Source organism: Pantoea sp. VS1 (assembly GCF_002207995.1).
In the GTDB taxonomy this organism is placed as follows: Bacteria; Pseudomonadota; Gammaproteobacteria; order Enterobacterales; family Enterobacteriaceae; genus Pantoea; species Pantoea dispersa.
Genome location: NZ_NHZE01000017.1, coordinates 1 through 57,671, shown reverse-complemented (window position 1 = coordinate 57,671; position 57,671 = coordinate 1). Strand labels below are relative to the sequence as shown.

44 protein-coding genes, 1 tRNA gene and 1 riboswitch (1 of these 46 running past the window's edge) are annotated in these 57,671 nt (G+C 59.9%); of the genes, 17 read left to right on the top strand and 28 right to left on the bottom strand.

From position 1 onward, the window contains the following. The 3 genes in view from bcsG to bcsE are tightly spaced (each overlapping or abutting the next) and all read right to left on the bottom strand, a layout consistent with a single transcriptional unit that may run on beyond the window. On the bottom strand, nt 1-1,505 hold the 5' portion of the coding sequence (bcsG, locus tag CBW22_RS09835; protein ID WP_088516564.1) for a cellulose biosynthesis protein BcsG. It extends 133 nt beyond the left edge of the window; only the first 1,505 of its 1,638 coding nucleotides appear in the window; it begins with the start codon at nt 1,503-1,505; the stop codon falls past the left edge of the window. Continuing rightward, entirely contained in the window at nt 1,498-1,686 is a 189-nt protein-coding gene (bcsF, locus tag CBW22_RS09830; protein ID WP_010617915.1) for a cellulose biosynthesis protein BcsF, read from the bottom strand. The genes bcsG and bcsF overlap by 8 nt, the downstream gene beginning before the upstream one ends. Next, nucleotides 1,683-3,227 carry a cellulose biosynthesis protein BcsE gene (gene bcsE / locus CBW22_RS09825; RefSeq protein WP_088516563.1) on the bottom strand — a complete coding sequence of 515 codons (1,545 nt, stop codon included), beginning with the start codon at nt 3,225-3,227 and terminating at the stop codon, nt 1,683-1,685. The genes bcsF and bcsE overlap by 4 nt, the downstream gene beginning before the upstream one ends. A gap of 199 nt (nt 3,228-3,426) precedes the next feature. Between bcsE and bcsR the strand changes: the two genes are divergently transcribed. Genes bcsR through bcsC form a run of 5 tightly spaced genes read left to right on the top strand, consistent with a single transcriptional unit; the run spans nt 3,427 to nt 12,650 of the window. Next, nucleotides 3,427-3,621, top strand: coding sequence for a cellulose biosynthesis protein BcsR (gene bcsR / locus CBW22_RS09820; RefSeq protein ID WP_021507005.1), 195 nt, complete (start codon nt 3,427-3,429; stop codon nt 3,619-3,621). Beyond that, a complete protein-coding gene (bcsQ, locus tag CBW22_RS09815; protein WP_088516562.1) occupies nt 3,621-4,352 on the top strand; it encodes a cellulose biosynthesis protein BcsQ in 732 nt (243 codons plus the stop codon). Before bcsR ends, bcsQ (CBW22_RS09815) begins: the two co-directional genes overlap by 1 nt. Further along, a complete protein-coding gene (gene bcsA / locus CBW22_RS09810; RefSeq protein WP_088516561.1) occupies nt 4,349-6,964 on the top strand; it encodes a UDP-forming cellulose synthase catalytic subunit in 2,616 nt (871 codons plus the stop codon). Before bcsQ (CBW22_RS09815) ends, bcsA (CBW22_RS09810) begins: the two co-directional genes overlap by 4 nt. 15 nt (nt 6,965-6,979) lie before the next feature. Beyond that, nucleotides 6,980-9,277: a cellulose biosynthesis cyclic di-GMP-binding regulatory protein BcsB gene (gene bcsB / locus CBW22_RS09805; RefSeq protein ID WP_058771048.1), complete on the top strand. Its 2,298-nt coding sequence runs from the start codon at nt 6,980-6,982 to the stop codon at nt 9,275-9,277. Further along, nucleotides 9,270-12,650, top strand: coding sequence for a cellulose synthase complex outer membrane protein BcsC (bcsC, locus tag CBW22_RS09800; RefSeq protein ID WP_088516560.1), 3,381 nt, complete (start codon nt 9,270-9,272; stop codon nt 12,648-12,650). Before bcsB (CBW22_RS09805) ends, bcsC begins: the two co-directional genes overlap by 8 nt. A 119-nt stretch (nt 12,651-12,769) precedes the next feature. Here the strand turns inward: bcsC and CBW22_RS09795 are convergent, their stop codons facing one another. The 16 genes from CBW22_RS09795 to CBW22_RS09720 form a co-directional block, all read right to left on the bottom strand. Beyond that, nucleotides 12,770-13,774, bottom strand: coding sequence for a glycosyl hydrolase family 8 (locus CBW22_RS09795; protein WP_031279620.1), 1,005 nt, complete (start codon nt 13,772-13,774; stop codon nt 12,770-12,772). Nucleotides 13,775-13,783: 9 nt separating this feature from the next. Next, entirely contained in the window at nt 13,784-14,230 is a 447-nt protein-coding gene (bcsD, locus tag CBW22_RS09790) for a cellulose biosynthesis protein BcsD (RefSeq protein WP_058758083.1), read from the bottom strand. After that, nucleotides 14,230-18,033 (bottom strand): cellulose biosynthesis protein BcsC, encoded by a 3,804-nt coding sequence (locus tag CBW22_RS09785; protein ID WP_088516559.1) that lies wholly within the window; start codon nt 18,031-18,033, stop codon nt 14,230-14,232. Before CBW22_RS09785 ends, bcsD begins: the two co-directional genes overlap by 1 nt. An 11-nt stretch (nt 18,034-18,044) precedes the next feature. Further along, nucleotides 18,045-20,546, bottom strand: a complete 2,502-nt coding sequence (gene bcsB / locus CBW22_RS09780; protein WP_088516558.1) for a cellulose biosynthesis cyclic di-GMP-binding regulatory protein BcsB — start codon at nt 20,544-20,546, stop codon at nt 18,045-18,047. After that, entirely contained in the window at nt 20,543-22,648 is a 2,106-nt protein-coding gene (gene bcsA / locus CBW22_RS09775; protein ID WP_021507015.1) for a UDP-forming cellulose synthase catalytic subunit, read from the bottom strand. The genes bcsB (CBW22_RS09780) and bcsA (CBW22_RS09775) overlap by 4 nt, the downstream gene beginning before the upstream one ends. A 61-nt stretch (nt 22,649-22,709) precedes the next feature. Then, on the bottom strand, nt 22,710-23,510 hold the full coding sequence (gene bcsQ, locus CBW22_RS09770; RefSeq protein ID WP_031279622.1) for a cellulose biosynthesis protein BcsQ: 801 nt from the start codon (nt 23,508-23,510) through the stop codon (nt 22,710-22,712). Then, complete coding sequence (gene bcsO, locus CBW22_RS09765) at nt 23,501-24,133, bottom strand: cellulose biosynthesis protein BcsO (RefSeq protein ID WP_059010818.1); 633 nt, start codon at nt 24,131-24,133, stop codon at nt 23,501-23,503. Before bcsO ends, bcsQ (CBW22_RS09770) begins: the two co-directional genes overlap by 10 nt. Before the next feature lie 474 nt (nt 24,134-24,607). After that, nucleotides 24,608-25,618 (bottom strand): dipeptide ABC transporter ATP-binding subunit DppF, encoded by a 1,011-nt coding sequence (gene dppF / locus CBW22_RS09760; RefSeq protein WP_088516557.1) that lies wholly within the window; start codon nt 25,616-25,618, stop codon nt 24,608-24,610. After that, nucleotides 25,608-26,594, bottom strand: a complete 987-nt coding sequence (gene dppD / locus CBW22_RS09755) for a dipeptide ABC transporter ATP-binding protein (protein ID WP_021507019.1) — start codon at nt 26,592-26,594, stop codon at nt 25,608-25,610. The genes dppF and dppD overlap by 11 nt, the downstream gene beginning before the upstream one ends. A 12-nt stretch (nt 26,595-26,606) precedes the next feature. After that, nucleotides 26,607-27,509, bottom strand: coding sequence for a dipeptide ABC transporter permease DppC (gene dppC, locus CBW22_RS09750; RefSeq protein ID WP_021507020.1), 903 nt, complete (start codon nt 27,507-27,509; stop codon nt 26,607-26,609). 9 nt (nt 27,510-27,518) lie between these two features. After that, nucleotides 27,519-28,538, bottom strand: a complete 1,020-nt coding sequence (gene dppB, locus CBW22_RS09745; protein ID WP_021507021.1) for a dipeptide ABC transporter permease DppB — start codon at nt 28,536-28,538, stop codon at nt 27,519-27,521. A 245-nt stretch (nt 28,539-28,783) separates the two neighbouring features. Beyond that, the gene (dppA, locus tag CBW22_RS09740) at nt 28,784-30,394 is read right to left on the bottom strand and encodes a dipeptide ABC transporter periplasmic-binding protein DppA (RefSeq protein WP_058758078.1); all 1,611 of its coding nucleotides are present in this window, start codon (nt 30,392-30,394) and stop codon (nt 28,784-28,786) included. Between the two features lie 993 nt (nt 30,395-31,387). Next, nucleotides 31,388-31,464 (bottom strand) — tRNA-Pro (locus tag CBW22_RS09735). A 124-nt stretch (nt 31,465-31,588) separates the two neighbouring features. Then, on the bottom strand, nt 31,589-33,283 hold the full coding sequence (eptB, locus tag CBW22_RS09730) for a kdo(2)-lipid A phosphoethanolamine 7''-transferase (RefSeq protein ID WP_088516556.1): 1,695 nt from the start codon (nt 33,281-33,283) through the stop codon (nt 31,589-31,591). A gap of 269 nt (nt 33,284-33,552) precedes the next feature. Further along, entirely contained in the window at nt 33,553-33,981 is a 429-nt protein-coding gene (locus CBW22_RS09725) for an organic hydroperoxide resistance protein (protein WP_021507024.1), read from the bottom strand. A gap of 96 nt (nt 33,982-34,077) precedes the next feature. Continuing rightward, nucleotides 34,078-34,542 carry a MarR family winged helix-turn-helix transcriptional regulator gene (locus tag CBW22_RS09720; RefSeq protein ID WP_010616544.1) on the bottom strand — a complete coding sequence of 155 codons (465 nt, stop codon included), beginning with the start codon at nt 34,540-34,542 and terminating at the stop codon, nt 34,078-34,080. 60 nt (nt 34,543-34,602) lie between these two features. On the opposite strand from CBW22_RS09720, the gene CBW22_RS09715 reads away from it, so the two are divergent. After that, on the top strand, nt 34,603-35,196 hold the full coding sequence (locus CBW22_RS09715; RefSeq protein WP_021507025.1) for an HD domain-containing protein: 594 nt from the start codon (nt 34,603-34,605) through the stop codon (nt 35,194-35,196). Between the two features lie 46 nt (nt 35,197-35,242). Here the strand turns inward: CBW22_RS09715 and CBW22_RS09710 are convergent, their stop codons facing one another. The 7 genes from CBW22_RS09710 to CBW22_RS09680 form a co-directional block, all read right to left on the bottom strand. Then, complete coding sequence (locus CBW22_RS09710; RefSeq protein ID WP_021507026.1) at nt 35,243-35,539, bottom strand: HTH-type transcriptional regulator; 297 nt, start codon at nt 35,537-35,539, stop codon at nt 35,243-35,245. 265 nt (nt 35,540-35,804) lie between these two features. Further along, complete coding sequence (gene uca / locus CBW22_RS09705) at nt 35,805-39,404, bottom strand: urea carboxylase (RefSeq protein WP_088516555.1); 3,600 nt, start codon at nt 39,402-39,404, stop codon at nt 35,805-35,807. Nucleotides 39,405-39,484: 80 nt separating this feature from the next. Next, the gene (locus CBW22_RS09700) at nt 39,485-40,120 is read right to left on the bottom strand and encodes an urea amidolyase associated protein UAAP2 (RefSeq protein WP_088516554.1); all 636 of its coding nucleotides are present in this window, start codon (nt 40,118-40,120) and stop codon (nt 39,485-39,487) included. Further along, complete coding sequence (locus CBW22_RS09695; RefSeq protein WP_088516553.1) at nt 40,120-40,827, bottom strand: urea amidolyase associated protein UAAP1; 708 nt, start codon at nt 40,825-40,827, stop codon at nt 40,120-40,122. The genes CBW22_RS09700 and CBW22_RS09695 overlap by 1 nt, the downstream gene beginning before the upstream one ends. An 11-nt stretch (nt 40,828-40,838) precedes the next feature. Further along, nucleotides 40,839-41,600, bottom strand: coding sequence for an ABC transporter ATP-binding protein (locus CBW22_RS09690; protein ID WP_058758072.1), 762 nt, complete (start codon nt 41,598-41,600; stop codon nt 40,839-40,841). Between the two features lie 10 nt (nt 41,601-41,610). Beyond that, nucleotides 41,611-42,423, bottom strand: a complete 813-nt coding sequence (locus CBW22_RS09685) for an ABC transporter permease (RefSeq protein ID WP_058771035.1) — start codon at nt 42,421-42,423, stop codon at nt 41,611-41,613. A 14-nt stretch (nt 42,424-42,437) separates the two neighbouring features. Beyond that, nucleotides 42,438-43,496, bottom strand: a complete 1,059-nt coding sequence (locus tag CBW22_RS09680; protein WP_088516552.1) for a putative urea ABC transporter substrate-binding protein — start codon at nt 43,494-43,496, stop codon at nt 42,438-42,440. 63 nt (nt 43,497-43,559) lie between these two features. After that, a riboswitch (guanidine-I (ykkC/yxkD leader) is annotated at nt 43,560-43,654 on the bottom strand. A 270-nt stretch (nt 43,655-43,924) separates the two neighbouring features. Between CBW22_RS09680 and CBW22_RS09675 the strand changes: the two genes are divergently transcribed. From CBW22_RS09675 to rraA, 5 genes are all read left to right on the top strand, one after another. Further along, nucleotides 43,925-44,641: a DUF3053 domain-containing protein gene (locus tag CBW22_RS09675; RefSeq protein ID WP_010616539.1), complete on the top strand. Its 717-nt coding sequence runs from the start codon at nt 43,925-43,927 to the stop codon at nt 44,639-44,641. Nucleotides 44,642-45,074: 433 nt separating this feature from the next. Beyond that, nucleotides 45,075-47,009 (top strand): PTS mannitol transporter subunit IICBA, encoded by a 1,935-nt coding sequence (locus tag CBW22_RS09670; protein WP_058771034.1) that lies wholly within the window; start codon nt 45,075-45,077, stop codon nt 47,007-47,009. A 94-nt stretch (nt 47,010-47,103) separates the two neighbouring features. Further along, entirely contained in the window at nt 47,104-48,252 is a 1,149-nt protein-coding gene (gene mtlD, locus CBW22_RS09665; RefSeq protein ID WP_088516551.1) for a mannitol-1-phosphate 5-dehydrogenase, read from the top strand. 60 nt (nt 48,253-48,312) lie between these two features. Further along, a complete protein-coding gene (mtlR, locus tag CBW22_RS09660; protein ID WP_193717991.1) occupies nt 48,313-48,861 on the top strand; it encodes a mannitol operon repressor MtlR in 549 nt (182 codons plus the stop codon). 165 nt (nt 48,862-49,026) lie between these two features. Then, nucleotides 49,027-49,512, top strand: a complete 486-nt coding sequence (rraA, locus tag CBW22_RS09655) for a ribonuclease E activity regulator RraA (RefSeq protein ID WP_021507037.1) — start codon at nt 49,027-49,029, stop codon at nt 49,510-49,512. Nucleotides 49,513-49,563: 51 nt separating this feature from the next. On the opposite strand, the gene zapB is transcribed toward rraA, so the two are convergent. Then, entirely contained in the window at nt 49,564-49,803 is a 240-nt protein-coding gene (zapB, locus tag CBW22_RS09650) for a cell division protein ZapB (RefSeq protein WP_021507038.1), read from the bottom strand. A 416-nt stretch (nt 49,804-50,219) separates the two neighbouring features. On the opposite strand from zapB, the gene CBW22_RS09645 reads away from it, so the two are divergent. The 3 genes from CBW22_RS09645 to glpX all read left to right on the top strand — a co-directional run bounded on the left by CBW22_RS09645 (nt 50,220) and on the right by glpX (nt 53,716). Beyond that, complete coding sequence (locus tag CBW22_RS09645; protein WP_021507039.1) at nt 50,220-51,068, top strand: MIP/aquaporin family protein; 849 nt, start codon at nt 50,220-50,222, stop codon at nt 51,066-51,068. A 29-nt stretch (nt 51,069-51,097) separates the two neighbouring features. Further along, a complete protein-coding gene (gene glpK / locus CBW22_RS09640) occupies nt 51,098-52,609 on the top strand; it encodes a glycerol kinase GlpK (RefSeq protein WP_021507040.1) in 1,512 nt (503 codons plus the stop codon). A 96-nt stretch (nt 52,610-52,705) separates the two neighbouring features. Further along, entirely contained in the window at nt 52,706-53,716 is a 1,011-nt protein-coding gene (gene glpX, locus CBW22_RS09635) for a class II fructose-bisphosphatase (protein WP_021507041.1), read from the top strand. Here glpX and emrD read toward each other — a convergent pair. Then, a complete protein-coding gene (gene emrD / locus CBW22_RS09630) occupies nt 53,706-54,899 on the bottom strand; it encodes a multidrug efflux MFS transporter EmrD (protein ID WP_275044624.1) in 1,194 nt (397 codons plus the stop codon). The genes glpX and emrD overlap by 11 nt on opposite strands. A gap of 291 nt (nt 54,900-55,190) precedes the next feature. Here emrD and fpr point away from each other — a divergent pair, with 291 nt between their 5' ends. The 3 genes from fpr (at nt 55,191) to tpiA (ending at nt 57,522) form a co-directional block, all read left to right on the top strand. Beyond that, nucleotides 55,191-55,937: a ferredoxin--NADP(+) reductase gene (gene fpr, locus CBW22_RS09625; RefSeq protein WP_088516550.1), complete on the top strand. Its 747-nt coding sequence runs from the start codon at nt 55,191-55,193 to the stop codon at nt 55,935-55,937. Nucleotides 55,938-56,042: 105 nt separating this feature from the next. Further along, nucleotides 56,043-56,633 (top strand): YiiQ family protein, encoded by a 591-nt coding sequence (locus CBW22_RS09620; protein ID WP_058771031.1) that lies wholly within the window; start codon nt 56,043-56,045, stop codon nt 56,631-56,633. Nucleotides 56,634-56,754: 121 nt separating this feature from the next. Next, nucleotides 56,755-57,522: a triose-phosphate isomerase gene (tpiA, locus tag CBW22_RS09615; RefSeq protein ID WP_088516549.1), complete on the top strand. Its 768-nt coding sequence runs from the start codon at nt 56,755-56,757 to the stop codon at nt 57,520-57,522. Nucleotides 57,523-57,671: the final 149 nt, after the last annotated feature.

Sequence of the window (57,671 nt, the reverse complement as noted above, 5' to 3'; positions counted from 1 at the left end):
TTGACGTTCGGTGCGTTAAACACCTGACCGTCCACCACCCGCGACACCAGCTCGGAAATTGCCAGCAGGCTGACAGGCGTATCGATGGTCAGCGGCTGGCCCTGGTGCGGCGCTTTCATGCCAACAAATTTAATGCCAACCGGCACGTGGGTGATGCCCGGGCTCGGAATGTCGCGCAGCCCGGACATCTGCATTTTATCCCCCTGCAGTGCCGCACCGTGCTCCGGCACCACCAGCACCATCACCCGGCGTCCCGACTTCTCCAGATTGGTCAGGAAGGTATCGAGCTGGTCGAACAGTACCCGTGCGCGCGGCTGCCACTCGGCGGTGCGGGTGCTGCCCAGCTCGCGCGTACCGTCGTGCAGCGGAATCAGGTTGTAGAAGGTGGCGCTGCGCGCATCACTGCTTTTGCTGCGATCATCAAGCCAGCGCTGCATCAGCTGCCCGTCGTTGTACACCGGCGAACCATCAAAAGACGTCAGCTCCGGCGCAATCCCGGCCTGCGACATCAGCGGCGCCTGCAGGTTGCCGTCCTCGCGCAGCTCTTTCAGGTAGTTACCAAACACGCCGGTATGGTCCATCATCAGCTGCTGCTTAAAGCCCAGCTTCGCCAGATTATCAAACAGATAGCAGCGCTGGTCGGTGGCTTTATACAGGTTACTGTGTGAGGTCTGGCCGCAGCTGGCGCGCAGCAGGCGAATACCGGCCGGGCCGCTGTAGCCGGTGGCGGAGTTATAGTTGTTCAGCACGATATCAAAGTGCTTCCACAGCGGATGGTCACGCAGCTGCGCCACATCAATGTCCGACCACGCCAGCGAACAGATGTTGATCACCAGAATATCGAACGGCTGCGAATCGGCGGGCAGCGCATCCGGGAAGTGCGTGACGCGCTGGCGTTCGCTGTCGTAAAAGCGATTCAGCCACGCGGTGAGGTTGGCGCTGGTGGGCGGCGCGCTTTGATCGAGTCCCGCCGCGGCCGGGCTGGCGGTCGGTTTGTCATTCAGCGCCACCGGCGGTGCGGCGGCTTTGCTGGGCAGCAGGCTGACCGCCGGGCCGGCGAGCGTCAGCACGTTCAGCCAGATCAGCGCCAGTGACACCAGCACGGTGACGCGAATCCACTGCGCCACGAACAGGTAAATCACCAGCAGCACAAAGGCCGCGCCGATCATCTCCCAGTTAATAAAGCGCTGCAGCAAATCCAGCAGATAGGCCGGCGAGAATCCCGCCACCTGGCTGCCCTGGCTGAGCAGCGAGTTCAGACCCGGCAGCCAGGTATCGTGCCAGAACAACGCGAAGCCAATCGGCAGCGAAACCCACTGGCGCAGACGATGCAGCCGCGCTGATGGCAGCGGAAACAGCAGCCATGCCAGAAACACCAGATTACTCAGCGCATGGAAGTTGAGATAGCCGTACCACAACAGACCAAATTTGATCAGAAAGTAAAAGTTCCAGCCGCCGAGGCCGCGCCAGCGCGCCGCGTGCAGCGTCGAAGGTGTGTTATCCATGTTTATCCGTTTTGGTCGATTGGCGTTGCCACTGCCCTTCCGATTTGAGGGCGCGGGCAGGTAACAGGCGCATCAGCAGGCTGGTGCTGCGCTGCGGCAGCCAGCGTCGCCACAGCGATTTCAGGAACAGCAAAATCAGTAACAGCAGGATCGCCACCTGCACACCATCCATCAGCGTCATACGTGCGGCTCCCCGAGGTCGATGATGATCGGCTGCGGCGTCTGAGGGCCGCGCGGCGCGGCCGCTGCCGGCGCGGCTGGTTGCGCAGCGGCCGGTACCCTGAGCGGTTCGAACTGCGCCACCGGCGTCAGCTGCCGCACTTTATTCACCTCCGACAAAATCTGATTGTCGGCAAACCACACCATGCGGTTACTGAACAGCTCGTCGTGCGGCAGGGAAAATATCGATTTCAGGGCAATGTCCAGGTCGTTAAAGCGACAGGAAGAGAGGAATAAATAGAGCCGATCGTCGACCAGCGTCACAAGGTCGCCAAAACGACGCGGTTTACACAGCGTCAGTACCTGCGGCGGCGACAGCTGCGGCACCGGGCGCAGCGCCACCATCAGCCCTTTGTCGTTTTCCGGCAGCAGCGTATTGTTCATCAACTGCTGTACCGCCGCACAGAAACGCTCCAGCGGCAAATAGCCTTTCTGCTGCAGCGGCTGTAGCGCCTGCACCAGCGCCGGCAGATCGGCCGGCACGTGGCGGGTAAACTGCTGGCCCTGCACGCCTTCCAGTGCAGTCAGCAAGCGCGACAGCGGCGCCGCCGTCGGGACAATGCTGTTAACGCCGCACGCCAGCAGCAAACGCTCATCGCTGTAGCGCAGGCTGGTGCCGAGTTCCCGCACCACGATTTTCAGCGCGTTGCCACGCGAGCGCCGCAAACCATGGACCATGCTCGCCAGAGTCGGCACATCCTGATTATGGGCCAGGCTAAAGATGACCGTGGCGGCGTTAGCCTGCTGCGCGCGCGCATACACGCTCTCGTTATCGCTGAACAGTTGCCACTGCGCGGAAAGCGGCGGCGCCCCTTCCAGCACATCCTGCTGGGCCAGAAACTGGTTTTCATCATTGAGGCTCAGCGGCTGTGACGCGGCAGCTTCAGCCTGCGCAATAAACTGATTATCAATACAGTTCAGGCGGATAGCGCGGTCGGCCAGCAATTTATCGGCGGAGTACCACCAGTTAATTCGATATTGCCAGCTATCCTGCTGAAATTCTAAATGGGCGACACCATCAAGCTGACGAAAATAACGCTGCAGATGATTTCGCAGGGGAATAATTGCGGTTCCGCAGGTGATCATTAGCAGCGTCATTTGTTTTTTTAACAGAACCCGGCGCAAGCCTTTTATCCACACGGTCAGTTCATCCGGGGATAATTTGCTCCACAGCGCCGCCTGACTATAAAACATGACCAGACCGCTACGTTTATTCATTACGCGCGCCATATCGCTGGCCAGATGTTGCAGGCTGGCTTTATTGGCAGGCAGCGAAAATAAGGGAATACGCGCCGGACCGCCGGGCGGATCGGGCGTTAACAGCGCCTGCGGGGGTTCATCCGCGCTCACCAGCGTGGCCGCCTTTTGCTGGCTAACCACCTGACGTAACAGCGTTCGTGCGTCTTCGGGCCGCTGGCAGGTTATCCAGTAAAATCCCGGCGACTGCAGGGCGATTAATTCCTGTTGTACCTGCTGCAGGCCAAGCGTATAAAGATTTTTCATATTAGCGTCGCGATCTGTACAATCCAGGCTAGTTTAATATAGACGGCAACGATTGGAACTGCTGAAATAAAAAAAGCTGCGCACGCGCCAGACTGTTTGAACTTTGCCGGGCCAGAAATCGCTGGCTGCGGTTTTATACGCGACAAGAAAAATATCACCCCTCTTTATCCGTTGTCGTTTCTTTGGTGACAAAAAAGTAATGAAAACTGAAAATGCTTTTTCACTGATCGCTGTCGGCAGCGAAGATCAGGATGATATTAACGCCCTGAGTGACGCCTTTTCACTGAAGGCGTTTCGCTATATTGATATTGCCCGTGAAGCGCGTCTGCAACAATTGCTGTCGCGCTGGCCGTTGTTGCAGGAATGCACGCAGGGACCGGAGTCACCACGCTAATGCCGGTTCTCGCCTTACAGGGGCTGCGCGGCGGGTGCGGCGCGACGGCACTCAGTGCCGCGCTGGGCTGGGCGCTAAACGCGCTGCAGCAGTCGGTGCTGCTTATCGACCTTTCGCCAGCCAACCAACTGGCGGCCCACTTTAATCTGCCGCTCGACACGCCGCACGGCTGGCTGCGCGCCCAGCTGGATAACCAGCCGTGGCAGCACAGCGCGCTGCGCTATCAGCCGGGGCTGGATTTTCTGCCGTCTGGCACGCTCACGCATCAGCAGACCTTATCCTTAACCGCAGCGACAGCGGAAATTGCACAACCGCTGCTTAAGGCTTTGCCGGCCCTGAAACAGCGCTATCAGTGGATTATTTTCGACCTTCCGGCGGATCTGCTGCCGTGGCAGCAGGCGTTCATCCCGGCCGCCGATCGGCTGCTTCAGCTGTTAACGCTGGATGCCAACTGCCAGCTGCGCCTGCACCGCGCGCACTTTTCGCCGCAGACGCTGTTTCTGATTAACCAGTTCAACGCCAATAGCCAGCTGCAGCAGGATCTGCATCAGCTGTGGCTGCGCTCGCTTAAAAACCTGATTCCACAGGTAATTCATCGCGATGAAGCGCTGGCGGAAGCGCTGATGATGAAACAGCCAGTGGGCGCCTGGCGTCCGCATGCGCTGGCCAGCGAAGAGATCAATACGCTGGCCAACTGGCTGCTGCTGCATGTTGCCGGAGGTGGCGCATGAATGCGCTGCGCTGGCTGCTGGTGCCGCAGGCCTCGCAGGCATTGCAGCAGCGCGCGCACCTGGCGCGTCAGCACGGCGCCGGGCGGTTAACGGTCGCGCTGCATCTGCTGTGGTGCGTGCTCGCCTGGTCGCTGCTGCGGCTGGAAACGCCGGCGTGGCGGCGCGTGCTGCAGCAGCGTCAGCGCTACTTCCCGCATATCTCTCCGCTGCGCCCGCGTCCGCTCGATATTGTGCGCTATGCACTCCAGAGTCTGTGGCTGCTTATTATGCTGCCGCTGGACGGCAGCGCGCCCAGCGAGCGTAAACGTTTCAACGCCTTTGGCTCGCTGTTCCGCTGGCGCCAGCAGCTGTATCAATGGCTGGCGCACCTGCCGGCGCGGCTGGAGCACAGCGGCGTGCCGCAGCGCAGCGAACGCTGGCTGCAGCGCCTGCCACGGCGCGTGCGTCAGTTGCTGTTCATCGTAGTGGCGATCGCCGCCAGCCTGCTGGCGCTGCTGTGCATCTCGCAGCCGTTTGATATCACCACCCAGTTTGTATTTGTGCTGCTGCTGTGGGCGCTGGCCATGCTGGTGCGCCGTATGCCGGGCCGGCTGGTGACCATCATGCTGATTGTGCTGTCGCTCACCATCTCCTGCCGCTATCTGTGGTGGCGCTATACGGAAACCCTTAACTGGGACGATCCGCTCAGCCTGACGTTTGGCCTGCTGCTGATTGGCGCGGAAACCTACGCGTGGACGGTACTGGTGCTGGGCTATTTCCAGACGCTGTGGCCGCTCAACCGCCAGCCGGTCTCCATGCCGCCGGAGATCGCCAGCTGGCCCAGCGTCGATATTCTGGTGCCGACCTACAACGAGCCGCTCAGCGTGGTCAAACCCACCATCTATGCTGCGCTGGGCATCGACTGGCCGCAGGATAAACTCAACATCTATATTCTTGATGACGGCACGCGCGAGGAGTTCCGCGAGTTTGCCGCCAGCGTGGGCGTCAATTACGTGGTGCGCCCCAGCCACGAACACGCCAAGGCCGGCAACATCAACCATGCGCTGAAAACCACCTGCCGCAGCGAATACGTGGCGATTTTTGACTGCGACCACGTGCCGACGCGCTCGTTCCTGCAGCTCACCATGGGCTGGTTCCTGAAAGATCACCGGCTGGGCATGCTGCAGACGCCGCACCACTTCTTCTCACCGGACCCGTTTGAGCGCAACCTCGGCCGCTTCCGCCAGACGCCGAATGAAGGCTCGCTGTTTTACGGTCTGGTGCAGGATGGTAACGACACCTGGGATGCCGCCTTTTTCTGCGGCTCCTGCGCAGTGCTGCGCCGCAGCGCGCTGGATGAGATTGGCGGCATCGCGGTAGAGACCGTTACCGAAGATGCGCACACCTCGCTGCGACTGCACCGCCGCGGATACACCTCAGCCTACATCCGCATTCCACAGGCCGCCGGGCTGGCGACCGAAAGTCTGTCAGCGCATATTGGCCAGCGCATCCGCTGGGCACGCGGCATGGTGCAGATCTTCCGTCTCGATAATCCGCTGTTTGGCAAAGGACTGAAGCTGGTACAGCGGCTGTGTTACGCCAACGCCATGCTGCACTTTCTTGCCGGTATCCCCCGGCTGATCTTTCTGCTGGCGCCGCTGGCGTTCCTGCTGTGCCATGCCTACATCATCTATGCGCCCGCGCTGGCCATCGCCATCTACGTGCTGCCGCACATGGTACATACCAGCCTGACCAACTCGCGCATCCAGGGGCGCTGGCGCCACTCGTTCTGGAGCGAGGTGTATGAAACCGTGCTCGCCTGGTATATCGCCCGCCCCACCACCGTCGCGCTGTTTAATCCGCACAAAGGCAAATTCAACGTGACCGCCAAAGGGGGCCTGGTAGAAGAGCGCCATCTCGACTGGGTGATCACCAAACCCTATATGCTGCTGGTGCTGCTGAACATTGCCGGTATCGGCATGGGCTTCTGGCGCATGGCGCACGGCCCGGCCAATGAGCTGCTCACCATCTGGGTCAGTTTGGTGTGGGTGGTTTACAACATGATTATTCTCGGCGGCGCGGTGGCGGTGTCGGTGGAAGCGCGTCAAATCCGTGAAGCGCACCGCGTGGAGATCGCCATGCCGGCGGCGCTGGCACGCGCCGATGGTCATATGCTGCCGTGCACGCTGCGCGACTACTCTGACGGCGGCGTGGGCGTCGAACTGCGCGAGCCGGATGCACTGCGCGAGAACGAAAGCGTCTCGCTGCTGCTGCGGCGCGGACAGCAGGAGTTCAGTTTTCCGTGCCAGGTGCAGCGCGTATTTGGCCGCCGCGCAGGTATCCGCCTGCACCAGCTCTCCACCCGCCAGCACATCGAATTTATTCAGTGCACCTTTGCGCGCGCCGATACCTGGGCGCTGTGGCAGGACGGTTTTCCGGAGGATAAACCGGTGCAGAGCCTGGCGGACATTATGCTGCTCGGCTTCAAAGGCTATTTGCGGCTGGCGGAGTATGGTCCGGCACCGCTGCGCCGCCTGTTCCGTGGCCTGACCGCCGGACTGCACTGGCTGGCAACGCTGTTGCCGCATAACGTCCGTCCGCGACCGGCAACGCTCAACACTGATTTTACCTAAGCTGATGATATGACCATGACGAGAAAACTGAGTTGGTTCACCGCCCTGCTGCTGGGCACGGCGTCTCTGGCGCAGGCGGCACTTCCGGCGGCGCTTCCTGCTGCACCGCCTGCGGCAACCTCTGCGCCGCTGTCCGACGTGAACCAACCGCTCGATGCCAGCGCCCCGCTGCGCGATAGCCAGCTGCTGTTTACCCAGGTGGCACCGCCGCCGGGTAGCATGACGCTGCGCGGCACCGTCCCCACCAGCCAGATTGAGTTCGGCGTGCGCAGCGATGAAGTGGTCACGCGCGCGCTGCTGACGCTCAACTACCGGCCTTCGCCGGCGCTGCTGCCGACGCAGTCGCAGCTCAAGGTGTATCTCAACGATGAACTGGTGGGACTGGTCACCGTCACCGCCGATCAGCTCGGCAAAGAGAACCAGACGCAGCTGGCGATCGACCCGCGCTACATTAGCGATTTCAACCGCATCCGCCTGGAACTGGTCGGCCACTACGCCAACGTATGTGAAAATCCGGCCAACAGCACCATCTGGCTGGATATCGGTAAAGCGAGCAAACTGGACCTGACGCTGCAGAAGCTGCCGCTGAAAAACGATCTCTCTCATTTCCCGGAGCCATTCTTTGACGCGCGCGACAACCGGCCGCTGCAGCTGCCGATGGTCTTCAGCGGCCAGCCGGATGTGCAGCAACAGCGTGCGGCAGGCCTGCTGGCCTCGTGGTTCGGTAGCCAGGCGCAGTGGCGCGGCCAGTCCTTCCCGGTGCTGTATAACCAGCTGCCGGAAGGACAGCATGCGGTGGTGTTCGCCACCAACGATCGCCGGCCTGACTTCCTGCAAACGCTGCCGCCGGTGGACAAACCCACCGTGGAAATGGTCAGCCAGCCGGACAATCCCTATCAGAAGATGCTGCTTATTCTCGGCCGCGACGATAACGATCTGATCACTGCAGTAGAGGGCATTGCGCAGGGTGAACTGCTGCTGCGCGGCGAGCGCGCCACCATCGACAGCGTGAAACTGCTGGCCCCGCGCCAGCCGTACGATGCGCCAAACTGGGTACGCACCGATCGCCGCACCACCTTTGGTGAACTGACGCAGTATCAGAACCAGCTGCAGGCCGATGGCCTGCAACCCAACCCGATTAGCCTGACGCTCAACCTGCCGCCGGATCTGTTCCTGGTGCGCGCACGCGGCATTGATATGGACCTGATCTATCGCTACACCTCACCGGTGCAGCAGGACGGCTCACGGCTGGCGGTGCATCTCAATAACCAGTTCATGCAGGATTATCCGCTGACCAGTAAAGATGGCGCGGGCCAGCAGCTGATGCGCATTCCGCTGATGCAGGGCCTGCAGGACAACAGCCGTCAGCTGACCATTCCGGCACTGCGTCTCGGTGTGGTGAACCAGCTGCGCTTTGATTTTGATTACGCCAATACCTTTATCGGCGGCACTGCCGATGGCCGCTGTGAAACCGTCACCCCCGTCGCGCATCATGCGGTGATCGACGATCGCTCCAGCATCGATTTCTCCGGCTATCGGCACTACATCGAAATGCCCTCGCTCGGCGCGTTTGCCAGCGCTGGCTTCCCGTTCAGCCGCTACGCCGATCTGGCGCAAACCCTGGTGCTGGTGCCGGCAAAACCGGAGAGCGGCGAAGTCAGTACGCTGCTTGACGCGCTGGGGGCGATCGGCGCCCAGACCGGCTATCCGGCACTTCGCGTGCAGATGAGCGATGACTGGCGCAACGCGAAAGACCACGATGCCGATCTGCTGTTGATCGGCAGCATTCCGCCGGATCTGCAGGCGGACACGGCGATCAATCTGCTGGTGGATCGCACGCGCAGCACCCTCAACATGCCATCGCGCCCGGGCAGCGCGCCCAACGTGCCACTGTCAGCCAGCGAGCGCACTGCCGAAAGCCAGACCGGCATCAGTTCGCGCGGTCCGCTCGGCGCCCTGGTTGGCTTCCAGTCGCCGTTCCACGATCAGCGCAGCGTGGTCGCGCTGCTGGCTGACAGCCCGCGCGGCTGGGATTTGCTGAATGCAGCGCTGCGCGACAGCGGCAAACGCGCGGCGATGTTCGGTTCCGTCAGCATCGTCCGGGAGTCCGGCGTCAACAGCGTGCGCGTGGGCGATACCTACTTTGTCGGACATCTGCCGTGGTGGGAGCGGCTGTGGAATCTGCTGGCCACCCATCCGGTATGGCTGGCCGTGTGTGCCGTGCTGGTGGTGATCCTGTTCGCCCTGATGGCCTGGCGCCTGATGCGCATGGTGAGCCGTCGTCGCCTGGCTGAGCTGGATGACGATGAATAAGTTACCGCTTGCGCTGCTGATCGCCAGTGCGCTGGCCGGCAGCGTGGCGGCCGCGCCCGGTCCGCAGGTGGCGCCGGTGGCGTGGCTGCTGATGCAGATTCGTACCGGCGAATCCACCAACAAATACGATTTGGTGCAGCAGTCGCTGTACCGGCTGGAAAAAATCGATCCGGATAACCCGCAGGTGCTGGCGGCACGCATTCGTATGGCGCTGCGTCAGGGCGATCAGGCCAAAGCCCAGCAGCTGTTCGATGCGCTGCAAAAGGCTGCGCCGGATGACGCCGCCACGCGTGAATCCGCGGCAGGTTTGCGCCTGATGAGCCCCGAAGGACGTCAGCAGCTGCAGCAGGCGCGGCTGCTGGCCACCGCCGGACGGCTGCCGGAGGCCAAAGTAGCGTGGGATGCGCTGTTTCACGGCGTCTTTCCCGATGTAAACACCGAACTGGAGTACTGGCGACTGGTGGCGCGCCTGCCGGGCCAGCAGCCGCTCGCCTGGCGTCAGTTGCAGGCGCTGGAGCAGCGTTATCCGGGTAATATCGGCGTCGAGCTACAGCTGGCGCGCATGGCGTTTGATAATAATCAGCCGGATCAGGCAGTGACCCAGCTGCGTCAGCTGGCCAACCGCGACGGCGGCCGCGATGCCGCGTCCGAACTGTGGCTGCAGCAGATCCAGAACCAGCCGGTAAGCGAGCGCAGCGTTGCCAGCCTGCAGCAGTATCTGCAGGTGTTCACCAGCGGCGATGCGCAACAGCGCGGAGCGGATGAGCTGGCGCGTCAGCAAAAAATGCTGGCCGATCCGGCCTTCCGCCAGCGCATGCGCGGCCTGGCGCTGGTCGAGGCTGGCGGCGGCGCGGCGGCAATCGGCGCATTACAGGCGGCGCTGAAGGCCAATCCGGACGACGCCGAACTGCTCGGTGCCATGGGCCAGGCGCAGGCGCGTGCCGGTCACCGCGCCGCCGCCATCAGCTGGCTACAGAAAGCGATTCAGGCGGGCCAGGCCAGCACGCAAATCGGCAAGTGGCAGTCCCTGTTACAAACCAATCGTTACTGGCTGGCCATCGACAGCGGCGACGCGGCGCTGAAGCAGGGGGATTTGTCCGGCGCTGAGCAGCAGTACCGCAGCGCGCAGGCCATCGACAGCAATGATAGCTGGGCGCTCATCGGCCTTGGTGATGTGGCGCAGGCGCGTAAAAACAGCGCGTTAGCCCGGCAGTACTGGCAGCAGGCGCTGCGCCTTGACCGCAGTAACGGCACGGCGCAGCAGCGCCTGAGCAATTTACGTATTGAGAGCCTGCTGGCCGACGCAGACGCGCTGGCGCAGCAGCAGCAATGGCCGCAGGCGGTAGCGAAATACCGTGAGGCGGCTCAGGCGCGACCGGATGATGTCTGGCTGGCCTGGCGGCTGGCCAATGCGCTACGCAGCAGCGGTGACAACCAGGCAGGCGCGGCGGTAATGGCCGCGATGGTGCGCCAGCAGCCGCAGCAGCCAGCCGCGCTGTATGCCACGGCACTGTGGCAGTCATCCGGCGACGACGATGCCGCCGCGCTGGCCACGCTGCACCGTTTACCCACCGCCCGCTGGGACAGCAACATGCATCAACTGGCGGACCGCCTGGCGCAAAACCAGGCGTTCGGGCGTGCCGGGGAGCTACGCGCCCGCGGTGATGAAGCCGCCGCCATCCGCTTGCTGCAACAGCAGCCGGCCTCGCCGCGCCGCGACATTACGCTGGCCGACTGGGCGCTGGAGCGAGGCGATGCCACAACAGCGCTGGCCGGTTATCAGCAGGTGCTGCAGCAGGACGCCAGCAACAACGATGCCGCGCTCGGCCGCATCGAGGCGCTGCTGGCGCTGCAGCGCACCACCGAAGCGCGCGCAGCGCTGCACAGCCTGCCAGACAGCGTGGCGCAGCAGAGCCTGAACAGCGGCCGGCGCGTGGCACTCGCCTGGCAAAACAGCGGCGATCTCCTCAAAGCGCAGCAGCTGTTCAGCGCGCTGAAAACCCGCGCCGCCGCTGTCGCGCCGTCACAGGAAAAAGCGCTGGTGCTGCGTGATGCCGCGCGGCTGGAGAGACAGCAGCGCCAGCCCGCGCTGGCACAGCAGGATTACCGCGCGGCGATGGTCGCCAGCGGCATCACCCCTGCGCTGCCAGACGATAACGCCCGCTATACCCGGCTGACGCGCACGCAGGCCCAGGACGACTGGCTGAAGCGCAGCATCCGCAGCGACGCCGCTGACCTGTATCGCCAGCAGGACACCACTGTGACGCTGGAACAGGACTACTCGCGCGATAAGGGCAACGGTGGCACCTCTGACTTTACCGCCCATACCACCATGCTGCAGGCGGAAACCCCACTGGCCGATGGCCGCAGCTTTGTGCGCGTCGATCACGTACAGGTGTCTGCCGGAACATTTTCCACCACTGATGGCAGCCACAGTGAACAGTTCGGCAGCTGTAACGACGCCAACGCCGGGGGCTGCCGGCGCGATTTCACCCAGCGGGACGAAGGCACCGCGCTGGGCGTCGGCTGGCACAACGATCGCTGGTCAGCCGATATCGGCACCACGCCGCTCGGTTTTACCGTCACTAACTGGGTCGGCGGCGTAAGCTGGAAAACTGACATCGACGATCTCGGGGTGACCTTTACCGCTTCACGTCGCCCGATCTCCAGTTCGCTGCTGGCTTACGCCGGCGCGCGCGATCCGGCCACTAACGGCGGCAAAAACTGGGGCGGCGTCGTCGCGACCGGCGGCGGTATCGGCCTGAGTTACGATCGGGGCGGCGCGCACGGGGTGTGGGCCGATCTCAGCGCCCATCAAATCAGCGGTGAAAACGTGGCGGACAACAGCCGCGAACGGCTGATGGCAGGCTATTACTACAAGCTGATCAATAGCGACAACCAGCGCGCCACCATCGGCCTGAACAGTATGCTGTGGCACTATCAGAAAGATTTGAGCGACTACACCTTTGGCCAGGGCGGCTATTACAGCCCGCAGCGCTACTTCTCGCTGGCGGTGCCGCTGACCTGGCGTCAGCGCACGGAAAACTGGTCGTATGAACTCGGTGGCTCGGTGTCGTGGTCACAGTCAACCACCGACGCTCAGGCGCGCTACCCGGTGAATCCAGGCTTTACGCTGGCCAGCAATCCGTCATCGGACAGCAGTTCCGGACGCGGTTTCGGCTATACCGTGCAGGCGTTGATAGAGCGGCGCATCACGCCGCACTGGTCGCTGGGTTTGGCCATGGACATTCAGCAGGCGAAAGATTACACCCCAAGCCACGGGCTGCTGTATGTGCGCTACTCAATGGCCGGCTGGAACGGCGACATGGATATGCCACCACAGCCACTGGAACCGTATGCGGATTTTAAATAAGCACACGAAAATGAAAAGGTCGCCATAAATGGCGACCCTACAAGATAGTTGCGTGGTTTTTACAGGGTGCGCTTTGATGCGCTCCGGTATAAATCCCGACGGGTGCAGGTAGCGTTCGGCTATCGCTTCTCCTGATAAGCCAGCCAGGTCAGCAGTTGCAGGCTGGCGGAGAAATAGTTTTGCTCCGGCGCCAGGCGGTCGCTGAGGTAGCCGGTTTGGTTGAGCGTCAGGTCGCGCACCGCGGTCAGGCCACCTTCCATATTGTAAGGTGCCGGGGTATTGGCCAGCACATCAAACCACGCTGGCGTGGTGTCGCGCGCGTAGCCCTGCCAGACGCGCTGGAAGGGCACCAGCCGCAGGCTTTGCGGATCGTACCACCAGATATTCAGCGGAATACGAATCGCGTCATAGCTGAAGCGGTTGGAGTAGCCGACCGCCGGCGCGACGGAGCCATCGGCGTTCAGCGCCACCCAGTCCAGCGGCAGGCCGGTTTTGCCAAACTGCATGTCTCCCAGCAGCGCAAGGCCATCATCAATCAGCGTGTTCCACACGCGCAGATGGCTGTGCTGCGCAAACTCCTGCCATGCGGCGAACAGGAAATAGGAAGGGTTAAGCACCACATAGCTGGTTTTATTGAAGCCCTGCGCGCCCGGCAACATCACCTTGCGGCCGGCGTAGTCGATCACCGTTAGCTTGATGACCGCGCGCTGAATGCGATCCGACGCCTGCTGATAATCACCGCCCCACTTCTGCGCCGCGCGCTGCAGCGCCCAGGCGATCAGCACATCCCCGTCCGAAGCATCATTTTTATCGGCGATGGGATCGGCTGCACCCGGCGTATAGCGCCAGTAGAACAGGTCATTCTGCGGATTGCGCAGATGGGTACGCGTCCACTGCCACAGCAAATCAAAGGTGGCGCGATCGTTATACGCCACCGCCAGCAGCATGCCGTAGCCCTGACCTTCGGTGTGGCTGACGTTGTTGTTGGCCGTATCGCTGATGCGGCCGTCGCTGCTCATAAAGCGGCTTTTGTAACTGCTCCAGCCATCGGCGGCCGCCTGAGCACTGAAAAATATCACCATGAAACACAGCATCCACTGACGCCAGAACCGCATCACTCTCATCACAGCTTCCTATTGGTATCGATAATGCAGCGTGCCGCCGTCGATTTTTTCCAGCGTCAGCGGTACCGCCGCGCTACCACCCTGCGCACGTAGCCACTGCGCGTACACGCCGGCCAGCACTGCGCTCAGCGCCAGCTGCCAGCGTTCTGCATCAAGCTGGCTGTCGCCCTGCGGCAGGGCATGGTGCTCAAGCATAATCGCGTTCTGCTGCGGCTGCAGCTGGACAAAGCCCCAGTTAAAGCGCGCCAGCTGGAGATTAATTTCGCGCTCCAGATCCTGCACGGTGCGCGCCTCCGGCAAAGGATAGCGCGTTGCCAGCAATTCGCCCACGCCGTTGAGGAAGGCTTCCGCCTCCGCGCCAGCGTTGTCCAGCATGCTCTCAATCATCACGCTGACCAGATCAAACCAGCCTGGCTGATACGGATGGCTGATGCGTGCGCCCGGTTGCTCACTCATTAGTTGTCTCCAAACAGATAACGGAAGTACAGATTGGCTGTGCTTTCGTTGTAATCGCCAAAGGTGTCATAGCCGAGCTGGCCGCCGATGGTGACATCTTTATTAATCTTATAATCGGCACCGGCGTGCAGGTTATAGCCGATGCCGTTTTTGCTCTCACCGCTGTAGTAGGCGCTTTTGACAAAGCCCTGATCGGCGAGGCTTTGCAGCTGGGACTGCAGCGACGGATCGTTGGGGAAATACGCGCTCTTGTCCTGGCTGTACGACTGATAGCCGACCGAACCGCCAACGTTGACTTTCAGGTCATCAAACTTGCGGCTGAAGTCGACAGGGAACGACACCGCGGCATAATTCTGCGGACTGAAATAGCCGCCCTGACCGTAGCTGAAGTAACTCAGGTTTTTGGAGAAATTCATCCACGACAGGCTCATGCCGACCTTCAGCTCGCGATCGTCGTAGTGGTAAGGCCGCACGTAAGCGCCCGCCGTGGCCTGCACGCTGTTATTGCTCGCCACGTTCTCGCCCAGATAGCTGTACGCGCCACCGCCGACGTAGAAACCCGCGTCGCCGTTATCGAAGCTCAGCATGGCGTTGCCGCCGTTTTTGGTGACGCGCCCCCAGCGCTTGCCGCTGGTCTTGTCCTCTACGCCAACGTACGACAGCAGACTGTCGGTCATGGCGCGGCGTTCACCGGTGAGGATCAGCGTCAGGAAATCGGTCAGCTTCGGCGACCACTGCACGCCGCCCACCAGCGTACTGAGATCCTGGCCGAGCGGCGTGCTGCCGAGGTCGATTTTGTAACTGTCGCCCTTCAGCGCCATATTCAGTTCCACGCCTGTGGCCTTTTGCGAATCGGTCGACGAAGACGGCGTGTCGTCTATTTTGGCCGCGCCGGATGCCACCACATTGCCCTGCACCAGCGCGTTGCTGCCGAAGCGACGCCACGCATCACCGGCCGCACTGCCAGCGGTGAGCGACACCGGCGTCATAGTAAAGTCGAAGCGCGACTCGCCGAACGGCACGGTCGAGAAGGTCAGCGGCGCTTTGGCTTCGGTCAGCTTGCTGAGCCCCGATTCGCCGTCCCGTCCGCGCACCTGCATCTGCCCCTGTACCCAGGTGCCGGTTTTCTCCTGCAGATTGTCTATCATCTCGTCAATCTGGCGCAGCGTCTGGCTCTGCCGGACCTCCGGCGTGGTGCTCGCCAGCGTGACGTCCTGCGCGCTGCTGCTGGTCGCCGGTGCCGTTTGCCACGGCATCACTGTGCCATAACTGGAAGGCGAACCGGACACCGGCGAGGTGCTGCGGTTGATAAACGGATTGTCCGCCAGCGCCAGACCGCCAACGGTCGGCACGCTGCCGCTCTGTGCGCCCTGCAGACCAATCAGCTGGCCGCGCGCGCTGCGCAGGTAGCTCATCGCCTGGCTGTGCTCGCCGTTGGCTTCCGCCACGCGTGCCAGCAGTAACAGGCGATCCGGCGTCTGCTCATTGCGCAGGCCGCGGGTTAAGGTGTTCGCTTTGTCGATGTCGTTCTGCGCCAGCGCCACATCAATAGCACCAGTGCGCGCATCCTGAGTGGGCGTATCCTGCGTTAACAGATAGTCATACACCACGCCCGCTTCTTTGTTCATCTTGCCGGACTGATACAGACGCGCCATGGCAAACATCAGATCGCGGTTCTGCGGATCGTGCTGCAGCGCGCCCACCAGCTTGTCATAGGCGGCGGCGTACTGCTTCTGCTCGCGCAGGCGATCGACTTCATTGATGAGATAACCATTGCGGATGCCGGCCAGCTGCGTGGGCGTACTGCGCGCCTGCAGCTCCGGACTGCTGAGGAAGCTCTGCGCTTCGGTCGTCAGTCCCGCCTGATTCAGTACCGCCACCTGCGCGGCGTAATCACCGGCGTTGCCCTGCACGCCGCGCTGCATGTTGCCGCGCACCACCGTCACCGCCGTGGTGAGATCGCCGGCTTTGGCCAGTTTCTGCGCCAGATTACCGGCATCGACAGGATTGGCTGGCGGCGTGGCGGCCAGCGCGCGCAGCGTATTGGCCGCTGCCGCGTCAGAGCCCTGTGCCAGATAGCGATCGGCGGTGGCCATTTGCAGATTGAAATTCACGCGCTGCGCCAGTTCGCGCATCTCGCTGTTCTTGCTGCCGTTGGGAATGCGCGCCAGCAGCTGGCTGGCCTGCTGCCAGGCACCGCTCTCGCTGGCGTTAAGCGCACCGGCATACAGCTCGCTGGTGCTGGCACCGCTGCGCAGGGTCGGCTGCATGACGTTGGCGGCCAGTAAATTATCGCCCTGCGCGCGGTAGATGCGCGCCAGATCGAGTCGCAGCCAGCCGTCGCTGGGATAGCGCTGAATGGCGCTGTTCAGCGTGGCAATGGCCGCACTGCGGTTGCCTGCCGCCAGCTCGCGTTTTGCCTGCGCACGCAGCGGATCGCTGCTGTTACCGCGCGGTGCCACGCTCTGGCGCACGCTGTCGGGCAATGATGCCAGAAGGGTATTGGCTTCGGCGCTGCGGTTTTGCTGGCGCAGCACGTAAAACAGTCCCTCTTTGGCGCTGCGGTTATCGGCATCGCTCTGCAGAATGGCCCGGTAGGTTTGCTCCGCCTGCTGCAGCTGATTGCTGCGGCGCAGCACATCAGCGCGGAACAGCTTCGCCGATATGCCTTTTTCGCCCTCGGCCTGCGTCAGCGGCTCACTCAGCGCCAGCGCCTGCGCGCTGTCACCGTTTTTCAGCGCCTGCTGGGCATTCGCCAGCTGCGCGTAAAAGCGGGCGTCGGCCGCCTGCTGCTGACGCTGCTGGCTCTGATCGCCGCCCAGCTGTGCGGCGCGCGTCAGATAATCGGCGGCTTCGGCGTAGCGTCCGGCGCGCTGCGCCACGTAGCCCATACCGGCCAGCGCATCGGCGTCCTGCGGGTTGGCCTGCAGCACTTTTTCAAAGTTGTTCTGCGCACCGCTGACGTCGCCGCTGTTCAGCGCGCTAAAGCCCGCGCCCTTCTCCGCGCCGCCGACGTTTTTGCGGTAGTAATCCACCACCGCACTGTCCTGCGGATGGCGCTGCTGCCAGGTCTGGTACAGCGCAGCGTCCGACGCCTGTGGCGCCAGCCACAGCAGCGCCTGACGCAGCGAGCGATCGGCCTCTTTATTACCGTCCGCCATGCTGGCCAGCACATCAATGCCCTGGCGGCGCGTCGCTTCCTGATAGGTCAGCGCTTTGCCCAGCGCCAGCTGAGCGCCGGTATCCTGCGGATGATCAGCGGCAAACTGCCGCAGCGCCTCCACCGCCTGGGGCAGCAGCGTGCGGTCACCGGCCATGGTCAGATAATATTCTGCCGCCACGCTGGGTGGCGGCTCGTTGCCGCTGAAGGTGTTGCGCCAGGTTTGCAGCGCGGCGGCGATGTTACCGCTGCGCGCCTGCTGACGCGCCAGCGACAGCTGCGCCTGTGGAATGCTCTGCAGCTGCCGCGCGTTGTCCAGCTCCGTCAGATGCGGATCGTTGGGTGATACCGCACTCAGGCGGGCGCGCCACTGTGCCGCATCGGCCGCGCTGCCGCTTTGCTGTGAATAGAGCGCCAGCAGATACAGCGCCTGGGTATTGTTCGGCTCCACCATCAGGATTTTTTGCAGCGAGGCTTTCGCCAGATCGTCATGCGCTTTCTGATGCCAGTAGGCCGCCTGGTCGAACAGTGCCTGTAATGCCGGATTGGTGCTCTCCGCCGCCAGCAGCGGCTGTGAGAACGTCAGCGCGCCGCCCAGCAGGAACGCCTGACGAATACCGGCACTTATCAGCTGTTTTTTCATTATTTTTATCCTTACTTCCGGCCGGAGTGGCTATCGTCTTGCGGGTGGAGACGGCGCCACGCGTGGCGCTTCAGCATCACCCAGGCCGCACTGCCGATCAGCGCCGACAGCAGCAGCGCCGCCAGCGCCATCAGTACCGAGTGCTGGTTGGCATACCACACCACCATCATGTACCACGGCATTTCACCGCTCGGGAACTGCGGCCCGACGCGGAAGCTGCGGATGCCGTTCTCATCGGTGATGATGGCGGTATCACCGCGGATGCCGGCGTTGATGCGCGCCGAATTCAAATCATCGTGCAAACGCAGCAGCTGCTGATCGCTGGTGGCGACCGTCATCACCACCAGACGATCGGCGCTCCACGGTGAGCGATAGCTGACAAAGCCGCGCCACGCTTCATTCGAAGAGAAGTAACGATCGGCATCCAGCTGCTGGCGAGACCAGTCACCGGTCAGCCAGCCGCGCAGCTTATCGACGGTGGTCGGCTCTTTGACGCCCAGCGTGTTGCCGCTGGTCTGGTAAGCGGTGCCGGCCAGCATCTGCTGCGTGAAGGCGCTGTGCTGCATGGTGCTCACCGCCAGCACATCGCTGTGCTGCAGGCGCGTCAGATTGGTGCCGCCGTTCGGCAGACCAAACAACACCTGGTTCTGCACCAGCGGCACGCCGGTAGCGTTACCGGCGCGCGCGGCCATGTCCAATAACGTGGCAATCTCGGCATCACCCGGCGCCTCCGGCAGCAGCAGCGTGGTCTGCGAAAAATCCGCCAGCCGCGAGAACGGGAACGAAGCACCGACGAAGTACGACAGGTTCGGCAGCATGGTGAAGTGGCGCGTGTGGCTCAGATCGATCCACGAATCCTCTTCGATACGGCTCTTGATGTTGTTGTTGAGCAGCACGCCGCACGGCGCATCCGCCTTTGGCTTGATATTGAAGTAGAGCGCCAGCTGGTTGTCGCCGTAAATCAGGTATGGCTCCAGCTTCAGCGTGTACTGCTCCTGGCGTGCATCCCCGCCCAGCCGGTGCCAGGCGCTCTCCAGTAGCCCGACTTTGTTCACCGTCAGGTTGCGCAGGAAGGTGCCGTTCAGCGTGACGTTAAGAAACGAATTGTTTTCATCGATCCAGCTTTCCGACGGGAAACGGTAGTGCAGATTGACCGGAATCGCGTCGCCGTCCCACAGGAACAGATCCGGCGCCGCGCGGAAGTTAACTCGCAGCGCATCATGCCAGATACCGGTGGTGGTCAGGCTCTGATCTTTACGCAGCAGCTCGCTGAGGCGCACCGGGCGGCTGGTGTTGATCCAGCGCGGTGCGTCGTACGGTTTGCGCGTGCCAAGCGGCTGCGGCGGTACGTTCAGGCTGCTGGCATCGGTGGCCAGCGGCTGCGTGGTCAGGCGGTTGGCCGCCTGGCGCAGCTGGGCATCATCTGCACCGACCACCAGCAACAGTTTGTACACCGGATTGTTAGGGTTATCGATCACCTGCAGCAGCGGCCCCTTCGCCGCAGGCAGCGTCACGCTGCCGATTTTGTCACCCGGATGGCCGATCAGGATACCGTTGTGCTCGGGCAGATCGCCGCGCACCACCGGGAAACGGATGCCACGGTAATCCGACTGAATGCCGAGCCAGGAAGCCACCAGCGCGGCGGCGCTGACGCTATCCGGCGAAACGTTAGCGGCAAAACCAAAGGTCACGCTGGCGGGCGTCATGCGCTGCACATCAATAAACGGACGCGGGAAGTTGCGCAGGCTGGTGCCGATGTTGAGCTGCTGGCCTTCAAGGCTGAGCGTGGTTTTCGGCAGAATGGTGACCTGATACTGCTGCGCGCTCTCTTTTTCGCACAGCAGCTTGTCGGCATCGTTGATTTTAAAGCTGAGGTTATTACTGGAAACCACCATCGCCGCCGGAATATCCAGCTGATAGTCGCTGACGTCGCTGTCGCTGGCACCCAGCGGCAGCGTGCCGAGCGGCTGGCCGTTGAGCATCAGCTGCAGCGACGTGTTGCGCGCCGCCAGCGCGGCAGAGACGCGCAGCGACAGGTTGAGCCGCGCATTAGTGATCACCTCATCGCCCGGCAGGGTAAACAGAATACCGGACTGCAGCTGGCCGCCGGTCAGGGTGATGCCGCGCGGCTGCCCCATCTGCGCCACCGAAATGGTGCTGCTCACCGGCTGGTTTAACAGCGCGCCAGCGGGCTCAGCGGCAGCCGATGCCTCCGCAGCCACCGGCGGAATGACGATGTCAGGCGCCGCCGATGCTGCTGGCGGTGCTGCCTCTGCCGGCTGTGCGGGTGCTGTATTTTCCTGCACCGGCGCTGCATCGCCCGGCGTGTACGGCGCGTCGCCCGCGGCCTGCTTCAGCTGCGGATCGGCACTGCCATCCAGCCCCTGCGGCGGCGGTACGTCAGAGAGCGCGGCGCTGTCCTGGGTTACCGCCGGCGTCTCTGCCCAGGCAGGGGCGAGCAGCAGCGTGGTGGTCAGCGCGCTGGCCAGCAGCGTGTACGTCAATGTTTTCATGCTGCGCTGTCCTCTTTGGCCGTTGCCTGGCCATCACGCTTGCGCGCCTCACGGCGATCTTTCCAGCTCAGCCAGAACAGCTCAAAGACGGTACGGATGATGGTGCCGAGCGACACCAGCGGATTGTCCTGCTTATATTCCGGCTGGATCCACGCATCGGCCCGCGCCAGCACCACGCGCACCAGTTCACGGCGGCGCGCCAGCGGCATCGCGCCAAAGCGCAGGCGAATGGTCTCCTCATCACCGGAGATCTTGCTCACCGGAATGGTGATGGCACCCGATTTCAGCAGCAGATCGATCTCTTCGATTTCATCGTGCTCATGCCGGTTGTCTGGCGCATCCAGCTGCGCGCCGCCCATCGACAGATCGCTGGTTTGCGTGCGCGAAGAGATGCCGCTGGCATAGTGAATCACCGCCGGGATCTGCACCTCGATACGAATGGTTTTACGCACCTGTTTGGTTTCACGCGCCACGGCAATCGCTGCCATCAGGATGATCAGGCTGAACACCGCCCAGCCGACGTTGAGCGCAATCACATACGGGTCCACCCCGAAGTAATCATGCGCCACGGCGCGCACCACGCCGGCCACGATGCCAATCGACAGCAGCGCGGCAACGATGACGTGAGGCCGCACGATGTGGAAGTCAAAGAAGCCCTGGTCCAGCAGACCGCCTTTATCCGTCACGTTGAATTTGCCGTGCTTTGGCGACAGCAGGGTCAGCAGCGTCGGAATCACCAGGTGGAAGCACATCACGGTTTCGTAGATTTCACCCCAGAAGGTGTAGCGGAATTTGCCGTTCATGCGCGAGTTAACGTACAGCGACATCACCAGATGCGGCAGTACGTAAGCGAAGATGAGTGACGCCGACGAGTGGATAATATTCAGGTTAAACAGCAGGTAAGCCAGCGGCGCGGTGAGGAACGCCACGCGTGGCAGGCCGAACTGGAAGTGCAGCATGGCGTTGAGGTAGCACAGACGCTGCTGCCACTTAAGCCCACGGCCCAGCAGTGGATTGTCGACGCGGAAAATCTGCGTCATGCCGCGCGCCCAGCGGGTACGCTGAATCACGTGCAGACCCAAACGTTCGGTCGCCAGTCCCGCCGCCAGCGGAATTGCCAGGAACGCCGAGCCCCAGCCGAGACGCTGCATTTTCAGCGCGGTATGCGCATCCTCGGTGACGGTTTCCACCGCGAAGCCGCCAATCTGTTCCAGCGCGCTGCGGCGGATCACCGCACAGGAGCCGCAGAAGAACGTGGCGTTCCAGTTGTCGTTGCCCTGCTGCACCGGGCCGTAAAACAGCGAGCCCTCATTCGGGATGCTGCGCGCGGCGCGCAGGTTACGTTCGAACGGATCCGGCGAATAAAAGTAGTGCGGCGTCTGCAGCAGCGCCAGCTTCGGATCTTTGAGGAACGGACCGACGGTGGCCTGCAGGAACGTGCGCGTCGCCACGTGGTCGCAGTCAAACACGCAAATCAGCTCGCCTTTGGTGATTTTCATGGCGTGATTGAGGTTGCCGGCTTTGGCGTGGCGGTTATCGTCACGCGTGATATAGCCGACGCCAACGTCGGCGGCAAATACCGCGAACTCGCTGCGTTTGCCATCATCCAGCAGGTAAACTTTGATCTTATCGCGCGGGTAGTCGATACACTGCGCCGCCAGCACGGTATCCCGCACCACGTCGAGGCTTTCGTTATAGGTCGGCACGTAGACATCGACCGTCGGCCACAAGCGGGTATCATCCGGCAGCGGTTCGATGGTGCGTTTTAATGGCCAGCTGGTTTGCAGGAAGCCGAGAATTAAGATCAGCCAGACGTACAGCTCGGCCAGATATAAGCCGATACCGAGAATCGCTTCAATTTCGGAATTAAACTGCAGCGTTTCCGTGGTGCGCCACCAGATATATCGGGTCGACATCAGCGCGGAAAGAAAAACCATCACAATGGTTATTTTACGGCTTTTACTGAAGCCCAGTAAAAACATCATGCCAATACTGATCAAACCAAAAATATACTGTTTCTGGCTGTCCATAGGCGTGATGACGATTACCGCAGCGACCGGTGCAAGCACCAGCAGCAGCAGGTAAAACCCGAGTTTACTCATGATTCACCCTGAAAAAGCTGTGTTGTTATTATTTGAACCAGGCCGCTGGCGGCCGGGCTTGTTAATAATGACTGCGGATCGGTGCCTGAACTTCGCCGTTGCCTACGTTGATATTCAGGATATTCGCCACCCGTTTTGCCACCAGTTCAATATCAAACGCCGCTGCCGAAGCCGGGCTGAAATCATAGATTGACTGCTGCGAGGCATTGGCCTCTGCCACGCTTTCATCGCGGTGCACCACGCCGAGTAAATTATCGCCCAGCCGCTGCTGCATAAATGCGGTCACTTCACGGCTGATATTCCGGCGATTATCACTTTGGTTGAGCACGAAATAATGACCATGCTGATTATTTAATGGCTGGCCAATCATGCGATGGTTTTCAATTTGCGGCAGCAGCGCTACCGAGGCGGTATCCGCCAGCATCACCACTAAATGCATATCGGCCAGCGCCTGCATGGCTTTCAGCGCCGGACCGGGTCCCGGCGGAAAATCCGCAATAATCACCAGACCCGGATAATTCAGGACCGTATCCAGGCCGCGTTTTAAGAAATGGGCATCGTGCGCCAGGTTGTGTTCGAAGCGCTCACGCTGCGCTTCGGTCACCTCACCATAAGGCATAACAAAGATGTTGCTGCCGGTGGTAAGGATCGACTGACTCCAGTCAGCCTGCTCTTCCGAGCGCGCCACAAAGCCGCGGCTGTCGTGCAGCGGTACGCCAAAATGCAGGCGCAGCGCATTTTGTACGTCAAAATCGATCGCCAGCACTTTGCTGCCGGCACGCGCCAGACTCCAGGCCAGGTTGGCCGCCATGGTGGTTTTTCCTACTCCCCCTTTTGGCGAGCACACACAAACTAATGGCATAGCGCGATCTTCTCCAGTAACGGTTTGAGCAGTGTTTCTTTAGATAAATGAACCGGTTCCGCCGCACGCGAGCGGAACAGTGCGCCAAAGCGCGAGGGCGTAGCAGGCTCCGGCTGCGCCACGGCGGGCGCAGTGGCCGGTGCAGCAGCAGCAGGGGCAACCGCCTGTTCAGCGACCGGCGCGCTGACCGGCGGCGGTGGGAACAGTGAAGTGGCCGCCTGACGCGCTACGTGCGTGGCTGCCGGTGCCAGCGACGACACGGATGCGGCAGTAGGCGCGCTGCTTGCCGGTGGAAACAGCGCGCTGCGCGGTGTTTCTGTGTCGGGTGCCGGCGCGCTGGCGGCGAGGCTCTGCAGCAGCGATGCCTTTTCACTGCGGGCGACGGGTGCCGGATTAAGAGCCTGCGGCGGCGCGACAAACTCATCGCCGCGAATTGGCTGCGGCTGCGGCAGATCGACGCGCTGGCCGCTACCCAGCTCCGGCTCATCATCCGTCGCCAGCTGACGGATGATCGCCCACTGGCTGTGATCGGCTTCCAGCGATTGCCCGGACATATCCTTAAAAGCAATGTCCAGCGTTTGCGTTTTTTCCTGGAAACGCTGCAGATCGTCGTAGTTCTTCATGATCAGAGCCTGTTAAAGCGGAGGGGTAATTTCCGCGAATATAACACACACGTTAAGACACGGTGAGAGAATTCTGATTATTAAAACCGCAGATTCGACAAAAGAGTTTTATCTGAAAGATTGAAAATATACAGATGCAAAAAGCATGCACTGATTAATTGAGCAGGATTAATAAAAATCGATTAACGGAAATAGCAGCCGGAAGGTAATTAAGCTAATACACTGATAATAAACAACTTACTATTGAAATGTGCAGTTATCTCTGGCCGTGACGGCGCTCACACAATGCGGCACGGATTCAGAATTTGCCTTAACCTTTTCGCTGTGGTTCAGGACCAGCGATTTAAAGATTCAGTCGCGTAATACATTTCTGCCATCGCAGGCGATTAAGACACGTCAGGTTAATTTTACTCATGTATCAGGCCACCAATAACAAAGGCTCCCGCAGGAGCCTTTCGCACTGGCTGGCCGTAATTACGGCGTCGCCACCGGCTGATTCTCATCCTGGTCGACGGCGAAGCAGGCGATTTGCTGCTCACCATACTGCTTCAGTTTCGGCTGCAGCTGCACGCAGGTACCGAAACGACGGCGGCAGCGTGCGTTGAACGCACAGCCCGGCGGCGGATTCAGCGGGCTCGGCAGCTCACCGGTCAGTTTGATGCGCTCGCGGCGTTCGTCCGGATTGAGGCGTGGCGTGGCCGACAGCAGCGCCTGAGTATACGGATGGCGCGGGTTGCTGAAGATCGCCTCTTTGCTGCCCTTTTCCACACAGCGTCCGAGGTACATCACCATCACCTCGTCGGCGATGTGCTCCACCACCGACAGGTCATGCGAGATGAACACATAGGACAGGCCGAGATCCTGCTGTAAATCCATCATCAGGTTGAGCACCTGAGCGCGCACCGAGACGTCGAGCGCCGAGACCGGCTCATCGGCAATCAGCACGTCGGGATCGAGCATCAGGCCGCGTGCAATAGCGATACGCTGGCGCTGACCGCCGGAGAACATGTGCGGATAGCGATCGTAGTGCTCAGTTTTCAGGCCCACTTTGGCCATCATCTCCAGCGTTTTTTCCCGCCGTTCCGCTTTGCTCAGCGCGGTATTGATCACCAGCGGCTCTTCCAGAATCTGGCTGATTTTCTTACGCGGATTGAGCGAGCCATACGGGTTCTGGAACACAATCTGGATTTTCTGCCGGCGCAGCTTTTGCGCCTGCGAATCGTGTTTCAGCAGATCCTGCCCGTGCCAGTACAACTCGCCGGCGGTCGGCGTTTCAATCATTGTCAGCAGGCGACCCAGCGTGGATTTACCGCAGCCGGATTCGCCCACCACCGCCAGCGTTTTGCCACGCTCGAGGTTAAAGGAGACGCCGTCCAGCGCCTTCACCAGGCGCTCCTGGCCGAACAGACCCTTTTTCACCGGATAGTGTTTTTTCAGGTCAATCGCCTGCAGCAGGTAATCCTGCTTCGTGTTATCAAGACTCATAAGTCGGTCTCCCGGCATCATCCAGTGGGAAGTGACATTTGGACTGGCGGCCCGGAATATCGCGCAGCTCAGGTTCTTCAGTACGGCAGCGGTCGGTCACGTACGGGCAGCGCGGATTGAGCAGACAGCCGTTAGGGCGGTCATACTTGCCCGGCACCACGCCCGGCAGCGACGCCAGCCGCGCTTTGTCGGCGGCAAACTCCGGCAGCGCACGCAGCAGCGCCTGCGTATACGGGTGACGCGGCGCTTTGAAGATATCCACCGCTTTGCCGCTCTCCACCACCTGACCGGCGTACATCACGATGATGTGCTGCGCCGCTTCGGCCACCAGCGCCAGATCGTGCGTGATCAGGATCAGCGCCATGTTCTCCTGCTTCTGTAACTCCAGCAGCAGTTCGATGATTTGCGCCTGAATAGTTACGTCGAGCGCCGTGGTTGGCTCATCGGCAATCAGCAGCTTCGGCTTACAGGCAATGGCCATGGCGATCATCACGCGTTGGCTCATACCGCCGGACAGCTGATGCGGATAGACATCGAGCCGCGACGCCGGATCGGGAATGCCCACCTGCTCCAGCAGGTCGATGGCACGCTGACGCCGTGTGCGCTTGCTGCCGCCCTGATGCACCTTCAGCGCTTCCATGATCTGGTAGCCCACGGTGTAGCACGGGTTTAGGCTGGTCATCGGGTCCTGGAAGATCATCGCCACTTCTGCGCCCACCAGCTGGCGGCGCTCTTTTTCGGAGATGCGCTGCAGGTCGCGCTGATTGAACTCCAGCTTCTCCGCTTTCACGCGGCCGGGATAGTCAATCAGCCCCATGATCGCCAGTGAGCTGACCGATTTACCGGATCCGGACTCGCCGACAATCCCGACGACCTGGCCCTGTTCTACCTGGTAGCTGATGCGGTCAACCGCACGGAACGGTGCCTTTTCGTCGCCGAAATGCACCGACAGTTTTTCTACATTTAATAACGCCATCTCGGTGCCTCTTTACTGCTTGAGTTTCGGGTCGAGTGCATCACGCAAACCATCGCCCATGAGGTTAAAGGCCAGAACCGTTAGCAGGATGACCACTCCGGGGAAGGTCACGACCCACCAGGCACTCTGCGCATACTGCAACACGTCGGAGAGCATGGTGCCCCACTCCGGCGTCGGCGGCTGCGCCCCCATACCGAGAAAGCCCAACGCGGCCATATCCAGGATGGCGTTGGAGAAACCTAACGACGCCTGCACGATCAGCGGTGCCAGGCAGTTAGGCAGAATATTGATGAACATCTGGCGTAGCGTACCGGCACCGGCCACGCTTGAGGCGGTTACGTAGTCGCGATTGACTTCCACCAGCACCGCTGCGCGCGTCAGGCGAATGTAGTGCGGCAGCGCGACGAAGGTGATCGCCAGCGAGGCGTTGACAATCGACGGGCCAAAGATGGCCACCAGCACCAGCGCCAGCAGCAGGCTTGGCAGCGCCAGCATGATATCGACGAGGCGCATGATCACTGCATCCACCACGCCGCCGAGATAACCGGCCATCAGACCGAAAATCACCCCCAGAATCAGCGACAGCACCACCACCATGCAGCCCACCAGCAGCGACAGGCGCGCACCAAACATCAGGCGCGACAGAATGTCACGGCCGACGTCATCGGTGCCCAGAATAAATTTCCAGCTGCCGCCTTCCTGCCACACCGGCGGGTGCAACAGCGCATCGCGGAACTGCTCAGCCGGGGCATGCGGCGCCAGCACATCGGCAAAGATGGCGATCAGCAGCATCAGAATGATGTAAACCAGGCCGATGACCGCGCCTTTGTTACGTTTAAAATAGTGCCAGAATTCCTGAATCGGGGTCATCGGCTTCGGTGCAGCGGTGACGCTTGCGGGATCAACAGCAGACATGATTCCCCCTTATTTCTTATGACGGATGCGCGGATTCACCACGCCGTACAACAGATCAACCAGCAGGTTGACCAGAATGATCAGGATTGCCACCAGCAGCACGCCGCCCTGCACCACCGGATAATCACGGCGCTGCAGTGCTTCGATCAGCCAGCGGCCGAGTCCCGGCCAGGAGAAGATGGTTTCGGTGAGGATGGCGCCCGCCAGCAGCGTGCCCACCTGCAGACCGATCACCGTGACCACCGGCAGCATGGCGTTACGCAGCGCATGCACCACGATCACGCGCATGCGCGTCAGGCCTTTGGCGCGCGCGGTGCGGATGTAATCTTCACCCAGCACTTCCAGCATCGAAGAGCGCGTCATACGCACAATCACCGCCAGCGGAATGGTACCCAGCACGATGGCCGGCAGGATCATGTGCATCACCGCATCTTTGAAGTCGCCCTCTTCGCCCCACAGCAGCGTATCAATCAGCATAAAGCCGGTGAGCGGATGGCTGTCGTCAAGGAAGATGGTGTCGCTGACGCGGCCGGAGACCGGCGTCAGGTTGAGCTGCACCGACACCAGCATGATCAGCATGATGCCCCACCAGAAGATCGGCATTGAGTAGCCGGTCAGCGAGATGCCCACGGCGGTATGATCGAAAATTGAGCCGCGTTTCACCGCCGCCAGCACGCCGACCGGAATACCCACGGCAACGGCGAAGATCATGGCGCAAATGCCCAGCTCAAGCGTGGCTTTAAAGCGCGGCACGAACTCATCCCACACCGGGATGCGGCTTTTCAGCGAGATGCCGAGATCGCCATGCAGCACGCCGTTGATGTAAGTGATGTACTGTTTCCACATCGGCTGATCGAGACCAAACTGGGCCATCAGCTGCGCATGACGTTCGGGGGAGATGCCGCGTTCACCGGCCATGATCAGCACCGGGTCGCCGGGGATCAGGTGAACGAAGGCAAAGGTCAATAATGTAATACCGATGAACGTCGGGATGACAAGGCCCAGACGTCGGAGTATGAATTGCAGCATAAGCCGGATTCTCAGTCATTTTCCGTGGCGCTAACGCCATGGACTACATTGCTCACAATCCGCAGCCGGCATAGCCGGACGCGACGCAAGAAGCGCTTCAAAATCCCCGTCATACTTCACGCTGCATCAGCGCAAGGTATTGCGGGTTTATAAGAAATTAGCCGGAAATAAAGTGCGGAGCACGGGCGGCGAAGGTGCCGCCCGAGGGCCAGCCATGCTGGCCCTGACCGCGATAATCCGAAAGGTTATTCCTGGATGTCGACGTTTTCGAAGTGATGTTTACCTAATGGATCAACCACATAGCCACTCACTTTCTTGCTCACTGGCTCGTACACGGTTGAGTGCGCGATGATCAGTGCTGGCGCCTGGTCGTGCATTACCACCTGCGCCTGCTTATAGAGCTCAATACGTTTGTTGTGATCGGCTTCAGCACGCGCTGGCTGAATCAGATCTTCAAACGGCTTGTAGCACCAGCGTGAGTAGTTGGAACCGTCTTTCGCTGCCGCGCAGCTGAACAGGGTGGCGAAGAAGTTATCCGGATCCCCGTTATCACCGGTCCAGCCCATCATCACGGTCTGGTGTTCACCGGCTTTAGCACGCTTCAGGTACTCGCCCCACTCGAAGGTAACGATTTTGGCTTTTACGCCGATTTTCGCCCAGTCAGCCTGAACCATTTCCGCCATGCGACGGGCGTTCGGGTTGTACGGACGCTGTACCGGCATCGCCCACAGGTCAATGCTGAAGCCATCCGGCATGCCCGCTTCTTTCAGCAGCTCTTTGGCTTTGGCCGGATCGTAAGCGTAGTCTTTGACATCATTGTTGTAGCCCCACATGGTTGGTGGGATCAGGTTTTTCGCTGCCTGACCGGCGCCCTGATAGACCGCATCAATGATCGCTTGCTTGTTCACCGCCATGGTCAGAGCCTGACGCACTTTGACGTTATCCAGCGGTTTTTTCTCGGTGTTGAAAGACAGGTAACCGACGTTCAGACCTGGCTGTTCCATCAGGTTGATTTTGGTGTCTTTCTTCATGCTGGCGATATCAGCCGGGTTGGGATACGGCATCACCTGACACTCGCCTTTCTGCAGTTTGGCGTAGCGCACCGAAGCATCTGGCGTGATGGAGAATACCAGACGATCGATTTTTGGCTTGGTGCCCCAGAAGTCCGGGTTGGCTTTGTACAGAATACGTGAGTCTTTCTGGTACTGCTGCAGCACGAACGGACCGGTACCCACCGGATTGAGGTCCAGTTTTTCTGGCGTGCCGGCTTTCAGCATGTTGTCGGCGTACTCTTTCGACAGGATTGACGCGAAGTCCATGCCAAGGTCGGCGAGGAACGGCGCTTCCGGACGGGTCAGCGTGAAGCGTACGGTGTAGTCATCCACTTTTTCGATTTTGGCGATCAGCTTCGGCATGTCCATGCCTTCGAAGTATTCGTAGCTGCCGCCGGAGACACCGTGGTACTTGTTGTTTTTATCGAGCTGGCGCTCGAAGGAGAACACGACGTCATCAGCGTTGAAGGTGCGGGTCGGCTTGAAGTCTTTGGTGGTTTGCCACTTCACGCCCTGACGCAGATGGAAGGTATAGGTTTTACCATCTTCGCTGACGTCCCATTTTTCTGCCAGGCCCGGCTGCAGCTCAGTGGTACCGGTTTTGAACTCAACCAGACGGTTATAGATCGGTACTGAGCTGGCATCGTAAGTGGTGCCGGATGTGAACAGCTGCGGGTTGAAGCCTTCCGGCGAACCTTCTGAACAGTAAACGAGGGTTTTCGCCTGAACGCCCGCGGCCACGGTCATAGCAATCAGGCTAAGACCGACCTTCAGCATCCTGGATTTGGCCAGGGAGTTGATCATGTTTTGCTCCATTGTGATGTGATGTTGTGTGCGTCGCCCGACCTCTGATTTTTTTATGCGGTTCGGGCAGGTCAGTTATGTAATGACCAAAATGCGAGCGGTTATTGTTGTAGCGCTGACGCCGTGGAACCTGCCAGCGCTGGCCGTCTCTGCATCTTATTGACGCATCAATTTGTCAACAGTTGCAATGAACGTCAATACAACGTGGGGTTATTTACACAGAGTGTGAGTAAGTGCAAGCAACGATAAAAAACAGTGTTTGCACGCTAAGCCAAAATTTAAAAAGGTGATAAAGCGCGCAATGCCGTGTGATTCTCTGGCAATAGCGCCTGATGACAGTGATTATCACCGTTAAAAAACGTCTTAAAGTTGTCGGTAAATGTTGAATATCTGAACGATTCCCCGTGCGTTATGACGTTCAGGCAGCGAAATATGCTGGCGTAATGGCATAAGAAATCAGCAAAAAGCAAAAACCGGTCATAAGCAGAATGTGTCGCGAATTAAGAGAGGTGCTTTGATGCAGCAAGGGATGAAGAGCGGTGTTGAAGGATAATACGGTTTATCCCGGTGATGATTAGTGGAACGCGTAAATTGATGACTTTGCTTGATGGCTGCCGGGATTTGAGTCTGGTTCAGGGAAGGTCATCAGATCGCAAAGGCGGCGTAAATACATCCCTGTAGCCTCGACCGCCGCATCCATGCGGCGGACGCTTTGCTCTCCTGATGGCCTTCCCTTCCCTTTTGGCATATGTACCGCTGCAATCAGTCACGCCACGCTAAACGGCAGTCAGTAAACCTTCAGCCATCACCGAAGCCGGATAAAGGGTGGAATGCGGGGCCGTGGAGTAAAGCGTCACACGCCATGGATGGCGTGTGCCGAGCGATCAGGGACGAGACAGCGTCTTTACGGAGCGGTCGCGTATTTCACCCTGAAAGTGCAAATACGACAGACGAAAAAAAACCTGCTTTTTGCAAAGCAGGTTTCTTAAATGATGGTCGGCGAGAGAGGATTCGAACCTCCGACCCACTGGTCCCAAACCAGTTGCGCTACCAAGCTGCGCTACTCGCCGATGGGGGCGAATATTACTGCCGTGACTTTAGAGCGTCAATCCCTTTTCCCGAAAATCCGCCTGATTGCCTGGAAAGCAAGCAGTGCCTTAAACACCTGCCTGCTCAATAAGATCCAGGCACGAATTACAGCGCTTTCGCACTGCTGGCAGTGGCAGGTGCCTGGCACCAGTTATTCGCTGCTTTAATACCGCCATCCGGCGAGGTATAACCCAGACACCCTAAAATGGTGTCAAACAGCTCAACATGACGATGGGTTTTGCCGACGCGCTGCTGCGCCTGTAACCGCTCAAAGTTGCTGCGGTTAGTTGGGTCCTGCAAATACTTATCAGACGCCCAGACAATCATCGGCACGCGGAACTGCTCCGGCGGCGCCATCTCGCGCGGCGTACCGTGCAGGTGCATATTTTCGCTGATCGACTCACCATGGTCCGCGGCATAGAACACAATCGCCTTCTTATCACGCAGCTGATCCAGCACGCTGTCCAGCATGGTATCGACATACAGAATCGAGTTGTCGTAGGCGTTAATCAGTTGGGCTTTGCTGCACTTATCGTCCACGCCAATACATTCAGGCTGATAGCGGGCATACTCGCGCGGATAACGCTGCGAATAGAGATAGTGTGAACCTTTCGTGTGCAACACCACCAGATGCTTGCCTTTCGGGAAGCGCTGCAGTGAAGCCTGCAGCTCCGGCACCAGCAGCATATCGTCCACCGCTTTGCCCTGATTGCGCTTCTCAGAACCAATCTGCTCGCGGAACGAGAAGTTATTCACATCGGCGTTGTCGTAGAACCACACTTCGCTCTGCATGGCGAACAGCTCGGAGGTGAAGCCCAGCTCTTTCATCACCGCAAAAATGTTCTGCTCTTTCAGCGTACGGCCAGGGTTATCCATGGTGCCGCCCTCGCGCACAAACATGCAGCGCAGCGACAGCTTGGTGGCGGTATCACAGGATTCACCGCGGAATGCCACCAGATTCTTCTCTTTCGACAGCTTCGGCGTGGTATCGCGGTTATAGCCCAGCATGCCCATGTGATCCCAGCGCGTGGTCTCGCCAATCACAAACACTACATAGGTATCGTCAATGCCAGGCGGCGCTACATAGGTAAACTTCTTCGCCGGATCGAGCAACTCCTGGCTGTCCAGCTTCTCATCCACCTTAGTCCAGGCGAACAGGCCCAGCGCCGCGATCCAGTTCGAAGGCAGATAAGAGTGCGCCACTACGCCGCCATAGCTTGGCAGGTCGATATTGGTGAGCTCTTCATTGGCTTTTTGCAGCTTGTCGAAGTAGCGAATTGGCAGCCATACCAGCGCCACGCTCAGCAGCAGGATCACTGTAGGTTTCAGGCGCTGACCGGGAGTTTTCAGCTGTTCAATCAGCGTCAGGCTCAGGTTATTGCGCCAGATCAGCAGCAGCGGCAGTGCGCTCACCAGCACCATCCACAGCACAAAGTGCAGCCCGATAACCTCTTTAGAGAGATCGACATCGGTGGTCATGACCGACGCCACGATGCCGTAACCGATCACCACGTTAAAGAACGCCATGTAATAGGCGGCGGCCACCGAAATCACCACCAGCAGGCTGGCGATCACGCGATAAAACCATTTGCCACCCAGCGACAGCAGTCGCATCAGGAAGAAGGTCAGCAGTACGGCCGCGGTCACTTCCGCCGCGGCGGATAACCAGTTGGTGACGGTGGATTTCGTTAAGAAGCCGTCAAAACGGCGATAAAAGATTGGCAAATTCAATAAGATGCCAAGATAGAGCGCCAGCAAAAGCGACAACTTTTGCTGCGTTAAACTTTTAATGTAATTCATATAAATTTCTGTTCCCGACCTGGTGTCGATGCTTCAACCGTAAATGTGACTGTGCAAAGAGCGTAAGGTTCGCTTGCGTAGCAGAAAAGCGTGACCTGGCGAGTAGGATCGGGACGAATCTGAACCCAAATAATTACGATGATGCACGGAGCGCTGCAGTAGAACATTTAACCAATGGTAAGACCAGAAAATTCTTTAGTTCGATGGGATGCGGGATGGTGTTCGTGATAAAAAAGGCTCCCGCAGGAGCCTTTTATGCATGCATCAACTTAGTTGATGATATTCAGCGTCACGTCGATGTTGCCGCGCGTCGCGTTTGAGTACGGACAAACAATGTGTGCCGCATCAACCAGCTTCTGCGCTTCCGCCGCATCCATCTCTGGCAGATGGATATTCAGTTTTGCTTCAATGCCAAAACCGGTGGGGATAGGGCCAATCCCTACTTCGCCCTCAATCCACGCGTCTTTTGGCATGGCGATTTTGTCGCGGCCGGCGACAAATTTCATCGCGCCGAGGAAGCAGGCAGAGTAGCCGGCAGCAAACAGCTGCTCCGGGTTCGTCACCTCGCCGCCCGCGCCGCCCATCTCTTTTGGCACGCCCAGCTTCACGTCCAGCACGTTATCAGACGAGGTGGCGCGGCCATCGCGGCCACCGGTTGCTTTGGCTTTGGCGGTGTAAATCACTTTTTCTAAAGACATCATAACCTCACTATTCGCTATATAATCGCGTGCTATTTATAAGGCACAGGGGAAAACTTCACTCTCAGGATGCCGCCGCAGCGACATCCCTGATGCTCAGGTGGCGCGATTCAGGTTGCCGCGCAGATCGTCCAGCTGCTGTTTCAGCGCCGCCATGGTGTCGGTATCGCAGGCGGTCGCACACTGTACCGCTTCCGGAATGCTGGCGGCTTTTTCCTGCAGCGCGCGTCCCTGGTCGGTCAGCGTGACCACGACCTGGCGCTCATCCTGACGCGAACGCTGGCGGCGCAGCAGACCAGCGCTCTCCAGTCGTTTCAGCAGTGGCGTCAGTGTGGCCGAATCGAGAAACAGCTTTTCACCAATCTCCGATACCGTCAGATCATCCTGATGCCACAGCACCAGCATCACCAGATATTGCGGATAGGTGATCTCCAGCGCCGCCAGCAGTTGGCGATAGACTTTATGCATCGCCAGGTTCGCCGAATAGAGCGCGAAACACAGATGCTGATCAAGCTGGAGTGGCGCAGGCTTCACTTTTTTGTCATCTTGATTACTGTTCATGCGACTCAATATAGATAGCGCGCTAGATAATTGCAAGCAACTTTTTCCTGGAGTGTGAAGATGCGTGATTCACTGGAAGAGCAGGCGCGCCGTTATGCCACGCAGGCACATGCCGATGCGGGCCAGCGTCGCAAATACACCGACGAACCCTATATTGTGCATCCGGCTGCCGTCGCGGAGCTGGTGCGCAGCGTCAGCGATGACGAAGCGATGATCGCTGCCGCCTGGCTGCACGACACGGTGGAGGACACCGCCAGTACTTTACAGGACATTGAAGAACACTTTGGTGCGCGCGTTGCACACCTGGTGGACATGCTTACCGACAGCGCCCAGCCGCAGGCGAAAAATCGTACCGCCCGTAAGCTGGCACACTTTCGCCACACTGCCGAAGCCTCGCCCGAGGCGCAAACCATCAAGCTGGCCGATATCATCGATAACACCCGTGCCATCGTGCAGTTCGATCCCAACTTTGCCCGGGTTTACCTGGTCGAGAAACAGATTCAGATTCAGCTGTTACAGCAGGGCGATCGGCGTTTGTGGCAGCAGGCGAATCACATCATTGAACAGGGCATCGCGCAGCTGGCAAAACCGCCGTACAGCGTGCCGGAGAGCTGGTTTGTCAAACAGGCGGCGAAATACGGTGGCTTAAGCTGAAAAAAACCCGCCGTGCAGGCGGGTCACAGAGAACCGATAGTCGGCGTTATTCCAGCAGCTGTCGGCCCAGATACGGATTGGCCTGCAGCAGTTTCATCAGTTTGCGAGCCGTGGCGGATGGGCGCGTACGTTGCGCTTCCCAGCTTTTTACTGACGAGACGCTCACCCCCATCACGCGGGCGAATTCATCCACCTGCATGCCGGTCATCTCGCGTAAACGCTGCGGTTCGGGAACGGAAACGGTATTGAGTGCAATTTCTGATACGGGAGTCTGTGCATCACGTGTCAAAACAATTTGCTCAAGACTGCTGAGTAATTCGACCATTGGATCTTTTATTTCCATAGAGAACTCCTTAAAACTCACTATGAAGCACGTGAAAGTAGAGAGGTAAGCGCCACCAGGCGCTGAAACCGGCCTTATCAGGCTGTATCCCGAAACAGTTTTCCCTTATCAGGGCGAAAATAGTGTTTTAATGAAACCGTTACGGGACACAGCCTGTTGCACACTGCGAAAAGATGTCAGGGCAATGCAACATTGAACCGGGTCTCTAAGTATGGGTCAGATCCCCGGCTTTGCTGCCTGTTTCCTGATTATTTTTTCTTCTTTCTTATACTGCAAACGGATCGATCACCATAAGTAACTGACCCGCCTGCACTTGCTGCCCGGCCTGGCGTTGCAGACTGTGGATTTTGCCACTGACCGGCGCCACGATCGGGATTTCCATCTTCATGGATTCGAGAATGCCTACCGTGGCACCCGCGGTTACGTCACTGCCTTCCGCCACCAGCCATTGCCACACGCTACCCGCCACCTGGCTCTCGACGCTGTGACAGCCCGCCGGCACCACCACTTCCTCGCTGCTCTGCGCCTGCAGCTGGCTGTCGAAGGTGAACTGGCCATCGGCGCGCCAGCGTGCCAGCTCGGCGTCAAACGCCTGCTGACGCTGCTGCTGGAATGCGTCGATCTCCGTCGCCTGGGCAGTCAGCAGCGCCTGATACTCGGCGAGGCGAAATTCCCCGGCTTCCACGCGCAGCGGATAATCGCCCCACGGGAAACGTTCGCGGATTTGCAGCAGTTCGTCGGCACTGACCGGATAAAAACGGATTTGGTCGAAGAAGCGCAGCAGCCACGGCTGGGTAAAGGCGCTGGTGCGGCGATCGCGATTCCACATCTGCAACGTACGTCCGACGAACTGATAGCCGCCCGGCCCTTCCATGCCATAAACACACAGATACGCGCCGCCGATGCCCACCGAGTTTTCCGCCGTCCAGGTGCGCGCCGGATTGTATTTGGTGGTCACCAGGCGGTGACGCGGATCGAGTGGCGTCGCCACCGGTGCGCCGAGATAGACATCGCCCAGCCCCATCACCAGATACGAGGCGCTGAACACAATCTGTTTCACCGCCTCCACGCTATCGAGCCCGTTAATACGCCGGATAAACTCAATGTTGCTCGGGCACCAGGGCGCATTCGGACGCACCGACTGGCTATAGCGTGTCACGGCTTCACGGCAGGCGGCATCATCCCAGCTGAGCGGCAGCCACACGGTGCGCGACGGCACAGCCGCGTCGGCGAGGTCGCCCAGCAGATTATCAGCGTGCAAAATTTGCGCCAACAGCTCACTTCTTGCGCACTGCTGCGCATCATAATGCACCTGTAACGAGCGGATACCGGGCGTCAGCTCCAGCTGACCCGCCAGCGGATGCGCCTCCAGCCACTGCATCAGGGCGTGAACGCGGAAACGTAGCGCAATGTCCAGCGTCAGCGCGCCATACTCCACCAGCAGAAAACGGTCACCCGCGGCGCGCACGCACAGTGCAGGCTGCCCTGCGGTTGCTGCATGCTGGTGCAAGATCGGATCGATCAGCGGCAGTGCTGGCGCCACGCACACCGCTTCCGGTTGCAGATGCGCGATCTCGCGACGCTGCGCCTGCGCCAGACGATCGGCATCAGCAAGGGCGATCGGCACAAAGCGCAGTCGATCGCCCGCTTTGAGCTGACCCAGCTTCCACAGATCGGCGTCGATCACCGTCGCCGGGCAGACAAAGCCGCCCAGCGAAGGGCCGTCCGGACCAAGGATCACCGGCATATCACCGGTAAAATCCACCGTGCCAAAGGCATAGGCGTTGTCGTGAATATTGGACGGATGCATGCCCGCCTCACCGCCGTCGCTGCGTGCCCAGTCAGGTTTCGGGCCGATCAGCCGAATCCCGGTGCGGCTGGAGTTGTAGTGCACCTGCCACTCAGCAGCGAAAAATTCGTCGATATCATCATCGGTAAAGAAGGCAGGTGCGCCGTGCGGACCATAAATAACGCGCAACTGCCATTCACCGTTAAGCGGCGGCAGCAGCGTCTCGGGCAGGCGCGCCGCCGCAGCCTGACGCGGCGCGGCCAGCTGCAGCACGTCGCCGGCGCGCAGCGCCCGCCCGGCGTGACCGCCAAACTTACCCAGCGTAAAGGTACTGCGGCTGCCCAGATAGCGCGGCGTATCCAGCCCGCCCGCCAGCAGCAGATAGCTGCGGCAGCCGTCGCGCACGTCGCCCAGCGTCAGGGTTTGCCCGGCCTGCGCATGCAGCACCTGATGCATCGCCAGCGGCTGGCTGTCGAGCGTGGCTGCCAGCGGCGCGCCGCTCAGCACAAAGCTGCATGCCTGATTAAAGCGCAGCGTCGGGCCGCGCAACGTGATTTCCAGCCCGGCCGCCTGGGCCTCGTTACCCAGCAGGCGGTTACCGAGCTGAAAGGCGCGGCTGTCGAACGGCCCGGAAGGCGGTACGCCGACGTGCCAGTAGCCGACGCGGCCCGGCGCATCCTGCACCGTGGTGAGAGTGCCGCCGCTGAGGATATCCAGCGTCGGCGGCTGCCACGCCACGCTGCCGAGCGTGGCGGTAATGATGCGTCCCTGCTGCACGTCCGGCAGCGTACAGAGCTGACGCAGCCAGCGCAGGTTGGTCTCGATGCCATACAACTCACTCTGCGCCAGCGCCGCGATCATGCCGTCGAGCGCGCGCTGGCGATCGGCCGCATGCACGAGGATCTTCGCCAGCATCGGATCGTAAAACGGTGAAACTTCCATGCCGCTCTCTACGCTGCTGTCGATGCGCAGCGTGGCGTGATCGAGCGCCGTCGGGAACTGTACGTGGCTGAGCAGTCCGGCGCTCGGCTGAAACTGCTTCGCCGGATCCTCAGCGTACAGCCGCACCTGAATGGCATGGCCCTGCGCCACCGGTTGCAGCGTCGCCAGCGGCGGCAGGCGCTGCTGCGCCAGTTCGACCATCCAGCGCACCAGATCCACGCCGTACACCAGTTCAGTGACGCCATGCTCGACCTGCAGACGGGTATTCACTTCGAGGAACCAGAATTTCTGGCTGACCTCATCGTAGACATACTCCACCGTGCCGGCGCTGCGATAGTTAACCGCGCGCGCCAGCCGTACGGCGGTGGCCTGCAACTGCGCGCGCACCGCATCGCTGAGCCGCGGCGCGGGGGTCTCCTCCAGCACCTTCTGATTACGGCGCTGCGCCGAGCAGTCGCGTTCGCCCAGCGCAATCACGTTGCCCTGGCCATCGCCAAAAATCTGTACCTCGATATGGCGCGCCCGGGCGATAAATTTCTCTAAGAAGACGCCATCGTCGGCGAAGTTGTTACCTGCCAGCCGCTTCACGCGGATAAAGGCTTCCTCCAGCTCGTCCGCGCTGTTGCAGCGCTGCATCCCAATGCCGCCCCCGCCGGCGGTGCTTTTCAGCATCACCGGATAGCCAATCTGTTGCGCGGCGGCCTGTGCCTGCTGCAGGGAGGTCAGCAGGCCGCTGCCCGGCAGCAGTGGCACCGCGTTCTGCTCAGCCAGTTCGCGCGCGCGATGTTTCAGGGCAAACGCCCGCATCTGCGCCGCATCCGGCCCGAGAAAATGCAGGCCCGCCGCTTCGCAGCGCGTAACGAACTCCGGTTTTTCACTGAGAAAGCCATAGCCCGGATGCAGCGCCTGCGCGCCGCTCTGCGCGGCAATCGCCAGCAGTTTGTCCTGGTTGAGATAGGTGTCGCGCACCTGGCCCTCGCCCAGCGACCAGGCTTCATCGGCCAGCCGCACGTGGCGCGCATGGCGATCGGCTTCGGCATAGACGGCAATCGCCCGGATATTCATGGCCTGCAGGGTACGGATGATACGCACGGCAATCGCGCCACGGTTGGCAATCAATACGCGATCAATCATGACTGAATACTCTTATTGCGGCAGGTCGTCCTGCACCAGCTGTGACGGCGTAAAACGGGTCGTCCCGTTGCGTCAGAGAATCACCACACGCTGACGGCAATCGGCGTCGGGTTGTAACCGTTACAGGGATTGTTGAGCTGCGGACAGTTGGAGATCAGCACCAGAATGTTTATCTGCGCCACCATCTCAACATACTTACCCGGCGCGGAGATGCCATCGGCAAACGTCAGGCCGCCGTCGTGGGTCACCGGCACATTCATAAAGAAGTTAATGTTGTGCGTGATATCGCGGCGCGTCAGGCCAGACTCCGGATGCGCGGCGACCGCCAGCATCCAGCTGTCACGGCAGGAGTGCATGTGGCGCTTTTCGAGGTCATAACGCACCGTATTACTCTCGCACGAGCAGGCGCCGCCGAGCGTATCGTGACGGCCACAGGTATCGGCGGTGATGGTCAGCATCGGCCGATCAAGATTAGAACGCAGCACGCTGCCGGCCGTGAGAAACACGTTGTGCTGGCCGCGCAGCGTCTCGCTCATGCTGTAGCGCTCGGCGGTATCGTCGGCGTTAAAAAACAGCGTATCCGCCGCCTGATTGCCTTCCAGATCGGTAATGCGCAGCGTTTCTCCGGCGGCAATGCGCTGCAGCCAGTAATCACCGGCGTCGATCTGCTGTTGCAGACGCGCCTGCGCCGGGTTTCGTTCACTCTCTTTGATCATCACACTTCTCCCTGCAGTTGATAGAGGGCGTTATTGCGCAGGCCGCGCTGGTTTTCCGCGCGCTGCAGACAGATTTCCGGCAGCGGCGCGCGCTGCGCATCCAGCGTCAGCTGCAGCGGCTGGCGTGGATAATCGCTTGCCGGGCTGAGCGGGTGCGGACAGGTGTGCAGCAGCACCAGCGTGTCCATGGCGAAACGCAGCCGAACCTGCACGCCGGCTTCGCCCTGCCGCTCCAGCGTTAAGCGCCCGCTGTCATCGGCGCGCACCTGCGCAAACAGGTTGAGGCTGGCCGCCATGTCGCGCTGGCCAAGGCCATATTTCGCCAGCTCGACGAGGAAGCTGTCGTAGCCGTTTTGATGGCGCAGGTTGCGCGCCTGCTGATAGTCGCTGACCCCATAGCGCGCGGCCGTTTGTGCCGCGTTCAGCGTGCCGCACACGCTCTCGTGCCAGCCGAAACTGTCGTGTTCAATGCCGCAGAAAATGCGCCCCATGTCCGAGTAGAGACAGTGGCCGGCGGTGAGCCGAAAAGTGTGCTGGCACTTGAGCGTGTCCGGCGCGTTGTAGCGCTCCAGCAGGTTTTCCGGGTTATAAAACAGCAGGCTGGCGCTGGCGCCGCCCTCCACATCGGTCAGCGTCAGCGCGCTGCCGCTGCGCATGACAAATGACCAGTGCGCCCCGGCGGGCAGCAGGGTTTGGTATGGCTGCATCGTGCTCTCCTTTAAGCCACCTGCGTTGCGGACAGCACTTCAGCGGCGGGCTGAGTGCGATCCAGCGGCAGGTCGTAAGTGATAGTGGCGCCCCAGGCTTGCGGCGCGTGCGGATCGTGGCGCAGTTTGTCGAACACCAGCAGGCGTGACGCGAGGCTGAAGCCCTCTTTCAGATCGTGGGTGATCATGAAAATGGTCAGCTGATGCTGCTGCCACAGCTGGGTGATCAGCTGATGCATCTCGCTGCGAATACCGGGATCGAGCGCGCCAAAAGGTTCATCCAGCAGCAGAATGCGCGGCTGTTTCATCAGCGCCTGCGCCAGGGCCAGACGTTGCTGCATGCCGCCCGACAGCTGATGCGGATATTTGCTCTGCGCCTGTTCCAGTCCGACCTGCGCCAGCATTGCCTGCGCGCGCTGACGAATCGCCTGACGTTTGCGCCCCCAGACGCGTCCCAGCCAGCGTGCGCTGCTGAACTCGTCGGCCAGCATCACGTTGCCGAGCACCGTCAGATGCGGAAACACCGAGTAGCGCTGAAACACCACGCCGCGATGGGCATCCGGCTCGTCGGGAATCGGTGCGCCATCCAGCAGCAGCTCGCCTTTGGTCGGCGCTTCGGTGCCGAGCAGCATATTCAGAAACGTGGTTTTGCCGCAGCCGGAGGCGCCGACAATCGCCACGAACTCGCCGCGCTCGACCTGCATATTCAGCCGCTCCAGCACCACCTGATCGCCGTAGTGTTTTTCCAGATTTTTCAGTTGCAGTAAGGGCATCGCGCGCTCCTTATTTGGCGTGATACCACGGCCAGCAGCGTCGGCTGACGAGCCGCAGCAGCAGGTCGAGGGCAAAGGCCAGCAGGGTGATCCATGCCACGTACGGCAGAATCACATCCATGGCCAGATAGCGGCGCATCAGGAAGATGCGGTAACCGAGGCCTTCCGTGGCCGCAATCGCTTCGGCAGCAATCAGGAACAGCCACGCCGAACAGAGCGACAGCCGCACCGCATCGCACAGGCGCGGCATCAGCTGCGGCAGAATCACCCGCCACAGAATCTGCGCGCTATGCGCACCCAGCGTCTGCGCTTTAACCAGCTGCTCCTGCGGGATTTTCTGCACCTGCAGCTGCAGATCGCGCGCGATCAGCGGCGTGATGCCGATAACGATCAGCACCACTTTGGAGACTTCGCCAAGGCCAAAGCAGATAAACAGAATGGGCAGAATCGCCAGCGGCGGCACCAGCGCAAACAGCGTCACCAGCGGCGCCAGCACCGCGCGCACCACCGGCAGCGCGCCGGTGAACAGGCCAATTGCCAGCGCCAGCAGCGCGCTGATAGCAACGCCACTCAGCAAACGCAGCAGGCTGGCGGCGGTATCGCTCCACAGCAGATACTCGCCGGTGCGCGGGCTGGGCTGAAACGCCATCCGGCTGATGGCCTCCCCCATGGCGTTGAATCCCGGCAGCAGTTTGTCTGCCGCGTTCAGGCTGAGGCGCGCATCCGACGCGAACAGATAGACCAGCAGCACCGCCAGCAGCGGCAGAATGCCAAGCAGCAGGCGGCCGAGCGGCAGCGGTTGGTAGTTAATCAATTTACGCATCGGCAGCGCCTCGCTTACAGCTGACCGGCAGCGGCCAGTTTGGTGAAGGTGTCGGTAAAGCGCAGTTTGATGTTGCCGGCATCGCCCCAGTTACCGGCAGGGGTAGCGACCCCTACCGCATCGGCCCCCGGCGCGCCTTCGCCCAGCAGGCCGTGTTTAAAGGAGAATTCGGCCACCAGTTGCATCGTGGCTTTCAGCTGCGGGCTGTCGACAAAATCCAGCGTGGTTTTGGCATCGCTGAACAGGTGTGTCGCGGCAAGCTGCTGATCAAAACCGACCAGATCGGTACCGGATGCCTGCGCCATCTGCGTGCGCGCCGCTTTGGCACTGTCGCTCTGTCCGGCCATGCTGTGCAGCGTCTCGTACCAGGCACCGGTCAGCGCTTTGCCGAGCTGAGGATATTTGTTGAGCGTGGCGGTGTTGACCACCAGCAGGTCGAGGATTTCGCCCGGGATCTGCGCTGAGGAGAACACCAGATGGCTGTCCGGCTGCTTCTCTGCTTCCGCCAGCAGCGGATTCCACGTGACGATGGCGTTAACGTCAGCAGTGCCAAACGCCGCCACCAGATCGGCATCGGCGGTGTTAACCACCCTGACGTCTTTCTCGCTCATGCCGGATTTCTCCAGCGCGCGCGCCAGCAGATAGTGTGAGACCGAGAGTTCGACGAGGTTGATGGGTTTGCCTTTCAGCGCGCTGACGCTGTCCGCGCCTTTAAGCAGAATGCCGTCGTTGCCGTTGGAGTAGTCGCCGACAATCAGCGCGGTGCTGTCGACGCCGCCAGTGGCCGGAATGGTCAGCGCATCCATATTGGTCATGGTGCAGCCGTCAAAGCCACCCGCGGTGTACTGATTGACCGACTCGATATAGTCGTTAACCTGCACAAACTGAATATCGATGCCGTACTTATCGGCCCACTTTTTCACGATGCCGCTTTGCTGGGCGTAATCCCACGGCATCCAGCCAGCGTAGATGGACCAGCAAAGTTTAAAGGATGGTTTAGCGGCGGCCAGCGACGGAACGCTGAACAGGGCGACGCTGCAAATCAGCAGCAGGCGCAGACAGGCTTTAATCATGATGATTCCTCTGGCGTTAACGGACGAAAATCAGGCAGGAGGCGGCGAGCAACGTTCTCGCTTTCCTCCCGGGCTTTTTTCCCGCCGTGTAACCGTCAGAGGACGGTCGGTCACTCTCGGACCAGCATCTCGCGATCGGAACCCTAGTGACCCATTGCAAATTGTGTGGCGACGTCGGTTGCCCGCGATCGCTCCTGCATCTGCCAGAAAGCAGGCAATATCAATGCCAGGTTGCTATCAGCCTGAATTACATACGTTATTGCAAAGCGCTGCGCTCGCAGGCAGGCTGCGCTGCACAGTTGTGCAGCAGGCACGCACCAGCGTGAAGCACTGCAGACCAGCCGTTGTACAGCCGGGGCCATTGCACTATTCTTTAGGACCTTTCCCAGCGAATCGAATTTAGCCATCGTCACAACAGGAGTTGAATTATGGCGTCAGGAATTTCCCGCATCTGGATGCGTAGCGGCATGCTGCTGACCGGCGTGCTACTTGTGCTGCAGCTTACCGCCTGCGGCGACAAAGAGGGCGATCAGCGCAAAGCCTTTACTGATTTTCTGCAAAACACCGTGATGCGCAGCGGTGAACATCTGCCCAGCCTGAGCGAAAACCAGAAGCAAACCTTCGGTAACTACGCCAGTGATTACGCCATCCTGTATGGCTTCTCGCAGCAGGTGAATCAGGCGGTAGATCAGGGCATGCGCCCGGTGGTTGATGAGCTGGCGGCCATTCGCGTGCCGCAGGATTACCTGACACGCCGCGACAGCCTGCGCCAGGCGAGCGGCAATCTGAGCGTGCTGACGCAGCAGATTCAGAGCGCCAAAATGCAGGCCGACAGCAGCAAAGCCACGCTCAAGCAGCCGGACGACCTGAAGAAAGTTTACGACAGCGTGTACGCCAAAGTGGTGACGCAGCCAGCCAGCACGCTGATCCCGCTGCTGCCGCAGCTGCAGGCGCTGAGCCAGTCGGCAGTTCAGGCCGGCGATTATCTGCAGTCGCAGGGCGCACGCGTCAGCTTCAATGACGGCGGCGTTCAGTTCCCGACCCAGGAGCAGGCCACGCAATACAACACGCTGATGAGCAATCTCGCCAGCAACACGCAGGCGCTGACCCAGGCACAAAATGCCGTACAGGGTGGTTTGCAGTAAGCCGCTCAGCGGGCAGTTCACCCCTGCCCGCTTTTTCAGATTTTCGTCACTTCCTTACATCGCCTTTTTCTGTCAGCACAGAGTGTGATCTGGCGCATTTTCAACCAAAAATAGTTTGTGATCTCAATCACATTTGTGAAACAAACCGGCCCAGGTGAAAGGTGATTTTTGTCACATTTCTACCGCTGTTGCGCGCATTTTTTCGCCGGCGTTGCTTTCTTACAGGGTATTTTTGTGATCAAAGTCACCTTTAATCCCCCTGACCACCCCAAGTTAGCGTGATATGTATCACACTTTTTCCTGACGCTACGCAGTGTAATCAACTAGTGCTAGAGTCCGCGTGCATACAGTAATGCCACGGCCCCCGCCGTAACGTCTTAACAAAAACAAACGCGCTCTCTTATTGCAGCGCGTCTCAATAAGGGGTGGGTTTATGTCCTCATCAGTCAAGGTCAAGGTTCAGAGCTTTGGTCGCTTTCTGAGTAATATGGTGATGCCAAACATCGGTGCGTTTATCGCCTGGGGTATCATCACAGCACTGTTCATTCCAACCGGATGGATTCCTAACGAAACGCTGGCCAAGCTGGTCGGCCCGATGATTACCTACCTGCTGCCGTTGCTCATCGGCTTCACCGGTGGTCGTCTGGTGGGTGGCGATCGCGGCGGCGTGGTCGGTGCCATCACCACCATGGGCGTGATCGTCGGTGCCGATATGCCGATGTTCCTTGGCTCAATGATTGCCGGTCCGCTGGGCGGCTGGGCGATTAAGTCGTTTGACCGCGCGGTTGACGGCAAAATCAAAAGCGGCTTCGAGATGCTGGTCAACAACTTCTCGGCCGGTATTATCGGTATGCTGCTGGCACTGCTGGCATTCCTCGCTATCGGTCCGCTGGTAGAAGGTCTGTCGCACATTCTCGCCGCCGGCGTAAACCTGATGGTGCAGAACAACCTGCTGCCGCTGACCTCAATCTTTGTTGAACCGGCGAAAATCCTGTTCCTCAATAACGCCATCAACCACGGTATCTTCTCGCCGCTGGGTATCCAGCAGGCCAGCGAAGCGGGCAAATCGATCTTCTTCCTGATTGAAGCGAACCCGGGTCCGGGTATGGGCGTGCTGGTTGCTTATATGATCTTCGGCCGCGGCAGCGCCAAGCAGTCGGCGGGCGGTGCAGCGATCATCCACTTCCTTGGCGGTATCCACGAAATCTACTTCCCGTACGTGCTGATGGCACCGCGCCTGCTGCTGGCAGTAATTCTCGGTGGTATGACCGGCGTGTTCACCCTGACGCTGCTGAACGGCGGTCTGGTATCACCGGCCTCACCAGGTTCGATTCTGGCCGTGCTGGCGATGACGCCAAAAGGCGCTTACTTCGCTAACATCGCGGCTATCGTTGCGGCTTTCGCCGTCTCCTTCGTGGTCTCCTCGATTCTGCTGAAAACCAGCAAAGTAAAAGAAGAAGACGATATCGAAGCGGCGACCCAGCGCATGAAAGACATGAAAGCGCAGTCAAAAGGCCAGGCCGTTGCCGGTTCACCGGTGGTAGCCGATGCCAGCAGCGTTGACGTCAGCCACGTGCGCAAAATCATCGTCGCCTGTGATGCCGGTATGGGCTCCAGCGCCATGGGCGCAGGCGTGCTGCGCAAGAAGGTGCAGGATGCAGGCCTGAGCAATATCTCTGTGACCAACAGCGCGATTAACTCGCTGCCGGGCGATGTTGATCTGGTGATTACTCACCGCGATCTGACCGAACGTGCGATGCGTCAGGCGCCACAGGCGCAGCACATCTCGCTGAACAACTTCCTCGACAGCGCGCTGTACACCAACCTGACTGAGCGTCTGGTGGCGGCGAACCGCAGCGAAGCCCACCGTGAAACGGTGCAGACCGCGCTGGCAGACAGCTATGACGACGGCAGCGCGCACCTGTTCAAACTGGGCGCTGATAACGTGTTCCTCGGCCTGAGCGCCAGCAATAAAGAGCAGGCGATTCGCTTCGCCGGCGAGCAGCTGGTGAAAGGCGGCTACGTGCAGCCGGAATATGTTGAAGCGATGCTGGCGCGCGAGCAGCTGACGCCAACCTACCTCGGTGAATCCATCGCCGTGCCGCACGGCACCGTCGAAGCCAAAGACCGCGTGCTGAAAACCGGCGTGGTATTCTGCCAGTATCCGGCCGGCGTGCAGTTTGGCGATGAGCCGGACGAAGTCGCGCGACTGGTGATTGGTATTGCCGCACGCAATAACGAACACATTCAGGTGATAACCAGCCTGACCAATGCGCTCGACGACGACAGCGTAATTGAGAAGCTGGCGAACACCACCAGCGTGCAGGACGTGCTGGATCTGCTGTCTGGCAGCACTGCCAACGCGTAATTCGCGGTTTTAACTTCCCTGGGGCGGGCAAGCCCGTCCCCACTTTCCGGGGCGGACATGCCCGCCCTTTCGTCATTTGATATGGGTCAAATTTATGAAAGCGTTACATTTTGGAGCAGGTAACATCGGCCGTGGATTTATCGGTAAGCTGCTGGCGGATGCCGGTATCGAACTGGTGTTTGCTGATGTGAATCAGGTGGTGCTTGATGCCCTTAACGCCCGTCATGAGTATCCGGTTCACGTGGTGGGCGAGCAGGCGCAGGTTGAAATCGTTACCGGCGTCAGCGCGGTGAACAGCACCAGCGACGACATCGTCACGCTGATTGCTGAGGTTGATATCGTTACCACGGCGGTTGGTCCGCAGATCCTTGAGCGCATCGCGGGCAGCGTGGCGCAGGGTCTGGCCAAACGCAGTGACAACGGTAATGTCCGTCCGCTGAATATCATCGCCTGTGAAAACATGGTGCGCGGCACCAGCCAGCTGAAGCAGCACGTACTGAAGGCGCTGCCGCCGCAGTATCATGCGTGGGTTGAAGAACATGTTGGCTTTGTTGATTCGGCAGTTGACCGCATTGTGCCGCCATCTGAAGCCGGCAGCACCGATCCGCTGGAAGTTACGGTAGAAACCTTCAGCGAGTGGATCGTCGACAAAACCCAGTTCAAAGGCGCATTGCCGGACATTCCTGGCATGGAGCTGACCGATAACCTGATGGCATTCGTCGAGCGCAAGCTGTTTACCCTCAACACCGGCCACGCCATTACCGCTTATCTCGGTAAGCTCGCCGGTCACGCCACCATTCGCGAAGCCATTCTCGACCAGAAAGTGCGTGCCGTGGTGCAGGGCGCGATGCAGGAGAGCGGCGCGGTGCTGATCAAGCGTTATGGTTTTGATGCGGAGAAACATGCCGCGTATATCCAGAAAATCCTGACGCGTTTCGAAAACCCGTACCTGAAAGATGACGTCGAGCGCGTCGGCCGTCAGCCGCTGCGTAAGCTGAGTGCCGGCGATCGCCTGATCAAGCCAACGCTGGGCACGCTGGAGTATCAGCTGCCGCACGCCAGCCTGGTGCAGGGCATTGCCGCCGCGATGCACTATCGCAGCGAAGCCGATCCGCAGGCGCAGGAGCTGGCGTCACTGATCGCGCAGAAAGGCCCACAGGCGGCGCTGGCGGAGATTTCTGGCCTTGATGCCAATAGCGAAGTGGTGAGCTCAGTGGTGAGCGCTTACCACGCTATGGCATAATGCGCGCCCTTTAGTGGTCAATTCGGGCACGGCAGCCGCGTGCCCGTCGACGGTAGCTGAATGATGCAGGCAATAATGGAAGAGAAGCAGGCTTTTGAAAACCGGGTGCTTGAGCGGCTGAACGCCGGTCGTTCGGTGAGAAGCTTCCTGATCGCCGCTGTCGAACTGCTGGCGGAAGCAGTCAATCTGCTGGTGCTGCAGGTCTTTCGCAAAGACGACTACGCGGTGAAATATGCGGTGGAACCGCTGCTGCTGGGCGACGGCCCGCTGGGCGAGCTCTCGGTACGCCTGAAGCTCATCTACGGCCTGGGGGTGATCAATCGCCACGAATACGAAGACTGCGAGCTGCTGCTGGCGCTGCGTGAGGAGCTGAATCACGACACCAGCGACTACCGCTTTACCGACGATGAAATACTCGGCCCGTTCGGCGAACTGCACTGCGTGCTGGCCTGGCCGCCGCAACCCGATTTCACCCGCGACGACGCCGCGCTGCGCGCCATGCAGCAGCAGCGCTACCTGCAGATGGTGCGATCCACCATGGTGCTGTCGCTGACCGAGCTGATTTCCCGTATCTCGCACAAACAGGCCTTCAAGAAGCCCGCCGTGTAACGCTTCCCCTGCGGCGCTATTGCCACGCGCCGCTGTTCTTTCCGCCGCAGACAAAATATTACGCAGGATATTGATGCAGCGCTTTTTTTGGCGGTTGATGATTTTGCCAACAATCGTCAGATAGCGATATACTTACCGCTCCTGTGGCAAACAGACGACATCCCTATGAAATACGATACATCTGAACTCTGCGACATCTACCATGAAGAAGTGAACGTTGTTGAACCGCTTTTTTCGAACTTTGGTGGGCGCACCTCATTCGGTGGTCAAATTACCACAGTGAAATGTTTCGAAGACAACGGCCTGCTGTATGACCTGCTCGAAGAGAACGGTCGCGGTCGCGTGCTGCTGGTCGATGGCGGCGGCTCAGTGCGGCGCGCGCTGGTTGACGCTCAGTTAGCAAGACTGGCGGCGCAAAACGAGTGGGAAGGCATCGTGGTGTACGGCTCGGTTCGTCAGGTCGATGAACTGGAAGAGCTGGAGATCGGCATTCAGGCGATTGCGGCCATTCCGGCTGGCGCCGCAGGCGAAGGCATCGGCGAGAGCGACGTGCGGGTTAACTTCGGCGGCGTCACTTTCTTCTCCGGCGATCATCTCTACGCCGACAACACCGGCATGATCCTGTCCGAAGACGCACTCGACATCGAGTAAGCGACAAACAAAAACGGGTGCCGCGGCACCCGTTGGTTTAAGCGCTGAGGCTTAAACTTCTTCCATTTTTCCCAGCAGTGCACGCAGGCGCTCCTGCCATACATGCTGCTCTTCTTTCAGGTGCTGATTTTCACGCGCCAGCGCTTCGTGATTGCCGGATGCCTGGCTCATTTCGTTTTTCAGGTTATTGTTCTGCTCTTTCAGCTCTTCAATTTCCATCTGCAGCAGGGTGATGGTATCAATCGCCTGCTGTACTTTCGCTTCCAGTTTCTCGAATACTTCAAATGACATCTTTCTGACCTCTCCTAAATCGTGCAAGGCGTTGATAGACCGGGCGTGCCTTAAAATAGTGCGTCCAGCCACGATGTCCCGATTGTATGTAGCCACACCCGGCAAGTCCAGCAGCACAAGGCCTGCGAGGGAAGTCTGTAACACTTTTCAGTTTATACCTGGAAAACGCGCAACTTCGCGCATTTTGCGCGCGGTCACACGCGCAGGGTGCAGCGCAGTGGGGGTTTTTGGCCCTAAACACAGGCAAAAGACGCGAAAACGCGCATTTTTATGACACGGCACACAAAATTCGATTTCGCTATTTCTCGTTTATGCTCGTTAACGATAAATTCACATCAACCCTACATTAGAGCTGGGCGACTCAAGGATTGAGAACAAAAACTGATAAAATTTAACCTCGCTTCAGGAATTCCATTATGAGTCAGACAACGAACACACTCAAAGGTCAGTGCATCGCCGAGTTTCTCGGTACCGGTTTGATCATCTTTTTTGGTGCCGGCTGTGTGGCGGCGCTGAAGCTGGCCGGTGCCGCATTCGGCCAGTGGGAAATTTGTATCATCTGGGGTCTTGCTGTCTCCATGGCGGTTTATCTGAGCGCAGGCGTATCCGGCGCTCACCTCAATCCGGCAGTCACGGTTGCCCTGTGCCTGTTCGCCAACTTCGAAGGCCGCAAAGTTTTACCTTATATTGTGTCGCAAATCGCTGGCGCGTTCTGTGCGGCGGCGCTGGTCTACGGTCTTTACTACAATCTGTTCTTTGATTACGAAGCCAGCCACCAGATGGTACGCGGCAGCGTGCAGAGCCTCGATCTGGCCGGTATCTTCTCCACCTATCCGAACCCGCACATCACCGTGGCGCAGGCGTTCCTGGTGGAAATGGTAATTACCGCCGTGCTGATGGCGGTGATCATGGCGCTGACCGACGACGGCAACGGCGTACCGCGTGGCCCACTGGCGCCGCTGCTGATTGGTCTGCTGGTGGCGGTGATTGGCGGTTCCATGGGTCCGCTGACCGGCTTCGCCCTGAACCCGGCGCGTGACTTCGGTCCGAAGCTGTTCGCCTTCTTCGCGGGCTGGGGTAACGTGGCGTTCACCGGTGGTAAAGATATTCCTTACTTCCTGGTGCCAATTTTTGGCCCGCTGGTCGGTGCCTGCCTCGGAGCCTTCGGTTACCGTGCGCTGATTGGCCGTCACCTGCCGGGCAACCTTGCAGAAACCAGTAAAACAGAAAAACCGGTCGCGCGCGCTGAGCAGCGTAAAGCGTAAGTTTCATCGTTAATCATCAGGAAACCATAATGACTACGACTGATAAAAAATATATTGTCGCGCTCGATCAGGGCACAACCAGCTCACGTGCCGTGGTGCTCGATCATGACGCCAACATCGTCGCCGTCTCACAGCGCGAATTCACCCAGATCTACCCGAAAGCCGGCTGGGTTGAACACGATCCGATGGACATCTGGGCCTCGCAGAGCTCCACGCTGGTGGAAGTGCTGGCGCACGCTGATATCCGTTCTGACCAAATCGCCGCCATCGGTATCACCAACCAGCGTGAAACCGCGATTGTCTGGGACAAAGAGACCGGCAAACCGATTTACAACGCCATCGTCTGGCAGGATCCGCGTACCGCCGACTACTGTAACAAGCTGAAGAAAGAGGGTCTGGAAGAGTACATCCAGCACACCACCGGTCTGGTGATTAACCCGTACTTCTCCGGCACCAAGGTGAAGTGGATTCTCGACCACGTGGAAGGCGCACGCGAGCGGGCGAAACGCGGCGAACTGCTGTTCGGCACCGTCGACACCTGGCTGGTGTGGAAAATGACCCAGGGCCGCGTGCACATCACCGATCACACCAACGCATCGCGTACCATGATGTACAACATCCACAAGCTGGAGTGGGATGCGCGCATGCTGGAGATTCTGGATATTCCGCGTGAAATGCTGCCGGAAGTGAAAGGATCGTCCGAAATCTACGGCCAGACCAACATTGGTGGTAAGGGCGGTACGCGTATTCCTATCGCCGGTATCGCCGGTGACCAGCAGGCTGCGCTGTATGGCCAGCTGTGTGTACAGCCTGGTATGGCGAAAAACACCTACGGCACCGGCTGCTTTATGCTGATGAACACCGGTACCGAAGCGGTTACTTCTACTCACGGTCTGCTGACCACCATCGCCTGCGGTCCACGCGGCGAGGTGAACTACGCGCTGGAAGGTGCCGTGTTCATCGGTGGTGCGTCAATTCAGTGGCTGCGCGATGAGATGAAGCTGATCAGCGATGCGGGCGACTCCGAATACTTCGCAATGAAAGTCAAAGACACCAACGGCGTGTACATGGTGCCGGCCTTCACCGGTCTCGGCGCACCGTACTGGGACCCGTATGCGCGCGGCGCAATCTTCGGCCTGACCCGTGGTGCCAACGCCAACCACATCATTCGCGCCACGCTGGAGTCCATTGCTTACCAGACGCGTGATGTGCTGGAAGCGATGCAGAACGATGCCGATACCCGCCTGCAGTCGCTGCGCGTGGATGGCGGTGCGGTGGCCAACAACTTCCTGATGCAGTTCCAGTCCGATATTCTCGGCACGCGCGTGGAGCGTCCGGAAGTGCGTGAAGTGACCGCGCTGGGTGCGGCTTACCTCGCCGGTCTGGCGGTCGGCTTCTGGAACGATCTGGAAGAAGTTCGTGCTAAAGCCGTGGTGGAACGCGAGTTCCGTCCAAGCATTGAAACCACCGAACGCAACGTACGCTATGCCGGCTGGAAAAAAGCCGTGGCACGCGCCCAGGCGTGGGAAGAAGAAGAGTAACACTTGTGCTGACCCGCGGCGCCCTGCCGCGGGTTTTTCCCGTCCCCCTGCCCCGCTGTGCTACACTGCCCGCCTGTTTTTTGTCAGGTGCAGACCATGAAACGAGAACTCGCGATTGAATTTTCCCGTGTGACCGAAGCCGCTGCGTTAGCGGGCTATCACTGGTTAGGACGCGGCGACAAGAATGCCGCCGACGGCGCCGCCGTCAACGCTATGCGCATTATGCTCAACACCATCAACATCGACGGCCAGATCGTGATTGGCGAAGGCGAAATCGACGAAGCACCGATGCTCTACATTGGTGAGAAAGTCGGTACCGGCCACGGCGATGCGGTGGACATTGCAGTTGATCCTATCGAAGGCACGCGTATGACTGCGATGGGCCAGGCCAACGCGCTGGCGGTGCTGGCGGTGGGCGATAAAGGCAGCTTCCTGCACGCACCTGATATGTATATGGAAAAGCTGATTGTCGGTCCGGGCGCGCGCGGCGCTATCGATCTCAACCTGCCGCTCGCCACCAATCTGCAGGCGATTGCGCAGGCACTCAATAAACCGCTTAGCCAGCTGACGGTGTCGATTCTCGCCAAACCGCGTCACGATGCGGTCATCGCGCAGCTGCAGCAGCTGGGCGTGCGCGTGTTTGCTTTCCCGGACGGCGACGTGGCGGCCTCGATTCTTACCTGTATGCCGGACAGCGAAGTGGACGTGCTGTATGGCATCGGCGGTGCGCCAGAAGGCGTGGTGTCGGCGGCGGTGATCCGCGCCATGGATGGCGACATGCAGGCGCGCCTGCTGGCTCGTCATCAGGTCAAAGGGGATTCGGCCGAAAACCGCCGTCTGGGTGAGCAGGAGCTGGCGCGCTGTGCCGAAATGGGCATCAACGCCGGGGAAGTGCTGACGCTGCAACAGATGGCGCGTAACGATAACGTGATTTTCGCGGCGACCGGCATCACCACGGGCGATCTGCTAAAGGGCATCACGCGCCAGGGCAATATCGCCACCAGCGAAACGCTGCTGGTGCGCGGTAAATCGCGCACCATTCGCCGCATTCAGTCGATCCACTATCTGGACCGCAAAGACGCGGCGCTGCACCCTTTTATCCTGTAACCGTCTGTTTGCCGCTCTCCGGATGACGCGAGAGCGGCCACCAGCACAGCAGCATCACCAGCGACGTCACAAACATTAACATACCGAGGCTCGACTGATCGTGCTGCGGCAGCAGCGCTGAGAGCCACGCCACCACGCCGGAACCCAGATTCTGCAGGCCCCCGATCAGCGCACCGGCACTGCCGGCCAGCCACGCGTAAGGCTCCATCGCGCCAGAAGTTGCCAGCGGAAACAGCATGCCCGCGCCGAAGAAGAACAGCGCGGCCGGTACCAGCAGCGTCCAGATAGTCATCACGCCAAACCACGCCGGCAGCCACATCAGCAGGCCCGCCAGCAGGCAGCTGTTCACGCCATACCACATCAGCGTATGCCAGGATTTCTGCTCGCGGCCGGCAAACCAGGCACCAAAAAAGGCCGCCGGAATCGGCAGGATGAACAAAATACTCACCGTCAGCCCGTCCAGCCCCAGCACGCCCGCCATCAGTACACCACAGCTGGCCTCAAATACCGCAATGCCCGCCAGCGCGCCGATCAGCAGTAGCAGATAACGCACAAAGTTGCCGTCGCTGAGCAGCGTGATGTAGCGGCGCAGAAACGGTGTCGCGGGCGCATCCACCGGACGGGTCTCCGGTAGCCAGCGTGCCATCGCCGCCGTTACGCCAACACACAGCAGCAGCAGGAAAGCAAAGCAGGCGTGCCAGCCAAACAGATGGGTCAGCAGCGCACCGATTACCGGTGCCAGCAGCGGGCTGACCAGAATGCCCATGTTGAGCAGGCTGTTGGCCTGGCGCAGCGCAATGCCGGAGTAGAGATCGCGCGGCATGGTGCGCGCCATGACGCCAGCCACGCCGGTGCCCAGTCCCTGCACCGCACTGCCCAGCACCAGCACACTCAGCGACGGCGCAAACAGGGCGATCAGCGCGCCCGCCGCGAAGATCGTCATGCCCGCGAGGATCACCGGCCGCCGGCCAATGCTGTCCGACAGCGGGCCGTAGATCAGCTGCGATCCGCCGTAGGTCATCAGATAGGCCGCCATCACCTGCTGCATGGCGCCGCTGCGCACGTTAAGCGCCTCTGCCATGTTCGCCATGGCGGGCACATAGATGGTCTGCGCCATCTGCCCGACCGCCACCAGCACAATCAGCATGAACAGCAGGAAGCGGTTTTGCGTATTACTCATCATCATGGAACAAAATGTCTGCCTGAGAAACAAAGTAATGACAGCACTAAACAGGGCTGCCGGAGAGTTATGGCGGCAAAAATATCAGGAATTGCGCACAAAGCGAGAGGCGGGCGTAAAGCGATATCTCAGGCACCGTCAAGCTTCTGTACCAGGCTGTAACGTGGCCGCTACAGTTGCTGATGTGTGCGGACGATTTGTCGCAGAGAGCCCTTTACCCGCTGCGGGGCTGGAAATCTGGTGCCGGGCTGACGAAGATAGAAAGAGACCAATTATCAATCATCAGGAGCGAACATGGCAGAGTGGGTCAATGCAGAAGTAAAAGAAGTGAAAAACTGGACCGACGCACTGTTCAGCCTGCGCGTCACGGCGCCCATCGACCCTTTTACCGCCGGCCAGTTTGCCAAGCTGGCGCTGGAAGTCGACGGCGAGCGCGTGCAGCGCGCCTACTCCTACGTTAACGCGCCGCAGGATCCGCTGCTGGAGTTCTATCTGGTAACGGTGCCGGAAGGGAAGCTCAGCCCGCGTTTACAGGCGCTGCAGCCCGGCGATCAGGTGATGGTGACCAAAGAGGCGGCCGGTTTCTTTGTGCTGGATGAGATCCCCGACTGCCAGACGCTGTGGATGCTGGCGACCGGCACGGCGATCGGCCCGTATCTGTCGATTTTGCAACAGGGCGAAGGGCTGGAACGCTTCGACAACATTGTGCTGGTACACGCTGCGCGCTATGCCGCCGACCTGAGTTTTCTGCCGCTGATGCAGCAGCTACAGCAGCGTTATCAGGGCAAGCTGCACATTCAGACGGTGGTCAGCCGCGAGCAGATGCCCGGTTCACTGCATGGCCGCGTACCGCAGCTGATTGAGAGCGGAGAACTGGAAAACGCCGTGGGCCTGCCAATGCACGCCGACACCAGCCACGTGATGTTATGCGGTAACCCGCAGATGGTGCGCGATACCCAGCAATTGCTGAAAGAGACCCGCGATATGCGCAAGCATTTCAAGCGTAAACCGGGCCACATGACCAGCGAGCATTACTGGTAATCGCGCCGGCAGCAAAATGTCAGATTTTTCCCGGCGCGGGTTTTGACTTTCAGCGGTAAAAACCGTTCTAATCGTGGGCTAAGTGAATGATTTAGGGCCGAAGCAATGAAGAATCTGCCAGTCGCGCTGCTGCTCAGCGTCGCACTGACATTTCCCGCCTGGGCGGAGGACGCGCCCGCGCAGGATCGCAACGATCACCTGCCTGCGGCGCCGTATCTGCTGGCGGGTGCGCCCACCTTTGATATGACCATCGCGCAGTTCCGCGAAAAGTACAACGCCGCCAATCCTGACCTGCCGCTGCAGGAGTATCGCGCCATCGACAACCGCGATGACAAGAGCCACCTGACACGTGCCGCCAGCAAAATCAGCGAAACGCTGTATGCCTCTACCGCGCTGGAACAGGGCACCGGCAAGATTAAAACGCTGCAGATTACCTGGCTGCCGGTGCCGGGCCCGGATATGAAAGCGGCACAGACACGCGCCATGGATTACATGACTGCACTACTGCGCTTTTTTGTGCCCGGTTTGTCAGCGGAAGAGGGACACAAGAAGCTCGACGGCCTGCTCAGCGCCGGCAAGGGCGCACGCTATTTTTCCCGCACCGAAGGTGCGCTGCGCTTTGTGGTCGCAGACAACGGCGACAAGGGACTGACCTTCGCCGTTGAGCCCATTAAACTGGCGCTCGCTAGCCCCTGATCTCCCCGGCAAAAATGACGAAAAGCAAAGCCAGCGCCCCATTTGATCTCTATACTGTCTGGCAGACATCGCTGCCCCGATGGCAGCGCTATTTCATGAATCGCGTTATGCGGAGGAAAGAATGCGACATCCACTGGTTATGGGTAACTGGAAACTGAATGGCAGCAAGCACATGGCGGGCGAGCTGATTGAAGGCCTGCGCAAAGAGCTGTCAGGTGTGGAAGGCTGCGGTGTGGCGATTGCTCCGCCGGCGATCTATCTGGATCAGGCCAAACACGCCATTTCCGGCAGCCACATTGCGCTGGGTGCGCAGAACGTTGACGTGAACCTGTCTGGCGCTTTCACCGGTGAAACCTCTGCCGAGATGCTGAAAGACATCGGCGCGAAATACATCATCATCGGCCACTCTGAGCGCCGCACCTACCATAAAGAGAGCGACGAGTTCATCGCGAAGAAATTCGCCGTGCTGAAGGCCGCTGGCCTGGTACCGGTGCTGTGCATCGGTGAGACCGAAGCCGAGAACGAAGCTGGCAAAACTGAAGAAGTGTGCGCACGTCAGATCGACGCCGTGCTGGAAACCCAGGGCGCAGCGGCCTTCGAAGGCACGGTTATCGCCTATGAGCCAGTCTGGGCCATCGGTACCGGTAAATCAGCGACCCCAGCGCAGGCGCAGGCAGTACACAAATTCATTCGCGACCACATCGCGAAGAAAGATGCCGCTATCGCTGAGCAGGTAATCATTCAGTACGGCGGTTCGGTTAACGACAAAAACGCCGCAGAACTGTTCACCCAGCCGGACATTGACGGCGCGCTGGTGGGCGGTGCGTCGCTGAAGGCCGACGCTTTCGCGGTGATCGTCAAAGCCGCTGCAGCAGCCAAAAACGCGTAAGTTGCTGACGCAAAGAAAGGCGGCTGATGAGCCTAATGCCGATCAGTTAAGACAAAAATGATCGGTTGAACGATCCGGTCGCTGTGTGAAAATCCGTAATCTCTCATGGATGATTACGGATTTTTTTATGCTCCTCAGCCAGGCCCTTG

What these genes read in the sequence shown, in the direction of transcription:
- bcsB (WP_058771048.1), top strand. Translation starts at nt 6,980, where the DNA reads ATGACGAGAAAACTGAGTTGGTTCACCGCCCTGCTGCTGGGCACGGCG.
- bcsA (WP_088516561.1), top strand. Translation starts at nt 4,349, where the DNA reads ATGAATGCGCTGCGCTGGCTGCTGGTGCCGCAGGCCTCGCAGGCATTG.
- dppC (WP_021507020.1), bottom strand. Translation starts at nt 27,509, where the DNA reads ATGTCTGCTGTTGATCCCGCAAGCGTCACCGCTGCACCGAAGCCGATG.
- glpK (WP_021507040.1), top strand. Translation starts at nt 51,098, where the DNA reads ATGACTACGACTGATAAAAAATATATTGTCGCGCTCGATCAGGGCACA.
- bcsC (WP_088516560.1), top strand. Translation starts at nt 9,270, where the DNA reads ATGAATAAGTTACCGCTTGCGCTGCTGATCGCCAGTGCGCTGGCCGGC.
- CBW22_RS09715 (WP_021507025.1), top strand. Translation starts at nt 34,603, where the DNA reads ATGCGTGATTCACTGGAAGAGCAGGCGCGCCGTTATGCCACGCAGGCA.
- CBW22_RS09695 (WP_088516553.1), bottom strand. Translation starts at nt 40,827, where the DNA reads ATGCAGCCATACCAAACCCTGCTGCCCGCCGGGGCGCACTGGTCATTT.
- CBW22_RS09645 (WP_021507039.1), top strand. Translation starts at nt 50,220, where the DNA reads ATGAGTCAGACAACGAACACACTCAAAGGTCAGTGCATCGCCGAGTTT.
- rraA (WP_021507037.1), top strand. Translation starts at nt 49,027, where the DNA reads ATGAAATACGATACATCTGAACTCTGCGACATCTACCATGAAGAAGTG.
- eptB (WP_088516556.1), bottom strand. Translation starts at nt 33,283, where the DNA reads ATGAATTACATTAAAAGTTTAACGCAGCAAAAGTTGTCGCTTTTGCTG.
- CBW22_RS09670 (WP_058771034.1), top strand. Translation starts at nt 45,075, where the DNA reads ATGTCCTCATCAGTCAAGGTCAAGGTTCAGAGCTTTGGTCGCTTTCTG.
- CBW22_RS09725 (WP_021507024.1), bottom strand. Translation starts at nt 33,981, where the DNA reads ATGTCTTTAGAAAAAGTGATTTACACCGCCAAAGCCAAAGCAACCGGT.
- tpiA (WP_088516549.1), top strand. Translation starts at nt 56,755, where the DNA reads ATGCGACATCCACTGGTTATGGGTAACTGGAAACTGAATGGCAGCAAG.
- CBW22_RS09795 (WP_031279620.1), bottom strand. Translation starts at nt 13,774, where the DNA reads ATGAGAGTGATGCGGTTCTGGCGTCAGTGGATGCTGTGTTTCATGGTG.
- bcsA (WP_021507015.1), bottom strand. Translation starts at nt 22,648, where the DNA reads ATGAGTAAACTCGGGTTTTACCTGCTGCTGCTGGTGCTTGCACCGGTC.
- CBW22_RS09785 (WP_088516559.1), bottom strand. Translation starts at nt 18,033, where the DNA reads ATGAAAAAACAGCTGATAAGTGCCGGTATTCGTCAGGCGTTCCTGCTG.
- bcsO (WP_059010818.1), bottom strand. Translation starts at nt 24,133, where the DNA reads ATGAAGAACTACGACGATCTGCAGCGTTTCCAGGAAAAAACGCAAACG.
- bcsE (WP_088516563.1), bottom strand. Translation starts at nt 3,227, where the DNA reads ATGAAAAATCTTTATACGCTTGGCCTGCAGCAGGTACAACAGGAATTA.
- CBW22_RS09720 (WP_010616544.1), bottom strand. Translation starts at nt 34,542, where the DNA reads ATGAACAGTAATCAAGATGACAAAAAAGTGAAGCCTGCGCCACTCCAG.
- mtlD (WP_088516551.1), top strand. Translation starts at nt 47,104, where the DNA reads ATGAAAGCGTTACATTTTGGAGCAGGTAACATCGGCCGTGGATTTATC.
- bcsQ (WP_088516562.1), top strand. Translation starts at nt 3,621, where the DNA reads ATGCCGGTTCTCGCCTTACAGGGGCTGCGCGGCGGGTGCGGCGCGACG.
- dppB (WP_021507021.1), bottom strand. Translation starts at nt 28,538, where the DNA reads ATGCTGCAATTCATACTCCGACGTCTGGGCCTTGTCATCCCGACGTTC.
- CBW22_RS09675 (WP_010616539.1), top strand. Translation starts at nt 43,925, where the DNA reads ATGGCGTCAGGAATTTCCCGCATCTGGATGCGTAGCGGCATGCTGCTG.
- bcsD (WP_058758083.1), bottom strand. Translation starts at nt 14,230, where the DNA reads ATGAGTGAGCAACCGGGCGCACGCATCAGCCATCCGTATCAGCCAGGC.
- glpX (WP_021507041.1), top strand. Translation starts at nt 52,706, where the DNA reads ATGAAACGAGAACTCGCGATTGAATTTTCCCGTGTGACCGAAGCCGCT.
- zapB (WP_021507038.1), bottom strand. Translation starts at nt 49,803, where the DNA reads ATGTCATTTGAAGTATTCGAGAAACTGGAAGCGAAAGTACAGCAGGCG.
- dppA (WP_058758078.1), bottom strand. Translation starts at nt 30,394, where the DNA reads ATGATCAACTCCCTGGCCAAATCCAGGATGCTGAAGGTCGGTCTTAGC.
- CBW22_RS09690 (WP_058758072.1), bottom strand. Translation starts at nt 41,600, where the DNA reads ATGCCCTTACTGCAACTGAAAAATCTGGAAAAACACTACGGCGATCAG.
- uca (WP_088516555.1), bottom strand. Translation starts at nt 39,404, where the DNA reads ATGATTGATCGCGTATTGATTGCCAACCGTGGCGCGATTGCCGTGCGT.
- emrD (WP_275044624.1), bottom strand. Translation starts at nt 54,899, where the DNA reads ATGATGAGTAATACGCAAAACCGCTTCCTGCTGTTCATGCTGATTGTG.
- mtlR (WP_193717991.1), top strand. Translation starts at nt 48,313, where the DNA reads ATGATGCAGGCAATAATGGAAGAGAAGCAGGCTTTTGAAAACCGGGTG.
- CBW22_RS09700 (WP_088516554.1), bottom strand. Translation starts at nt 40,120, where the DNA reads ATGATCAAAGAGAGTGAACGAAACCCGGCGCAGGCGCGTCTGCAACAG.
- dppF (WP_088516557.1), bottom strand. Translation starts at nt 25,618, where the DNA reads ATGAGTCTTGATAACACGAAGCAGGATTACCTGCTGCAGGCGATTGAC.
- bcsB (WP_088516558.1), bottom strand. Translation starts at nt 20,546, where the DNA reads ATGAAAACATTGACGTACACGCTGCTGGCCAGCGCGCTGACCACCACG.
- bcsR (WP_021507005.1), top strand. Translation starts at nt 3,427, where the DNA reads ATGAAAACTGAAAATGCTTTTTCACTGATCGCTGTCGGCAGCGAAGAT.
- CBW22_RS09710 (WP_021507026.1), bottom strand. Translation starts at nt 35,539, where the DNA reads ATGGAAATAAAAGATCCAATGGTCGAATTACTCAGCAGTCTTGAGCAA.
- fpr (WP_088516550.1), top strand. Translation starts at nt 55,191, where the DNA reads ATGGCAGAGTGGGTCAATGCAGAAGTAAAAGAAGTGAAAAACTGGACC.
- bcsQ (WP_031279622.1), bottom strand. Translation starts at nt 23,510, where the DNA reads ATGCCATTAGTTTGTGTGTGCTCGCCAAAAGGGGGAGTAGGAAAAACC.
- CBW22_RS09620 (WP_058771031.1), top strand. Translation starts at nt 56,043, where the DNA reads ATGAAGAATCTGCCAGTCGCGCTGCTGCTCAGCGTCGCACTGACATTT.
- dppD (WP_021507019.1), bottom strand. Translation starts at nt 26,594, where the DNA reads ATGGCGTTATTAAATGTAGAAAAACTGTCGGTGCATTTCGGCGACGAA.
- CBW22_RS09680 (WP_088516552.1), bottom strand. Translation starts at nt 43,496, where the DNA reads ATGATTAAAGCCTGTCTGCGCCTGCTGCTGATTTGCAGCGTCGCCCTG.
- CBW22_RS09685 (WP_058771035.1), bottom strand. Translation starts at nt 42,423, where the DNA reads ATGCGTAAATTGATTAACTACCAACCGCTGCCGCTCGGCCGCCTGCTG.
- bcsF (WP_010617915.1), bottom strand. Translation starts at nt 1,686, where the DNA reads ATGACGCTGATGGATGGTGTGCAGGTGGCGATCCTGCTGTTACTGATT.